The organism is Streptomyces sp. NPDC049585 (assembly GCF_040675615.1).
In the GTDB taxonomy this organism is placed as follows: domain Bacteria; phylum Actinomycetota; class Actinomycetes; order Streptomycetales; family Streptomycetaceae; genus Streptomyces; species Streptomyces luteosporeus.
This window is the reverse complement of sequence record NZ_JBFAPE010000017.1, coordinates 1-57671: the sequence shown is the minus strand read 5'-3', so window position 1 is coordinate 57671 and position 57671 is coordinate 1. Positions and strand designations below refer to the sequence as shown.

Below are 57671 nucleotides of genomic sequence, written 5' to 3'. Positions count from 1 at the left end.
GGGCAGGTGGTGGCTCATCGCGCCCACGCGGCGGGACGATCCGCCGGACACGACCTGGCAGCTCTACAGCAAGCCCGCGAACTCCAGGAGGAGTTCGCCCTGCCTGCGGGCGCCGGCCGCAAGCTCCCGCACCCCCGCCTCCGTCGCACGGAAGAGCGTCCAGCCCCGCAAGCGGTCCGCGTCCACTTCCAGGGACTCCGCCAGCTTCGCCACGCGGCGCCGTGCCGCCGCCCCCGCCCCCGGCGCGGCCAGCAGCGTGTCGAGCCGGTCGCGGACCAGCCAGGCGAGGTCGTAGGCGCGTTCACCGGCCAGGGGGCGGGGGGCGACGGCCAGCCAGGGCATGCGCTCGCCGGAGAGCACCGTGCCCTGGTGGTACTCGCCGTGCAGCAGCACCGCCTCGGCCGGGCGGTCGGCGACCAGCGCGTCGCGGGCTTCGAGCGCCTCGTCGACGAGGGCGCGCGCGTCGGCCGCCCAGGGCGCCTCGCGCCGCTCGCGCAGGACGGCGGCCGCGGCGCCGGTGTGGTCGGCCACCGTCGGGAAGGGGGCGCCGGCCGGGGCCGGCACCCACAGGCGTTGCAGGGTGGCGGCGGCCTCCAGCTGGGCCTTGGGCTCGGCCAGCGAGCGCAGACTGACGTCGGCGTGCAGCCGTTCCAGCAGCAGCGCCCCTTCCTCGGGGTCGGCGTCCAGGACGCGTACGGCGCCGAGGCCGTCCCAGTGGGCGAGCGCAGCGTGTTCGAGGGCGGTGGTGCCGCTGGACGGGGGGCTGAGCTTGAGCGCGGCGGGCGTGCCGTCGGCCTGCCGGACGAGGATCACCATGCTGGTGCGGCCGCCGGGCACCTGCACCCGTTCGGGTGTCAGCTGCCGGCGGGCGAGGGCGGTGCGGGCCCGTTCGGGGAGCTCGGCGAGCCAGCGGTGTTCGGCCTCGCCGGCCGCGGGGTCCGAGCCCAGGGTTCGCGCCAGCCTCTGCGGAGGTGCGAGGCGGTCGTTGCTGATGGCCATCCCTGAGCTGTCCCTTTCGTTGCTTCCCCGGCTCGCCGTCCGGCTTCCCGCAGGTCAGGACCTGTCGGGAGCGGCACGCTCGGTGAGCCCAGGGAAGGCTACGCTGCCCCCGTCCCAGCGTGCCGCGCGCACCGCCGCTTCGCGCAGCCCGGCCGCCGCCTCGCCGCGCAGGTCGCCGGTGGCGGCCCGGACGAGGTCGGCGTAGACCGCGGTGAGCCGGCGTTCGAGCTCGGTCGCGAGCCGCAGCGCCGCGGCGCCGTCGGGCACCGCGAAGGGCAGCGCGTAGGCGGCGGCCGCGGCGACGGGTTCGGCGCCCAGACCGCGCACGGCGCGGGTCAGCGCGTCGCGCCGGGCCCGGTGGGCCTCGTGGGCCTCGCGGGCGTCGCCGGCGCGCTCCTCCTCGATGCGGGCGCCCACGACCCCGTACCCGTACACCGCCGCGTGTTCGGCGGCCAGGGCCGCCTGGGCGGCGGTCACGGCGGCGGGGGCGGTCATGCGGCGGCTCCGGTCAGCAGATAGGCGTGGGCGGCGCCCGAGGCGGCGACGGAGGCCAGGAGGCGGGCGAGGCCGGGCGGGGCGGCGGCCAGGGCGGCGGTGCGGGCGTCGACGGTGCGCCGCTCGGCCTCGGCGAGGGCGGCGAGGGCCGCCTTCTCGTCCTGCGGTACGGCCGGGGGCGCGCCGGTGCCGGCCGACGGGGAGGGGCTGCCCGGGCCCGGGCCGAAGGCCTCGGCGTGGCGGGCCACTTCGGCGCGCAGCGGCCGCAGCCGTGCGGCGAGTGCGGGGTGGGCGGCGAGGGTGGCGTCGTAGTGCGCGAGGAGCGCGGCGGACTGCTGCCCGGCGCGTTCTTTCAGCCGTTGTGCGGCGGCGGAATCCTCACCACCGGAGCCCGCGCCGCTCCCGGAGCACCCGGTGAGCAGCGCCGTGGCGCCCCCGCCCAGCAGGGCCGCGGCGGCCCCGCCCAGTACGCTGCGTCTGCGCGGCCCGCCCGGGTCCCGCGTCGTGGTCGCAAGCGGCACGATCCTCAATCCCGCCTCGTCTCGCCGTCGGCCGGCCCTCCCGGCATGATCACCGCACGTGAGCGTACCGGCGCGCCGGGGGGCCGCCGCGGACCCGGGCACCGAATCGTCAGCCGGCTGCCGGAACAGATAGGCTTTGACCTGACACGCGACTTTCCCACAACAGCACACGCGGCCGAGGAGTCACCCGGATGAGCACCACCCAGAGCGAGCGGCTGCGCGAGCTGCTGGCCCCCCTCGTGAGCGCGCGGGAGCTGGACCTGGAAGAGATCGAGGTGACCCCGGCCGGGAAGCGGCGTGTGCTGCGCATCGTGGTGGATTCCGACGAGGGTGTCCAGCTGGACACCTGTGCGGACCTCAGCCGTGACATCTCCGCCAGGCTCGATGAGTCGGACGTCATGGGGGCCACCCCCTACGTCCTGGAGGTCACCTCTCCCGGTGCCGACCGCCCCCTGACCCACCCGCGTCACTACGTCCGTGCCACGGGCCGGTTGATCAAGGCGCAGCTGGCCGAGGGCGGTGAGCTCGTCGCGCGGATCGTCGCCGTGGACGACGAGGGGCTCGATCTGCAGGTGCCGGGCGTCAAGGGCCGCAAGCCCACCGCCCGCCGCCTGGCCTTCGACGAGATCGCGAAGGCGCGCGTGGAGATCGAGTTCAACCGCAAGGCCACGGAGCAGGCCGCAGACGACGAGACCGACGAGAGCCAAGAGGAGGCGTAGCCGTGGACATCGACATGAGTGCCCTGCGGGGTCTGGTGCGAGAGAAGGAGATCTCCTTCGACCTGCTGGTCGAGGCGATCGAGTCGGCCCTCCTCATCGCCTACCACCGCACGGAGGGGAGCCGCAGGCGCGCCCGCGTGGAGCTCGACCGGGCCACCGGCCACGTGACGGTGTGGGCCAAGGAGGACCCGCAGGACCTTCCCGAGGGCGAGGAGCCCCGGGAGTTCGACGACACCCCGTCCGGTTTCGGCCGGATCGCCGCGACCACCGCGAAGCAGGTCATCCTCCAGCGTCTGCGCGACGCCGAGGACGAGATCACTTTCGGTGAGTTCGCCGGCCGCGAGGGCGACGTCGTCGCGGGCATCGTGCAGCAGGGCAAGGACCCCAAGAACGTCCTGGTCGACATCGGCAAGCTGGAGGCCATCCTGCCGGTGCAGGAGCAGGTCCCCGGCGAGGAGTACAAGCACGGCACCCGCCTGCGCACGTACGTGGTGCGTGTGGCCAAGGGCGTGCGCGGTCCGTCCGTGACGCTCTCGCGCACCCACCCCAACCTGGTGAAGAAGCTCTTCGCCATGGAGGTGCCGGAGATCGCGGACGGCTCGGTGGAGATCGCCGCCATCGCCCGCGAGGCCGGTCACCGCACCAAGATCGCTGTGCGCTCGACCCGTTCCGGGCTGAACGCCAAGGGTGCCTGCATCGGCCCGATGGGCGGCCGGGTGCGCGCGGTGATGGCCGAGCTGAACGGCGAGAAGATCGACATCGTCGACTGGTCGGACGACCCCGCCGAGCTGGTGGCCCACGCACTGTCCCCCGCACGGGTGAGCAAGGTCGAGATCGTGGATCTGGCCGCGCGCTCCGCCCGGGTGACCGTGCCCGACTACCAGCTCTCCCTCGCCATCGGCAAGGAGGGGCAGAACGCCCGGCTCGCGGCCCGGCTGACCGGCTGGCGGATCGACATCCGTCCCGACACCGAGCAGGCGGCGCAGGCCGAGGGTGCCTGAGCACCCGGGGCGCCCGATCATCCGATAGGCGCTCGGGGGTGAGGGGGAGCGCGCGAGCGCTCCTCCCAAGCGGTCCGGAACGTCCGTAATACGACCCCGCCGGACCGCCACGACCCCCGACCGGCGCCTTCCGGACCCGGAAAAGCGGTCGATCATGGCCGAAACGCATACGCGCACGATCAGTGCCCCGAAGGGGTGAGGTCGGCGCGGGGAGGTAGACTTAATCAGTGTCTGGCCGGACGCATGCCCGCGCATGCCCTGAGCGCACCTGTGTGGGGTGCCGGGAGCGAGCGGCCAAGAGCGAACTGCTGCGGACCGTGGTGACCGAGGGCGCGTGCGTCCCCGATCCTCGCGGTACGCTGCCCGGCCGGGGTGCATCCGTGCACCCCACACTGGTCTGTTTCGAGCTGGCGGTCCGCCGCCGGGCGTTTCCCCGGGCCTTCCGGATCCAGGGGCCGCTCGACACCGCGGAGCTGCGCCGGCACATCGAACAGACCGACCGGTAACGGCTGCACTGCCAGGCAACACCGTAAGAAGAACGGCACGGGAGACCGTGCGGTCAGGTACCTCGCGAGTTGGAAGTAGGTCGAGATTGCGATGAGCACTCGATGAGTACGCGATGAGTACGCCCATGAAGTAGCGACGGTCCGGTGGACACCCGGACCTAGAAGGAGCGAAGTGGCTAAGGTCCGGGTATACGAACTCGCCAAGGAGTTCGGAGTGGAGAGCAAGGTCGTCATGGCCAAGCTCCAAGAACTTGGTGAATTCGTCCGTTCGGCGTCCTCGACTATCGAGGCGCCGGTCGTCCGCAAACTGACTGACGCGCTGCAGGGGCCCGGCGGCAACGCCGGCAAGGCCGCTGCCAAGCCCGCGGCGCCGCGCAAGGCCGCGCCGCCGAAGCCGGGTGCCCCCACTCCGGGTGCCCCGGCCCGGCCCGCCGCCCCGGCCCCCAAGCCGGCCGCGGCGCCCACCCCCAAGCCCGCCACCCCGAGCGCCGGCCCCGCGCCGACGCCCGCCCCGCGTCCGGGCCCCAAGCCCGGTCCGGCGGCCCCCAAGCCCGCCCCGGCCGCCCCCGCGCAGCCGGAGTTCCAGGCCCCCCAGGCGCCGGCCCCGGCCGCGCCGAAGCCCGCCGGCGCCCCCGCGCCGCGCCCCGGCGCCCGTCCGGGTCCGTCCGGTCAGCGTGAGGGCGGCCGTCCGGCCGGCCCGCGCCCCGGTGGCCAGGGTGCCCCGCGCCCCGGCGCCCGTCCGGCCGGTCCCCGCCCGGGCAACAACCCCTTCACCTCCGGTGGCTCCACCGGCATGGCCCGGCCGCAGGCCCCGCGTCCCGGTGGCGCGCCCCGCCCCGGCCAGCCCGGCCCCGCCGGTCCCCGCCCGCAGGGCGGCCCCGGTGGCCCGCGTCCGCAGGGCGCCGGTCCCCGTCCGACCCCCGGTGGCATGCCCCGTCCGCAGGCTCCGGGCGGCGCTCCGCGTCCCGGCCCCGCCGGCAACCGCCCGAACCCGGGCATGATGCCGCAGCGTCCGGCCGCCGGCCCGCGTCCGGGCCCCGGTGGCGCCGGCCGTCCCGGTGGCGGTGCAGGTCGTCCCGGCGGCGGTGCCGGTCGTCCCGGCTTCGCCGGTCGTCCGGCCGGTCCGGGCGGCGGCGGTCGTCCGGGTGGCGGCGGCGGCTTCGCCGGCCGTCCCGGTGGCGGTGGCCCCGGTGGTGGCGGCGGCTTCGGCGGCGGTCGTCCCGGTGGCTTCGGCGGTCGTCCCGGTGGTCCGGGTGCCCGTGGTGGCACGCAGGGCGCCTTCGGCCGTCCCGGTGGTCCGGCCCGTCGTGGCCGCAAGTCCAAGCGTCAGCGTCGCCAGGAGTACGAGGCCATGCAGGCCCCGTCCGTGGGCGGCGTGATGCTGCCGCGCGGCAACGGCGACACCATTCGCCTGTCGCGTGGTGCCTCCCTCACCGACTTCGCGGAGAAGATCGGCGCCAACCCGGCGTCGCTCGTCGCCGTGATGATGAACCTCGGCGAGATGGTCACGGCCACGCAGTCCGTCTCCGACGAGACGCTGCAGCTCCTCGGCGACGAGATGAACTACACGGTTCAGATCGTCAGCCCCGAGGAGGAGGACCGCGAGCTCCTCGAGTCGTTCGACATCGAGTTCGGTGAGAACGAGGGCGGCGAGGAGATGCTCGTCGCGCGTCCGCCGGTCGTGACCGTCATGGGTCACGTCGACCACGGTAAGACGCGACTCCTCGACGCGATCCGCAAGACCAACGTGGTCGCGGGCGAGGCCGGTGGCATCACCCAGCACATCGGTGCCTACCAGGTCGCGACCGAGGTCAACGACGAAGAGCGCAAGATCACCTTCATCGACACCCCGGGTCACGAGGCGTTCACCGCCATGCGTGCCCGTGGTGCGAAGTCGACCGACATCGCGATCCTCGTGGTGGCGGCCAACGACGGTGTCATGCCGCAGACGATCGAGGCCCTGAACCACGCCAAGGCGGCCGACGTGCCGATCGTGGTCGCGGTCAACAAGATCGACGTCGAGGGCGCCGACCCGACCAAGGTCCGCGGTCAGCTGACCGAGTTCGGTCTGGTGGCCGAGGAGTACGGCGGCGACACGATGTTCGTCGACATCTCCGCCAAGCAGGGTCTGAACATCGACAAGCTGCTCGAGGCCGTCGTCCTGACCGCCGACGCCGCGCTCGACCTGCGCGCCAACGCGGAGCAGGACGCGCAGGGCATCGCGATCGAGGCCCACCTCGACCGCGGTCGCGGCGCCGTGGCCACCGTCCTCGTCCAGCGCGGTACCCTCCGCGTCGGCGACACGATGGTCGCCGGTGACGCCTACGGCCGTGTCCGCGCGATGCTCGACGACAAGGGCCAGAACGTGGAGGAGGCGGGTCCCTCGACCCCGGTCCTCGTCCTCGGTCTGACCAACGTCCCGGGCGCCGGCGACAACTTCCTCGTCGTCGACGAGGACCGTACGGCCCGCCAGATCGCCGAGAAGCGCGCTGCGCGCGAGCGCAACGCCGCCTTCGCCAAGCGCACCCGCCGGGTGTCCCTCGAGGACCTCGACAAGGTGCTCAAGGCCGGCGAGATCCAGCAGCTCAACCTCATCATCAAGGGCGACGCGTCCGGTTCGGTCGAGGCTCTCGAGTCCTCGCTGCTCCAGCTCGATGTGGGCGAGGAGGTCGACATCCGCGTGCTGCACCGCGGCGTGGGTGCGGTCACCGAGTCCGACATCAACCTGGCGTCCGGCTCCGACGCGATCGTCATCGGCTTCAACGTCCGCGCCGAGGGCCGTGCCACGCAGATGGCCGAGCGCGAGGGCGTCGACGTCCGGTACTACTCGGTCATCTACCAGGCGATCGAGGAGATCGAGGCGGCCCTGAAGGGCATGCTGAAGCCGGAGTACGAAGAGGTCGAGCTCGGTACGGCGGAGATCCGCGAGGTCTTCCGCTCGTCCAAGCTGGGCAACATCGCGGGTGTCCTCATCCGCTCCGGCGAGGTCAAGCGCAACACCAAGGCGCGCCTCATCCGCGACGGCAAGGTCGTCGCCGAGGACCTCACCATCGTCGGTCTGCGTCGCTTCAAGGACGACGTCACCGAGATCCGCGAGGGCTTCGAGGGTGGTATCAACCTCGGAAACTTCAACGACATCAAGGTCGACGACGTCATCGCGACGTACGAGATGCGCGAGAAGCCGCGCGGCTGATCCGCGTTGTAACTGTCGCGCGTAGCGCGTCCACCAGGGGTGGTGGTCGGGCGACGGGCGGGACGGGGCCGGTCGGCGGGATCATATTTCCGTCGATCGGCCCCGGCCGTTGCGTGTACGGTTTCAAGCGAGACCTGTACCTCACGCCTCCCGGGTGGGCTTCACCCGTCACACATGTATGTAGGGACGCTGTCCTTCGACCTGCTCCTCGGCGACGTCCGGTCGCTGAAGGAGAAGCGCTCCGTCGTCCGCCCGATCGTCGCCGAGTTGCACCGCAAGTACGCGGTCAGCGTGGCGGAGACCGGAGAGCAGGACCTGTACCGCCGGGCCACCATTGCAGTGGCGGCGGTCTCCGGGGACGCGGGGCACCTCACGGACATCCTGGACCGCTGCGAGCGCCTGGTCGCCGCACGGCCCGAAGTGGAGCTGCTGTCGGTACGGCGGCGGTTCCACGGCGACCACGACGACTGAACCGGCCGTCGTGGCCGCCCCCAGAGCACATTGCTGGAAAGACGAGAAGGAGACGGACCAGTGGCCGACAACGCGCGGGCGAAAAGGCTGGCGGACCTCATCCGCGAGGTCATCGCCCAGAAGCTGCAGCGCGGAATCAAGGACCCGCGGCTCGGCTCGCACGTGACCATCACGGACACCCGAGTCACCGGCGACCTGCGGGAGGCTACGGTCTTCTACACGGTCTACGGCGACGACGAGGAGCGCGCCAGCGCCGCGGCCGGCCTGGAGAGCGCCAAGGGCATCCTGCGCTCCGAGGTCGGCAAGGCGGCGGGCACCAAGTTCACGCCGACGCTGACCTTCGTGGCGGACGCCCTGCCGGACACCGCCCGCACCATCGAGGACCTCCTGGACCGGGCGCGGGCCTCCGACGCCCAGGTCCGCGAGGCGTCCTCCGGCGCGGACTACGCCGGCGAGGCCGACCCGTACCGCAAGCCGGGTGACGACGGGGACGCGACCGCCGAATGAAGCAGAAGTACGACGGCCCGGACGGCCTGGTCATCGTCGACAAGCCGGCCGGCTTCACCTCGCACGACGTCGTCGCCAAGATGCGGGGGATCGCCCGTACCCGGCGCATCGGCCACGCGGGGACGCTCGACCCGATGGCGACCGGCGTGCTCGTCCTCGGCGTCGAGCGGGCCACCAAGCTCCTCGGTCACCTCGCGCTGACCGAGAAGGAGTACGTGGCCACCATCCGGCTCGGCCAGGACACGATCACCGACGACGCCGAGGGCGACATCACCTCGTCCCGGGACGCCTCCGCGGTCACCCGCGAGGCCATCGACGCCGGGGTCGCCAAGCTGACCGGGGACATCATGCAGGTGCCCTCCAAGGTCAGCGCCATCAAGATCGACGGCAAGCGCTCCTACAAGCGGGCGCGCGAGGGCGAGGACTTCGAGATCCCCGCCCGCCCGGTGACGGTCTCCTCCTTCACCGTGCACGCCGTGCACCCCGCCGAGGCGGCCGACGGCACGCCCGTGCAGGACGTGCTCGTCTCCGTCGTCTGCTCGTCCGGCACCTACGTACGGGCCCTCGCCCGCGACCTGGGCGCCGACACGGGCGTCGGCGGCCACCTGACGGCCCTGCGGCGCACCCGCGTCGGCCCGTACGGCATCGCCGAGGCGCGCACGCTCGACCAGCTCCAGGAGGAGCTGACCGTGATGCCCGTCGAGCAGGCCGTCGGCGCCGCCTTCCGGCGCTGGGACGTCACCGCCGAGCAGGCCCGCCTGCTGGGCAACGGCGTCCGCATCAAGGTGCCGCCGTTCGACACCACCGGCCCGATCGCGGCCTTCGGCCCCGACGGCCGCTTCCTGGTGCTCCTGGAGAACCAGGGCGGCCGCGCCAAGAGCCTGGCCGTCTTCGGCTGACGCACCCGCCCGCTTCCCGCGGGCACCACCGTGGGGCGGGCGGCGCGTGCACGCCCTCCCGCCCCACGATCCCCCTCCCACTGGTCTCTATCCATCCGGGACGGATGATTCACCCCAACGGGCAGGCGCTCGGAGTGAACCAGGGGGGTGGAAGGGGGCGCGTTCGGCGTGAGACCTGGTTTCGCCGATCATCCGCTGCCTACCGTCGTGTGTACGAGCACGGCGGGGAGGTTCGACGGATGAACGGTCGGCGGACCGATGCCGAGGAGTCGCTGGTACGCATCACGGATCTCGCGGGAAGGGCGCGAGGCACCGGATTTCTCGCGGACGACTGCGGCACCCTCATCACCAGCCACGAGGCGGTCGACGGCCTCGCGCGCCTGGTCCTGCACGCCCCCGGCGAGCTGACCTGCGTCGTCGACGCCGACAGCGTCGTCGCCCTGCCCGAGTACGACCTCGCCCTCGTGCGCACCGAGGGCCTGACCGTCCCCCCGCTGCCCGTCGCCGCCGCCGAGCGCATCGAGAGCGGCAAGGACGTACGGCTGCGCGCCGGCCGCTGGCACAGCGGCCGCATCATCGGCGACGTCCCCGTCACCTACACCGCCACCGACCGCTTCCACCTCCTCGGCACCGCGCTCGAACTGTCCCTCTCCGGACGCTCGGCCCTGCGCCTGGGCGAAGAGGCGACCGGCGGCCCCGTCTTCGACGCCGGCACCGGCGCCGTCCTCGCCGTCCTCGGCACCGCCCTGCAGGCCGACCGGCGCGCCGCCGGCTTCGCCATCCCCCTGCGCGCCGCCGCCCTCGCCGCCCCCGGCGGGCCCCTCGCCGAGCTGCTCCACCGCAACTCCGCCACCGTCCCCGCCTTCGGCCCCGACCTCAACCTCGCCGGCGCCCTGCAGCTCACCGCCACCGCCCTCGGCTCCGTCGTCACCCCCCGCGTCTGGCGCGACCCCGTCGAGCGGCCCGAGATCGAGGGCGAATTCGCCCGCTTCCTCGACGGCCCGCCCGGCGAGGCCGACGACGGCGCCCTCGTCCTCGGCCTGGTCGGCGACCCCGGCACCGGCCGCACCACCGAGCTCGGCGCCCTCGCCGCCCGCCGCGCCCGCGGCGCCGAGCCCGCCCCCACCATCTGGCTGCGCGGAGCCGACCTGCGCGCCGGCGACGACAGCCTGCGCGACGCCCTCGCCCGCGCCCTCGCCGCCGCCGGCCGCATCGTCACCGCCTCCGCCGGCCCCGGCGGCACCTTCGGCGACACCTCCACCGCCACCCCCGAGGCCACCGCCGAGCTCGCCCGCAGCATGGGCCGGCCCCTGCTCGTCCTCCTCGACGGGCCCGAGGAGATGCCGCCCGTCCTCGCCCACGCCCTGCCCGCCTGGACCTCCGCCACCGTGCACTGGCTGCGGCGGACCGCCACCCGCCTCATCGTCGCCTGCCGCCCCGAGCACTGGGAGACCGCCGGCGCCCTCTTCCCCGACGGCACCCTGCACCGGGCCGGCGGCCCCTGCGCCCCGCCGCCCGCCGGGCCCCGCGCCCTGCCGCCCTGCTCCCGCCTGCCCCGCCTCGCCCCCGGCCAGGCCGCCGAGGTGCGCGCCTCCTACGGCATCCCGCCCGACGCCATCGCCCCCGACGACGCCGCCCACCCGCTCGCCCTGCGGCTCCTCGCCGAGGTGCGTGCCGCGCTCCCCGACGGCACCGAGGGCGCCGGCGGCACCGGGGAGGCCGCCCCCGACCGCTGGGAGGTCTTCTCCGCCTACCTCGACCTCGTCTGCCTGCGCATCGCCGTCCGCCTGGCCGCCGCCCGCCGCCCCCAGCTGCGCGGCCCCGCCGTGCGGCGGCTGGCCGCCCGCGTCGCCGGCCAGGTCCACGAGGCCGCCCGCCGCTGCCTCGGCCCCGGCCAGGGCGAGCTCGAACGCGAAGCCTTCGAGGAGCTGTTCCCCTGGCGCACCGGCTGGGCCTCCGCCGTCCTGACCGAAGGCCTGCTCGTCCCCGCCGGCACCGGCTACCGCTTCGCCCACGAGGAGTTCGCCGACTGGCTGCAGGGCACCCACCTCGACCTCGACGCCGCCCTCCACGCCCTCGTCCACCGCTGGTACGAACCCGAGGGCCCGCCCGCCGAAGCCGCCGTCCGCCTGCCCTCACGCGCCGGCGGCGGCCCCATGCCCGCCCCCGGCGGCCACGTCCCGCCCCCACCCGGCTCCGGCAAGGCCGCAGCCCGCGCCGCCGCCGGCAAGAACCGTCGCAAACGCGGCGCCGCCCCCGCCGAACCCCGCCCGCTCCCCGTGCCCCGCCACCGCATCGGCCCCGTCCTGCAGTCGATGCTCCTGCTGGCACGCCGCTCCGGCCCCACCGAGCTCTCCCGGCGCCTGAGCGCCCTCGTCCACGCCGTCGAGACCCTCTCCCAGCGCACCGCCGACGCCGAGGCCAAGGAGGAGGGCGCCGGCCGCCGCCTCGGCGACCCCTCCTGGTGGGCCGCCCACCTGCTCGGCGAAACCCTTCTGCGGGTGCCCGACGCCACCCCCTACCTCGGCGTGCTGCGCCTCCTCGCCGAGCGCACCACCGCCCGCTCCGTCGCCGTCGGCGGCTTCGACAGCGAGGCCGCGGCCACGCTCGGCGGCCTGGCGGAATTCGGCCCCTGGTTCTGGCTGCGCCTGCCGCTCGCCCTGGCCGACCGCCTGGAACTCCTGCGCATCCTCCTCCCCGCCGACGCCCCACCCCCCGGCTCCCTGCCCCCACCGCGCCGCGCGGAACTGGACGCGGCGTCCGCCGAAACCCCGACCGGAGCCGGCCGCGCGACCGCCTCCGGCGAGGGGGATCGCCGCGGCGCCGGCGGGCGGGCCCGCACGGAGCGGGGCCCCGGCGTGCCGGGCCAGCGGGCCGGCACGGACGGGGGCCGCCCCGTACGGGCCGGCGCGGCGGCGCCGGAGGCGCGCGGCGATGCGGACGCCGAAGTCGGCGAACCGTGGACCAGAAGCCCCGAGGACGGCACCGGTGCGCCCGGTGGCGCCGAGAGCGGATCCGGGACGACCGGTGACCGGGGTGGCCCGGCCGAGGGTGACCTCGGCGGGTGGTTCGGTGAGCGGGGCGGCGGGGTCGCGGGTGATCCCGGGACGTCCCGTGACCGGGGCGCCGCCGGCGCACCCGGTGAGCGGGATGCGCAGGACCAGGGCGGGCCCGGCCCGGCCGGTGCCGATCTCGGGTGGTTCGGCCGGCGGGACGGCCGGAGTGAGAGTGCCGGCGGAGCGGCCGGAAACCGGGCTCAGGGCGCGACCGGCGTCCCCGGTGGGCGCGATGCCGAGGCCCAGGGCGAGCCTGCCGCGCCCGCCGGGCGGGGCGCCGGTGCCGAGGGCGACCTCGGGTGGTTCGGTGGCCGGGACGGCCGGGGCGAGGGCGCTGCCGGCGCGGCCGGTGGCCGGGGTCAGGGCACTGCTGGCGTGTCCGGTCGGCGGGACGCCGAGGGCGCACCCGTGGGCGCCGGAAACGCGGGGCGGCGGCCGCCCGTCGTGGGGCAGCGGCGGGGGCCGGCGGTTTCGTACAGTTCGGCCCGGCCCGAGGGCTACGAGCCGCACGCGCCCAGCGACCCGCACGCGCCCAGCGACCCGCACGGGTTCGCCGGGCCCGAGGAGGACGAGCTGCCGCCCGGGCCGCAGGAGCACGACGAACCCGAACCCGACGCCGGGGCGGAGGACGCCCCCGGCAGTGCCGCCGCCGTCCACGCGGCCGACCGCTTCCTGACCGCCGTGGCCGCGCTGCTGATCGACGACCCGTACGGTGCGCAGCCGCTGCTGTGCCGCTGGTTCGGGGACAACCGCTTCCTGCAGGTGCCGCCGGACGGCGACGGCATGCGCCCGACGGTCGCCACCGCCGCGCAGGCCCTGCTGCACACCCACCGCCGGCGGGCCATCGACGACCTTGCCGAGGCGCTCGTGGACGCCGGTCACCCGCGCGCCGACGAGCTGCTGGCCGCGCTCGCCGAGGACGAGCCGTCCGCGCTGTGCCGGGCCGTCGACCGCTGGGCCCACGACGACCGCGTGGAGCGCCACGTGGCGGCGGCCGCCTACGGGCTGAAGACGGCCCCTCACGTGGTCACGGCCGCCGACCGCGAGCTGCTGCGCTTCTCCGCGCTGGCCTTGCTCGCGCGCCCTGCCGAGGGCGCCCTGCACGGCACGGCGCTGGCCCTGCTCGTACGGGATCCCGAGACGCGCGGCAAGTACCTCCCGCAGGCCCTCGCCCGCTTCTCGCAGGGCGACCCGCACCTGCCGTCGGCCGTGCTGGCCCCGGCCCTGGCCAGCCATGCGGATGCCGTGCTCGACGCCTTCCGGGCCCGGCTGCACGAGCCGGGGGAGGGGCCGGGCGAGGTGCTGCGCACGCTCGCCGAGGTGCGGGAGCCGGTGCTCGCCCGCCGGGTCGCGGCCCTCGTGCGGGAGCACGTCGAGCACCGTCCGGAGGGCGCCGAGAACGCCGCGGCGTTCGTGGACCGGCGCCTGGAGCACGGGCCCGGGGCCCGTGCCGTCCTCTTCCCGCTGGTCGTGGCCCTGTTGCGGTCCGGCACCGCACCGGTGCGCCGGGCGCTGGCGCCCGTTCTGGCGGATCCCGGCACGCCCGTCTCCCGGCCGCTGCGCCAGGAGCTGCTGGAGGTGCTGATGGAGCGGGAGGAGTACGGCCCGTACGGCCCGTACGAGCGGGAGGTCACCGTCCTGGACGCGCTGCTGCGCGCCGTGGCGGCGGGCGCCCCCGAGCGTACCGAGGCCCGTACGCGTGATCTCGTCCACCGTACGGGCCTGCTGATGGCCCGCACTCCGGAGGGCGCCGCCTTCTTCGACCGGCGCCTGACCCAGCTGGCCCGGGAGATCCCCGCCTTCGGCGATCAGGTCCGGGGGTGGCTGAAGTCCGCCCCGGCCCAGTGGGCGGTGGTCGTCGGCCCGAGTGCCCGCATCCGGTTGACCGCCGGCCGTGAGAAGGGAGGCGACGGGGGCTCGGGGGACGCGCGGGACGGCGCGGACCCGGCGCACGCGAAGGCCGGTGCCCCGGCCGATGCGGGAGGCCGCGAACCGGCATGGCACTCTTAGACCTGCGTCATCAGACAGACAAAGGTTCGGGTTCGGGCGAGGAGCGGGCACAGTGCAGCGCTGGCGTGGCTTGGAGGACATCCCCCAGGACTGGGGGCGCAGCGTCGTCACCATCGGCTCGTACGACGGCGTGCACCGGGGGCATCAGCTGATCATCGGCCGGGCCGTGGAGCGGGCCCGGGAGCTCGGTGTCCCCTCGGTCGTGGTCACCTTCGACCCGCACCCCAGCGAGGTGGTGCGCCCGGGCAGCCACCCGCCGCTGCTGGCGCCGCACGCCCGGCGTGCGGAACTGATGGCCGAGCTGGGCGTGGACGCGGTGCTGGTGCTGCCGTTCACCACCGGCTTCTCCCAGCTCTCGCCGGCCGACTTCGTGGTGAAGGTGCTCGTCGACAAGCTGCACGCGCAGCACGTCGTGGAGGGCCCCAACTTCCGCTTCGGCCACCGTGCCGCCGGTGACGTCGCCTTCCTGCGCGAGCTGGGCGGCACGTACGACTTCGGCGTCGAGGTCGTCGACCTGTTCGTCTCGGGCGAGGCGGGCGGCGGGCTGCCGTTCTCCTCGACGCTGGTGCGGCGTCTGGTCGCCGACGGCGACGTGACCGGGGCCATGGAGATCCTCGGCCGGCCGCACCGCGTGGAGGGCGTCGTGGTGCGGGGCGCGCAGCGCGGCCGCGAGCTCGGCTTCCCGACGGCCAACGTCGAGACGCTGCCGCACACGGCGATCCCGGCGGACGGTGTGTACGCGGGCTGGCTGACCGTCGGGGGCGAGGCCATGCCGGCGGCGATCTCCGTCGGCACGAACGTGCAGTTCGACGCCACGGAGCGCACGGTCGAGGCGTACGCCATCGACCGCGTCGGCCTGGAGCTGTACGGGCTGCACGCCGCCGTGGACTTCCTCGCCTACCTGCGGGGGATGCAGAAGTTCGAGTCCATCGATGCGCTGCTGGCCTGCATGGCCGACGACGTGAAGCAGGCGCGCGACCTCGTCGCGGCCCACGAGGCGGCGGCCGTCACCGGCTGAAGCTCCCCTCTTCCACGGGGAAGGCCCCGGGCGCTCGACGAGCGCCCGGGGCCTTCCTTGTGTCACTGCTGGGGCGGGATCGCCCAGCCACCGCCGTCCTGCGGCGGGGGCGGGTACGCGCCGGGCTGCGGCTGACCGTACGGGTTGTACGCGCCCGGGGCACCCGGCATCCCGGGCTGCATGCCGGGCATCGGCTGGCCCGGCATCGGCTGGCCCGCCTCGGGCGCGTACGCACCCGGCACCGGCGGCGCCTGGTGGTGCGGTGCGGCGTACAGGCCCTGTTGCTGCTGGGCGCGCACGAAGTCCTCGGCGACCATGGCGGAGAGGTTGAAGTACGCCTCGCGCGTCTTGGGGCGCATCATCTCCAGGTCGACCTCGGCGCCCGCGGCGAGGTGCTCGTCGAAGGGCACGACGATGACGCCGCGGCAGCGGGTCTCGAAGTGCGACACGATGTCCTCGACCTTGATCATCTTGCCGGTCTCGCGGACACCGGAGATGACGGTGATGCTGCGCGAGACCAGATCGCCGTAGCCGTGCGCACCGAGCCAGTCCAGCGTGGTGCTGGCGCTGCTCGCACCGTCCACGGACGGCGTCGAGATGATGATCAGCTGGTCCGCGAGGTCGAGGACCCCGCGCATCGCGCTGTAGAGCAGACCGGTGCCGGAGTCGGTGAGGATGATCGGGTACTGCTTGCCCAGCACGTCTATGGCGCGCCGGTAGTCCTCGTCGTTGAAGGTCGTGGAGACCGCCGGGTCCACGTCGTTGGCGATGATCTCCAGTCCGGAGGGCGCCTGCGAGGTGTAACGGCGGATGTCCATGTAGCTGTTGAGGTGCGGGATGGCCTGCACGAGGTCACGGATCGTCGCCCCCGTCTCCCGGCGCACCCGGCGGCCGAGCGTACCGGCGTCCGGGTTGGCGTCGATCGCGAGGATCTTGTCCTGGCGCTCGGTCGCGAGCGTCGCCCCCAGGGCCGTGGTCGTCGTCGTCTTGCCGACGCCGCCCTTCAGGCTGATGACCGCGATGCGGTAGCAGGACAGGACCGGCGTGCGGATCAGCTCCAGCTTCCGCTGCCGCTCCGCCTCCTCCTTCTTGCCGCCGAACTTGAACCGGGCCGCCGGGCTCTGCTTCTTCGGCTTCGGCTTGCTCTTCAGCAGCCGCTCCGAGGACAGCTCCACGGCCGCGGTGAACCCGAGCGGGGCCCCGTGCACGGACCGCTGCCGCTGCTCAGGCGTCACCGTCGGCCACCCTCCGCCGGCCCGCGGGTCGGCCGGTGCGTCGGCCTGCGGCTGCGGCTGGCCCTCGGGCTGCTGGCCCGGGTACGGGCCCGGCTGGCCGGGGACGTTGGGGTACCCGTAGCCACCGGGCGCCTGCGGATAGCCGTAGCCGCCGGGAGCGGGGGCCGGGGCGGGCGCCCCGTAACCGGCGTACGGCGCGGGGGTGCCGGGGGCGCCGGGCGCACCCGGACCCGGGTAGCCGTACCCGCCCTGCGGGGCAGGGGCCTCGGGCACCGCCGGCGCGGCCGGGGCGGCCGCGGCGGGCAGATGCCAGTCACCACCGGTGCCGGGCGCACCGGCGGCCGGCGCGGCGCCGAAGTGCGGTGCGCCGGGAGCCGGGGCGGCGCCGGGTGCGCTGCCGAACGGGGGGCTGGTCGGTGCGGCTTCGCCGGGGGCCCCGGCGTTGGCGTTCGGCGCCGCCGCGCCCGCCGGGGCGGCGCTTGCGCCCGGCGTGCTGCCGAAGTGGGGGTAGGGCGCGGCTTCGCCCGGTGCGCCGGGAGTCGGGGCGTCACCGAACGGGGGGCTGGTCGGCGCGGCTTCGCCGGGGACACCGGCGTTGGCGTCCGGCGCCGTGCCTGCCGGGGCGGCGGGGGTCCCGGCGCTCGCGCCCTGCGGACCGGCCGCCGGTGTATCGCCCAAGTGGGGGTTGCCGGGCGCGGCTTCGCCCGGGGTGCCACCGAACGGAGGGCTGCTCGGGGCGGCTTCGGCAGGGGTGCCGGCGCCGGGGGTCCCGGCGCTTGCGCCCGGCGCGCCGGCCACCGGCGTACCGCCGAACCGAGGGGCACCCTGAGCGGCTTCGCCCGGCGCACCGCCGAGTTCAGGGGAGGCCGTTCCGGCCTCGCTCGGAGCGGCATCCGCCGCGGGGGCCGCGTCCGCCGGAGCACTGGTGGGCGTGCTGCCCTGCGGTCCTGCCGCACCGGCGTTCGCCGTCGGCGCGCCGCCGAACTGGTGGCCCGGCGCAGCGGCATCCGCCGCGGGTGCCGCGTTCGCCGGGGCGCCGGTGGGCGTGCTGCCCTGCGGTCCTGCCGCACCAGCGTTGGCCGCCGGCGTACCGCCGAACTGGTGGCCCGGCGCAGCGGCATCCGCCGCGGGTGCCGCGTTCGCCGGGGCGCCGGTGGGCGTACCCCCCTGCGGCCCTGCCGCACCGGCTTCGCCCGGTGCAGCGGCCGTCGGGGCGGCGGTGCTCGTTCCGTTGCCGACGTGGGGGTCACCCGTAGCGGCCTCGCTCGGGGTGCCGGTGCCGGCGGGGGCGCCCGGGCCAGGGGCGCCGGTGTCCGGCGCACTGCCGAACCCAGGGTTGCCGGGAGCGGCGTTGCTCGGGGCGGGAGCAGCCGGCGTGGCGGCGCCCGCTTCGCCGGCGAACGGTGGGCCGCTCGGCGCGGCTTCGCCCGGGCCCGGAGCCGGAGCACCGGCCGCCGGCGCGCCGCCGAACGGAGAACCGGCCGAGCAGGCAGTCGCGGCATCCGCCGGCGCGCCGCCGAACGGCGCAGCGCCCTCCGGGCTCGGCGGCGGCGGCCAGGCGGCCGCCGGGGCGGCGGCTGGCGGGAAGTTCGGGGGGAGGGGCGGCAGCGACGCCTGCGGCGCCGGGGGCGCCGTCCAGCCGTCGGACGCCGGAGCAGGCTCAGCCGGCACCGGCGCGGGCGCAGGCGTGCCCGCGGCCGGCGGGGTGCTCTGCGTGTACCACGCGGGCGGCGTGTAGTCGATGGTGAACTCGCCCGTGTGTTCGGGTTCGTGTTCGGCGTCGGGCCGGTCCTCGCCGGCTGTCCTTCCGGCCGCGCGGATCTCGTCCCGATCGCTGCTCACAATGCCTCCTGCTGGTGTGGTCCGGCGCCCGTGGGTGTGGAGTCGTCTGGCGGGCCGACCGTTACTGCCGACCTCGAACGCCCGGATGTTCCCCGTCTGTCGCATGACAGGACCGGCGTCGGGTCCTCCAGTGCGTGCGTACGGTCATACAGACTAATCGTCATCCGCATCTGTGCGGCAGGCCCGCCCCCGCCTCCCCGTCCGCCCCTGGCGGGGCGCCTTCACGGGTGCCCCGGCAGGGCAAGGCTTCCCCGGGAGGCCCGTCGGACACCTGGGTCTGCGGCCGCGGCCCGGCCGCCCATACCGTCAGTCCATGCGCCGGGCGGCGCCCAGCAGCCCCGTCTCCGGTTCCGTCGGCAGGGTCGTGACGTACGTGCGTGACGTGCGCGTGCACCAGAGCGTGACGCCGTCGGGGAGCGTGGAGAGCGTGTCGACGTCGTGGGGCGGCAGGTTCATGGCCCGGCCCAGTCGCCGGGCCTCGTCGGGGGAGACGCGCTGGATGCCGACGACGTCGGCCCGGGCGGTGAGCCGGGGCGCGGTGGGGCCGGGGTAGGGCAGGAGCGTGAGGACGGACTGCCAGGGTGCCGGGCCCGTACGGCCGCGCGGCGGGCGTACCCCGCAGTCGCGCACGACGAGGACGGGACTGTGCACGGCCGGGCCCTGCGGGGGCACGCGGCCGACGTCGTGGAGGGTGATGGCCTGCTGTCCGGTGTTGGCCGCCTGGGCCAGGGCCGTCCACATCTGCCGGCGTCCGGTCTCGACCGCGACGCGCGCGCCCGTGCCGACCGCGCGCAGCGCGAGGACCTGTGCCGTCCAGACGCCGCCGACGAGGACGATGTCGAAGGGGGTGGGGCGGCCGGTGCCGAGCACGGCGGGGGCGCCGTGCTCGTCGGTGCCGATGACGACTCCGTCGTCGCCGACGGGCAGGGCGAGGGCGTCGAACTCCTCGGCCGACAGCTCGTGCCGGCCGCGCCGGGGCCCGAGCAGCCCGAAGCCGGTCCGTGCCCGGCGGCCGGCAGGGGCCGCGGGTGCCGGGCCCGTACCGGCCGCCGGTCCGGCGACGGGGGTGCCCGTGTACGTCGTCGTGGCCATCAGCGTGTTCCTCCCAGCGGCAGTGTGGCGAGGACGCCCGGCACCTGCTCGTGGTCCAGCCGCACCAGGCCGACCTTCACCGCGCGGGCGGCCCGCTCCAACTCGCGCCGGACCGTCGCCAATTCGTCCGCACTGCGCCCGCATATCCGTACATGCCCGGTCATGGTGGGCGTGTGCCGCCCCTCCTGCATGCGCCCGCGGCCGAGGGTGAGGCCGAGCGTCGTCGACAGGGCGGGCAGCGACATCAGCAGCGCCGCCAACTGCGGCAGGCTCGCACCACCCGCGGCCCCCGCACCACCCGCACCACTCGCACCGCCCAGCCGGGGCCAGCGGCCCAGCCAGTACGTCGTGTGCCAGCGGTCGTCGCAGCGCCAGGCGCGTGCGCTCTCCACCGTCCGCCGCGCGGGTGTGCCCGTACGGCCCGCCTGGGCCGTGGCGGCGGGGTTGATGTCGGCGGCCGTCGCGAGGGCGGCCGTCAGCGCGTCCTCGGACAGCAGCGTGGCCCGGAATCCGGCTCCCGCCAGCCGGCTCGCCAGCTGGTCGGCCGCGCGCAGCACGCAGCGGCGCGCCCCGGTCGTACCGCCCCCGCGCGCCTCGACCGCCTCCCGGCACAGCTCGGGGTCGAGCTTGAGCGCCACCCACGTCTGGCGCACCGCGGGTGCGCCCGTCAGCTGCTGCAGTGGCGCGTAGTTGCGCGCGGCGAGGGAATCGGCGGGCAGGTGCGGTGCAGGTGCCGGCAGGGTGCTCTGCACCACCTGCACGGACTCCAGCGCGATGCCGTCGACGTCCATCGCGTCCCGCAACAGCGCGAGCGGCAGCGCCTTGTGCGTGCGATCGGCCCGCAACGGCCGGTCGACGCCGTCGACGCGCAGCACCGCCGTCAGGAACGTGCCGTCGCCGACCAGGCCGATCTCCCGCTCCGTCCGGTCGGTGAAGGAGGACGTGCGCAGGGCCGGTTCGCACTCGACCAGGGGCGCCAGCCGGGGATCCGTACCCGGCGGCACCGGCTGCGCCGCAGCCCGGCGCGCCCGCCGGCGCAGCGCGACCACGGACGTCAGCCACTCGACGACGGGCCGCCGCCCGCGTCGCAGAACGGCCGGCAGGAGCAGCAGCACGGCCAGGACCACCGCCGGCGCCAGCATCAGCCGGCCGCCGAGCCAGCCCAGCAGCACCACGGCCGCCGCCAGCTCCACCAGCACCAGCTGCTGCAGCCGTACCGGCCCCAGCGCACCGCGCCCCGGAGCCGGCCGGGGCTGCACGGCGCCGGCCACGGGCGCGCCCGCACCGGGCCCCGGGCCGCCCTCCGGCCGTACGCGCGTCGCGGCTGCCATGACCCGTCAAGCCCCCTCGAAATCCGCCGAATCCAGCTCCACGCACACCGGTCGGACACACCGGCGGAAAACCGGTCGCCGCCCTCTCCGGGACCGTCCCCCGGCGACACGTGGCGATCACCTACCGGCATAGTAGAGGCTCGGTCCGACACCGGCCCCGCCCGGGCGACGGCGCTCGGCCGGTGCCCGTCCGCCGCGGAACAACCCCGCGAAAACGGCGGATTCGCGATGACGGGACAGCAAAAAACACAACGACGGCAAGACGACGGAAACAGCAACGGAAAACCGGGGGAGAAGCAGCTCCACATGGCATCACGGCGGGACGAACTCAACGCCTACACCTTCGCGAGGAAACGGACGGTCGCCGCTTTCCTGCAGCCCTCCCTCACCGGCTCGGAGGAAGGCGCCCCCCGGCCGCTGCGCACGATCCTGCCCGGCATCGTCGTCGGCGCCCTGCTCGTCGCGGGCTTCGGTGCCTGGGGCGTCTTCAAGCCCGTCGCCCCCAAGGGCTGGGACGACGTCGCCGCGCACGTCATCGTCGGCAGCGACTCCACCACCCGCTACGTCGTCCTGACCACCGACGGCAAGAAGCAGCTCCACCCCGTCCTCAACCTCGCCTCCGCCCGGCTGCTGCTCGACCCCGGCAAGGGCGGAGTGATCAAGGTCCGGGAGTCCGAGCTCGACGACGGCCACATCCCGCGCGGTCCCACCCTCGGCATCCCCTACGCGCCCGACCGCATGCCCACCGCCGCCCAGGCCGGCAAGCCCAAGCAGTGGGCCGTCTGCCAGCAGCCCGGCGGGGGCGGCAGGACCACCCAGAAGGCGGTCTTCCTCTTCGCCGCCGGCGACCCCAAGGCCAAGCAGCTCACCGGCCCCCGGCGGCTGCGCGGCGCCCAGGCGCTGTACGTCCAGGGCCCCGACGAGGCCCGCTACCTCGTCGACCCCAAGGGCACCCGCTACCTCATCGGCGGCCCGGACTGGCAGAACCAGGACCCCGCCGACCGCAACCTGCTGCTGCGCGCCCTCTTCAACGACGGCGCCCAGCCCCAGCGCGTCACCAAGGAATGGCTCGGCACCCTCCGCGAAGGCACACCCATCACCTTCCCCACCCTCCACGGCAACGTCGGCGACCCCGCCGGCGTCCCCACGCTCAAGGGCCGGGCGGGCCGCGTCGGCATGATCCTCCAGGCGCCCACCGGCACCACCACCCAGCACTACGTCGTGCTCCCCGGCAAGGTCGCCCGCGTCTCGGAGTTCACCGCCAAGCTGCTGCTCAGCAGCCGCGCCCTCGCCCCCCTCGGCCAGGCCGGCGCCCCCGAGCGCGTCAGCGCCGCCGACTTCACCCCCGACGCCGAGGAGTTCTACGGCGGCATGCACTGGCCCGCCCAGGTGCCCCGCACCGCCAACTCCGCCGACCCCGTGGCCGGCGGCGACGGCAACGACACCGTCTGCAGCCTCTTCGGCGGCCTCGACTCCGGCGGCAACCCCGACCTCGGCGTCTGGGCCGGCAAGGACTACCCCGCCACCATCCCCGACGGCGCCACCAGCGCCTACGTCACCCCCGGTTCCGGCCTGCTCTACCGGCAGGTCACCGGCCGCCAGACCGACAGCGGCCCGGTCTTCCTCGTCACCGACACCGGGCTGCGCTACGCCGTCCAGTCCAACGGCGACAGCGCCACCGACCGCTCCCGCATCGGCGACGCGCCCCCACCGGACCCCGCGCGGCCCGGGGCCTCCGACGCCGATCAGGCCCGTACCCGCCTCGGCTACAAGGACGTCGCCCCCGTGCCCGTACCGGCCAACTGGTCGCAGTTCCTGCCGACCGGACCCCGGCTGGACACCAACAGCGCCAAGCAGCCGCAGGGTTCGTAGGGAGCCGCCATGCGAACCCCGGCCCTGCTCACCGCCGCACTGCTGGCGTCCCTGACCACAACCGCCCCTGCCGCCCCCGCAGCCTCCACCGTGCTGGACGGCAGCGGCGAGTGCACCTACCCCGCCAAGCCCATCAAGGGCACGCCCTGGGCCCTGCAGCGCATCCTGCTCGACCAGCTCTGGCAGGACACCCGGGGCCGCGACCCCCAGGGACACCCCGTGCGCGTCGCCGTCATCGACACCGGCGTCGACGTCACCAACCCCCAGCTCAAGGACGCCGTCGACGCCAAGAGCGGCGTCGACCTGCTCTCCGGCGCGAACGACGCCGGCAAGGGCCCCACCGTCGACCCCGTCGGCCACGGCACCAAGGTCGCCGGCATCATCGCCGCCCGGCCCGCGCCCACCGGCGGATTCGTCGGCATCGCACCCGAGTCCGTCGTCATCCCCATCCGGCAGAACGACGAACGCGGCAGCGGCACCTCCCGCACCCTGGCCGAGGGCATCAAACAGGCCGTCGCCGCCGGCGCCCGCGTCATCAACATCTCCCAGGACACCGCCGTCCCGCTGCGCCCCGACTCCGACCTGGAACGCGCCGTCGCCGACGCCCTCGCCCACGACGTCGTCGTGGTCGCCTCGGCCGGCAACGACGGCGCCGACGGCCGGTCCAAGCCCACCTACCCGGCCGCCTACCCCGGCGTCCTCGCCGTCGGCGCCTCCGACCGCAACAACGAACGCGCCCCCTTCTCCCAGTCCGGCGACTTCATCGGCGTCGCCGCGCCCGGCGTCGACATGGTCTCCACCGTCCCCGGCGGCGGCCACTGCGTCGACCACGGCACCAGCTTCTCCGCGCCGTACGTCACCGGGGTCGCCGCCCTCATCCGCGCCAAGCACCCCGACTGGAAGCAGAACCAGGTCGTCGCCCAGATCGAGCAGACCGCCGAACGCGTCTCCGCCACCCGCGACCGCTACATCGGCTGGGGCGTCGTCGACCCCGTCCGCGCCCTCACCGAGGACGACCGCCCGCTCGACCGGGTCACCGTCCCCGAAGGACCGGCCCACCGCGTCGCCGCCCCGGAGCCGGCGCCGCTCGCCCTCGGCGAGACGCCGCAGGAGCGCCAGGTGCGCCTGGCCACGTACGCCCTGGGCGGCACCGCCCTGCTCGTCGCCGTGATCGCGGGCTCGGCCGTCGTCGTACGCGACCACCGGGGCCACCGGGACCCCAACCGCCGCAACCGGCCCTCCGGCGCCGGCGGAACCGCATGAAGGCACGAAGGAACCCATGAACCAGCCACATCGCGCACAGGACGGCCACCCGGGCCCCGGCTTCGGCACCGCACCGCAACCCTTCGTGCCGCTCCCGCAGCCGGGGGCCGTCCCGCCGGCCGGAGCTGTTCCGCCCGCCGGAGCTGTCCCGCCGGTCCCGCCGCCGGTCCCGCCGGCCCCGCCGCCGGGGCCGGTGTCGGCACCCGCTCAGCTCCCGCCGTCCGCTCAGGTCCCGCCGTCCGGGCCGGCGCCCGTGTCGCCCACTGCGCCGACCGAGCCGGCGGCGCCGGCCGCCGTGGTGCCGGCGCCGGCGGACGGGAAAGGCCCGCGTACGGCTCTCGCGATCGGCCTCGGCCTGCTGCTCGTCGCCGGCCTGGGCACGGGCGGCTGGTTCCTCTGGGGCCGCGGCGGAAACGATCCTGCTCGGCACTCCAGGCCCCCGGCCAAGGCCGTCGACGCCAAGCTGGACTGGATGGCGCCCGTCCCCGACGCGGACAAGGGCAGCGCCGACGAGATAGCGCGTCCCTGGTTCACGGACAAGAACGTGATCGTGCGCAGCAGCAAAGCCGTCACCGCGTACAGCATCGCGACGGGCAAGCCCGGCTGGACCCTCCCCGTACCCGGGTTCGCCTGCACCAGCTCCCCGCAGCAGGAGAACGGCATCGCCGCCGTCGTCTACGGCAAGGAGGAGTTCGCCTGCGACCTGGTCATGGCCGTCGACCTGGAGCACGGCCGGATGCTGTGGACGAAGGAACTGACCGACTCCAAGGGCCGCAAGGACAGCCACCACACCGCCAACATCTCCCTCGTGCAGGGCACCCTCACCCTCGCGGACGGCGTCGAGCCCCGCGTGTACAACGCACGCACCGGTGAGCGTCTCACGCCCCACGACTACGGCTGCCGCACGGCCGGGTCGGTCGCCGGCCCCTCCGGTGCCGAACAGCTCACCGTCGCCCAGTGCGGCATCTACGGCCGCAGCTTCGTGATGTCGGTCGACCCGAAGACCGGGCAGGAGAAGTGGACCTGGAAGCTCCTCGACGGCCTCGAAGCGCACAACGTCCTGTCCGTCGATCCGGCCGTCGTCACCGTGGCGCGCAAGGACGACAGCGACCCGACGGACGTCGTCGTCCTCGATGACAACGGCCGCCTCAGGAGCCTGATCTCCGCCTCGGCCGGCCCGTACGAATTCGGCGACTGCACGCGACGCCTCGACTCCTGCCGCAGCACTGTCGTCGACGGCGACACCCTCTACCTCGCCACCATCAACGGCAAGAAGGAGACCGACGGCGTCTACGCCAACGCCATCGCCGCGATCGACCTCGCCACCGGCAAACCCCGCTGGACCACCGCCCTGGCCGGCAACCGCCGCTACCGGCCCGTCACCATGCACGAGGGACGGCTGCTGGTCTACCAGGAGGCGTCGAAGGACGAGGCCGGCAAGCTGCTCTCCCTCGACCCGGACAACGGCAGCTCCGCCGTCTTCATGAACCTGCCGCAGGAATCGGCGGACGAGGAGTACAAGATCGGCCGGCTCGGCACCGTGTACTTCCGCAACGGCCGCTTCTACGTGGTCTCGCAGATCGGCATGACCGACCGGACGATGATGATGTCCTTTCACTGACGCAGCCCCGGGCGATCGACCCGTCACAGACCAGCAGCACGAGACCAGAAGCAGAAGCAGGAGCAGGAGCCCGGTGCACACACCCCAGTACGGGCAGACGCCGCCCAGGCTGTCCCAGTTCACGGCCAGCGCCACCGGTGGTGCGGGCGCCGGCGGGCGCCGCCGCACATGGCTGAAGCCGGCACTCGTCGGCCTCGCCCTCGCCGTCGTCCTCGCGGCGGGCGGCTGGGCGGTGTGGTCCTTCACCGGCGGGCCCGCGAGCGGCGGATCCAAGGGCGGCGGCACGGGCGGGAAGCCCGCCGCGGGCTCCGTCGTCTGGACGGCCGAATCCCGCACCAAGCCGGACGAGAAGAGCATGCGCTCGGCCCTCGGCACCTGGTTCACCGACTCGCTCGTGGTCAAGGCCGAACCGGACATGGTCACCGCGTACGACATCCGTACCGGCGAGAAGAAGTGGTCGTTCCTGCTCGCCGGCTCCCTGTGCGCGGCGTCGCGCGAGTCCGACGGCGGCACCGCCGTCGTCTCCGTCGAGTACGAGGGCGTCTGCGCCCGCCTGATGGCCTTCGACCTGCGCGACGGCAAGCGCAAGTGGGAGGAGCTCCTCGTCGACGACAAGGACGAGGCGGAGGCCCTCAAGCCCGACAAGTGGCTCAAGGCCGCCCTCGAACTCGCCGTCCACGACGGCCACCTCTACGCCACCTGGGGCGCCGGCGAACAGACCCGCCGCCTCTCCGACGGCAAGCGCGTCGGATCCATCAAGCGCAAGGCCTGCGAGATGGTCGACAGCGCCGGCGGCGCACGCCTGATCGCCATCACCTACTGCGACTTCAAGTCCGACGGCGAGATCACGATCCGCTCCCTGGACCCGAAGAACCTCGACAAGCCCAAGTGGACGACCAAGCTCCCGCGCCGCGACGGCTTCCTGTCCATCATCTCCACCAACCCGCTCGTCCTCGCCCAGGCACCGGGCAAGGGCGGCCCCGACGCCCGGTACGACTTCGTCGTCCTGGACCCGGACAGCGGCAAGGAGAAGACGCGCGTCCCCTACAACAGCTTCTGGCAGCTGGGCTCCTGCTTCCTCGCCGACTCCGGCTGCACGGGCGTGCTGGCCGACAAGGACTCCCTCTACGTCTCCGGCAAGGGCGTCACCATGGCCTACGACCTGGCCACCGGCAAGGAGCGCTGGACGTACAAGGCCGACGCCAACCGCTACACCATCCCGGTGGCGGTGCACGGCGGCCGCGTGGCCGCGTACACCGTCGCCACCCCCGAACGCCGCGGCCGCATCGCCTACCTGGACACGGCCACCGGCAAGGCCGTCCGCACGGTCGAGCACTCCGACACGGCCAAGGACCGCAAGAACGAGGCCATGATGAGCCGCATCGACGGCTTCCCCCGCCTGGTCGACGACCGCCTGCTCCTCGTCAACGACGGACAGTTCGCCGACGAACAGGCAGGCATGGTCCTCGCGATCAGCGCCCCCTGGTGAGCGGACGCCCCGCCTCACACCTCGATGTCGAACTCCCCGTCCCGGACACCGAGCACGAACGCCTCCCACTCGCTGGCGGTGTACCGCAGCACGGTGCCCGGATCGGCCGCCGACCGCATCCCCACCGCACCACCCTCCAGGTACGCGATCTCCACCCGCTCGTCCGAGGTGTCCCCGGGCGCACTGATCCACTCCGCGCCCGAGATGTCCATGGCGTACAGCGCTTCCTTCTCTTCTTCAGTGGCCACCGCGCAGGGCTCCTCTTCCGGTCGTCCGACAGTACGGATACGGGCACTCGCGCCGACGCTAGCAATCCCCGGCCACTGCGCGCGGGAGTTCGGCCACGCTCCCGTTTCACACCCCACCATCCCCGGACGAAAAGGCGTCCCCCTATGACTCAACCTCCCATACCTCCAGCGCCCCACCAGGGCTTCGGCCCACCCCCGCCCCCCTTCGGCCCGGCAGCACCCCCACCCCCACCGCCCGGCACGGGCGCCCGCCGCAAGGCCCTGCTCATCGCCCTCGCCCTGACCCTCCTCCTCACCGCCCTCGGCGGAGGTGGCTGGTGGCTGTGGGGTCGCGGCGACGGCGGTGGCAGCGGTGGCGGCGGCACGCCGCAGGCGAAGCCGCCGGAGACAGGACGACGTAACGCCCAGCTGGACTGGGTTGCGAGCAACCCGGAGAAGGGTGACGGCAGCACCAAGGCCGAACAGTGGCCCACCTGGTTTGCCGGCGGCAACGTGATCCGTGCCCGGGCACACGACGTCACCGCGTACGACGTCGTGCACGGCAAGCAGCAGTGGAACGTTTCGCTTCCGGGTGAGCTGTGCACCGCTTCGCGTAGGGCCACGCACGATGTGGCCGCCCTCGTCTACACCAAGAACGGCACGGATTGTTCGAACGTCATGGCTGTCGACCTCAAGGCCGGCCGTCCGAAGTGGGACAGCAACCTGCCGACGCAGGACGACAGGACCAAGGGGTACTTCCGGCCACAGGCTGTCGTCCTGGGAGAGACCGTCAAGGTGCTGTCCGCCGAGGACTCGGTCACCTTCGCTGCTGCTGACGGAAAGGTTCTCGCTCATCCGAAGCGCACGGCGGACAGGGACTGTATGGAGTACCGGAATTCCACCAATGGCAAGGCTGTCCTGGCGGCCCTCAAATGCCCTGGTGGACGCATGTTCGTGCAGCGTCTCGATGCGGGTACCGGGAAGGAGGAGTGGACCTGGAAGGTCCCTGACGGCCTGGAGATCAGGGGCATTCCTTCCGTGGATCCCGCGGTGATCTCGGTCGGCAAAACGGTTGACGGTGACGGATCGACCGACCTGATCAGCGTCAGCGGGGAGGGGCGGACCAGGGCCAGGATCACTCTCACGGGCAACGGAAACGCATCGGACGCTGCCTTCGGCAACGACACGGCCTACCTCTTCACACAGGACAAGGCCACCGCAGGAGACGCTCGTGCGAACAAGATCCTCGCCGTCGACCTGGCAACCGGAGAGAAACGCTGGGAAAGCGAAGCGGGTGGGCAACGGGTCAGCAGACCGGTGAGGCTCCTCGACGGCAAACCACTCGTCTACCAGGCAGCTCAGAACGACGAGGGCGGCAAGCTTGTGACTCTTGATCCCCGCAACGGAGCGGCGACGGTTGTCAAGGTTCTGCCGGCGGAGAGTGCGCAGGAAGAAGCGCGGGCGGCCTACTTGGGCGATGTCTACTTCGAAAACGGCAGGTTCTATATTGCGCCGTCACTCGTGTCGTCGCCGTCGTATGTGCTCATGTCGTTCAGCTGACCTGACTGCCGTCCTTCTGGAACCGATGGGATGTACTTGATGTCGAAACCGCTAGGCCCTGCCCGGACCTGGGGAATTATCCTGGCGATAGCCTTGCTGGTCGCAGGTTGCGGAACGTATCTGCTCTGGAACGCGTCCGGAAACGACACGAAGCCGTCGAAGAACAGGGACGGAGGAGCGGCGGCAGGCTCTCTGGCCTGGAAGAAGACGGCCCGTACCGAACCGTCGAAGAACTCCGACTACGCGCCGGGCGTCTGGTTCACCGCAACGACGGTGGTCAAGCCGGAACCCGACATGGTGACGTCGTACGACTTGAGGTCCGGAACGAAGCAGTGGTCCCTGGTTCTGAGCGGTACGCTCTGTGCCGCGTCCCGGGACAGCGACGAGGGCCGTGTGTTCCTCGCAGTCGAGATAGATGGCATGTGCGACACCGTCGTCGCCGTCGACATCGAGCGCGGTGTGCAGCTCTGGTCGGACCGCGTTGCGGCATCCGCTCCGGATGGCCCGGCAGCGGACGATTTCCGGCGGGCCAAGAGGCGGGTTCCGGCAACGGTTTCCGTGAGCGGTGGAATCGGGCTGATCGCCTGGGCCTCGGGCGGCAAGGCGTTCCGGCTTTCCGACGGGAAAGTCGCAGCCGCACTGCCAGGCGAAGCCCCGTGCGGCGAAACCGGAACAATCGGTGGAACCCAGTTCCTGATCCAGCGCTCTTGCGAAGGCCAGCCTCCTGTGGTCCGTGCGTTCGACCCGAAGTCCCCTGAGCGTCCCCGCTGGTCATGGCAGGGCGTCAAGGGAGAGAGCGTCGAAGGCATGCTGTCCGCTCACCCCGTCGTCCTCCTGCTCCGTGACACCACGGCCCACAGTGCTCACCTGGTGACCCTCGAAGACGAGAATGGGAAGGAACGTTCCCGCATCGAACTGCGGCGAGACCACGCAGGCCTTGAATGCTCGTCGTCGATGAGCAGGTGCCCCGAGTACCTGATCAACGGAGACATCGCCTACATCGCCGGCAAGGGAGCGACGACGGCGTACGACCTCGGCACGGGGCGAGAGCGCTGGACCTACAAGGCCGATGCCAACAGGACCGCTCTGCCTGTCGCCGTGAACGGTGGGCATGTCGCCGTTTACATCCCCGCAACCCCCGAGCGTGTGGGTGAACTGACCTCCGTCGCGGCCGCCACGGGCAAGTTGGCCGCAACGGTCCGGCACTCTCCCGACCTGCGAACTGCCGAATGGCACCTGGCGCACGGCCAGAGCGCCACGGCGCATCTCCAGCGGGGCCGGCTGCTGCTGGTCAACGAGGGCGGACTGGAATCCCGCGACAGCGAGGTGGTGGTGGCTGTCACAGCCACCAGGTGAGGCGCCGGTTGTCTATGCCATCAAGAGAAGTTGACGCTATCCCGGTGGGGCCGCGCAACACGAGTGGCTAGAGTGCTGTAAGCGCCGCACCGCAGCAAGCGGCGCCACATGGGGGAGGATTCGGTGAATACGCGCGACTCGGCCGGCCAGGCCTCGACGCCCTCGGGCAACGGCCACCTGGCCAAAGAAGCCGAAACGCTGACGACGTTCAAGAACCGCATCGACGAGGCACTGGCCAAGCTGGAGAAGTCCTCGGCCTCGCCGAAGACGATCGGCGACCAGAAGGTCCCTCCGCAGACGTTCGGCCAGAACTTCGGCTCGGCACAGCAACTCGCCGCGCTCTACGACAAGGTGCACGCCCGGCTGGAACTGCTCTCCAAGCAGTTCGGCGACCAGGTCGAGGCCATGGGCCTCGCCGCCGTCATCGCCGAACGCGGCTACGACGGCGTCGACGCCGACGAAGCGGCGCGCATGCGCGCGATCCAGAAGCGGGCGGGAGAGTACGAGCGCCAGCTGACCGGCAAGGGCGGCACGCCGCCGCCGGCGAAGGACGAAGCCGGAACCGCCGGAACGGGCCTGTAGGGGAGGCGAACGGAATGTCGGAGAGCGAGTTCCAGGGCAAGAGCCACGCAGAGCTCTACGAAATGGTGGCGAACGGCAAGCCGGACCGCCTGGCCGCGGTCGGCAAGGCACTGCAGGATGCCTTCGGTGATCTGGACGCCATCAGCAACGACCTCAAGGACCACGTGGCCCGCGTCAAGCTGGAAGGCGAGGGCGGCGACGCGTTCCGCAAATGGGGCGAGCAGATGGTCATGCAGACCACGAAGCTCGCCCACTACACGTCGTCCGCCGGCGCGGTGATGACCAAGGCGGCGGAGGGCCTCGCCAAGGCCCAGTCCCACATGCCCAAGCCCAGCACTTCGCCGTGCCTCGTGGATGCGGAGAAGGAGAAGGCACGCATGGCCGCCGCGGAGAAGGACCGCCAGGCGGCGGTGGACGCGATGCGGCTGGTGGACTCGTACTACACGACGGCGGGTGCGGATCTGGGGAAGCTGGAGGAGCCGCGGTTTGTGTTGCCGAACCTCGGTGGTTCCATCGATGAGATGTCGGACAGGCCGTACGAGTCCGGCACACCCACCGGGAGCGCAGGGGGCAACCCGAGTGCGACTGGGGGGTACCGGTCTGCTGGTGGGGCCGGGATACCACCAGGTGCTGTGCCTGCGAGCCATCAGTCGCCCGAGGGGGCTGGTAATTCGCCGGCCCTGGGACATGCGAGTGTCAGTGGCGCGCCGGTGGGTGCGTCGATTTCCGGCACGACCATCGACTCGACCGGCGTTGTCCAGCCTGCAAATCCCGTCACCGCTCAGGGGATTCCTCCCCATGCAGGTGATGCGCCGCGAGGGCGTCAACCCGAAGTGAGTATGCCGCCCGGGCCGGTCGGCCCGGGTCGCAGTGTTCCAGCCTGGCCCGTCAGCGCCGGCGGCGCCCCCGGACCCGTCCGAGGAACCACGGGTGCAAGGGAGCCGCAGTACGGCCTCTCTGTACCCCGGGGCGAGGGGCTCCCGCGGCCGGGCACGAGTGATGGGATCGCGGGCGGTCTGCCCAACCGGACAGGTCCCGGGGCAGGTGCGCCACGGTTGCCGCGCGGAACGGTGGTCGGGGAGGAAGGCGGCCTGGTCAACCGCGGGCCCGTGGGAATGGGAAGCGTTCCGGGTGCGGCCGCGAGCGGTGTCCCTGGCGGGTACACCGGTTCCGGGCAGCGCAAGTTCTTGACGCCGGGTGGACCGGTCGGTGCTGTTCCCGCGGCCCAGACGGCAGGGCGCTCGGGTTTCACGCCAGGAGGATCAGGTCTTGTGCGCGACCACCAATCATCAGGTGTACTGCCTCATGCGGGAACAGCTCCGGCCGGTGGTGGACGGCGCCAGCAGACGTCGCGTCCTGACTATCTGACGGAGGACGAGGAGACCTGGACACGCGGAAGGCGGGATACCGTCCCGCCTGTCATCGACTGATGCATTGGCAGCCTGCACCACGAGGAGACGCTTCACGCATGCCCCACACTCTTGGCAGGATGCGGCGAGGTTCTGCACAGGCCATGTCGGTTCTCACAGCCGGTGTGACCTGCCTTGCCCTCGCCGCACCCAGTGCTGCCGCCGACGGAGTGCGGTCCCGGCAGTGGTATCTCGACGCCATGCAGGCCGAAGACATGTGGAAGGTCAGCCGCGGGGCGGGCGTGACTGTCGCTGTCGTCGATTCGGGCGTGGACAGCTCGTCGCCGGAGCTGCAGGGGCAGGTACTGCCAGGCACGGACGTGTCACCCGACCCCAACAGGGACACCCCAACAACGGACCGAGACGGTCACGGGACGCGGATGGCTGCGCTCATCTCCGGCACTGGCGCAGAGGGAGGCGTCCAGGGCCTCGCACCTGGAGCGAAGATCCTGCCCGTCCGTGCCTCAGGTTTGGGCTTGGCCGACTCGATGGATCCCCTCATCGCAAGAGGTATCCGCTACGCCGCGGACCACGGTGCACGTGTCATCAATGTGTCCCTTGCCGGTGCTGCATCTCCGGATCGAAGTAAGCAGACAGCGGCCGCAGTGGACTATGCGTTGGGGAAAGGCAGTCTGATCTTCGCGGGCTCAGGCAACGACGGCGACAAGGGAAATCCGACGAATTACCCTGCAGCCGTACCCGGAGTGGTGTCAGTCGGAGCCATTGACAGAACCAGTACGGTCACGAAGTGGTCGAACAGTGCAAGTCACGTGGCCCTCGCGGCGCCCGGGGACGAGATTCCCGGCCGGTGCAAGGAGAGTTCCGGCTTCTGCCCGACTCGGGGCACCAGCCCCGCCACCGCCCTCGCCTCCGCCTCCGCCGCACTCATCTGGGCGAAGCATCCGGACTGGACGAACAACCAAGTGCTGCGCGTCATGCTGGACACCGCAGGCAAACCGACCACCGGCAAGATCCCGAGCCCCTACATCGGCTACGGTATCGTCCGCCCGCGCAAGGTCATCCTGGACGGGGAGGGGGACCCCGGCCCAGCCGACGTCAACCCGTTGCTGGCCGGTGCCGCGCCGACGCCTTCGAGTGAATCCAAGCCGTCGGCCCAGGGCGCGCAGCGCCCCGCGGTGCAGAACAGTAGCGAGAAGAGCGAAGTCAGCACCGTCTGGTTGAGTGTCGGTGCAGGCGCAGCGATCGTCGTGGTCGCCGCCGTCACCGCGATCGTGCTGGTGCGACGCCGCAACAGAACCCCTCCGCACTGGTCAGCAGGCAATGGGCCGGTCGGCTAGATTGCGGAGCGTGAATTCAGGGCGATTCAACTCGCCGACAACTCATGGGGGATGGTGAATTATGTCCTCGGACATCCAGAAGATTGAAGATGCGGCATTTACCGCGTTCGAAAACAGCCTCAAAGAGGCCAGCGCCGCAATGTCGGCGAACCTGAAGAGCCTGGTCAACGCCGTTGAGCAGGTCAAGCCCGCTTGGGAGGGGCGAGCCGCCCAGGCATTCACCACCGCTCAGATGCAGCTGAACGACGACCACGACGCGCTCCGCCGGCTTCTCGACGGCATTCACGATGCCGTGGCCCTTACGCGCAAGTCCAGCCACGCCAATGAGGAAGCCGTCGTCTCCAGCTTCAAGAGCATCGATGTGAACGGTGGAGCTGCTGGGGGTCACCTCGCCGCGAACAGCACGCAGACGGGTCTCAGTGCCGGCCTCGACAGCAAGATCCACGAGTACTGAGTTGCTGGCTCCAAGCGGAAACCAATCACTGAAGATCTGAGACGAGTGGGGGACGGATGTCCAACGACGGAATTCTGAAGGTTCAGTACAGCGGGCTGAGTCACACGGCAGCCGAGATCAGGTCGGCGTCTGCGCTGCTGGACAGCCAGCTCCAGGCCATCTGGGCTTCGGTCGAGAAGGTCACGCACGGCTGGCAGGGTGAGGCCCAGCAGATGATGCAGGCGGCCAGCAAGCAGTGGCACGCCCGGGCAGAGCACATCCATAGTGTTCTTAAGGACGTCGCCGAGAAGATCGAGCACGGCAGCACCCAGTACCAGGCCACGGACCGCAAGGCAGCAGGCCTCTTCCACGGCGGCTGATGTAACCAGCGGCAATGGCGTCATGGGGTGGGCCACCGTCACCGGTTGCCCACCCCATGTGCATGCTCAGCCGGTATGAACTTCCCGTAGCGCCTCGACCAGGCGCTGAACGACATCCGGCCGCGCCCGCCCAAGCTGGATCAGCTCGGCTCCCGTGACGGCCCGCTCCACGCCGAGCGACGGCAATGTGATGCCGCGGCGCGCCAGTTCCTCGCGCAGTGAGCGTGCGACGTCCTCGGAGTCAGAGTGCGGCATACAGCTCACCCGCCTCCCGTGGCAGGACGACCCACACCTTGCTCCCGTACAGCGGCGGGCCCAACTCCGCCAGTCCGCAGATGCCGCCGCACGCGGCGGTGATCATGTCCAGCAGGGACAGCGCCTCCCGTCGCCGTTCCCGGCACAAGGGGGCGGCGGACGCCGGGTGTGTGGGGTGTTCGTCGAAGACGACGAGTCTCAGGACGCCGAAGCGCCACCGCATCGAGAGGTGGAGACCGCGGTCCGGCGTGAAGGAGTTGGCGTGGGCGAGCAGTTCGGAGACGGCGAACGTGCCGAGTTCGGCGAGTTCGGCCAAGCCGTGGTCGCGCAGCACCTGCCGCACGAGTGTGCGGGCGGGTCTGACGCAGTAGGCGCCGCCGGGCAGGCCGACGGAGTAGTTGAAGGTGGCCGGGGACGGCCGGGCGGCCGCCTCCGGACCCGGCGGGTCCGGCAGGAAGACAGTGCTGTTGCTCATGCGCGTTCACTCCAAGCGCGATGGCGAGTGCGGCGTTCGGTACGCGGACGATGTGCCGGTGGCTTGCCTCCCTGGGCGTGGCACACCCTCCCCAGGGAAGTGAGGGCACGCGCACGCGGTGCACTTCCGGCTTCAGCCGCGTGTGAGCGGTGCATCACCGACTGTAGGGGGCGAGAACCAGCCAGACAACCTTGTCTGGAAAGACAACCCTGTCGGTGGACGGGGTGGCACTCGGCGCGGCATGCTGCGCACAGATCGCGAGGAGGTCGGATGCCGTCGAGGAGTCATCCCACACAGAGGCAGCGGCGCCTGGGCCTTGAGTTGCGCAAGCTGCGCGAGGCGGCGGGGATGAGTGCGCAAGAGGCCGGTGCTCTCGTCAACATCAAGGCTTACCAGGTCAGCCACCTGGAGGCAGGGCGCGTGGGCATCACTCCCGGCCGCCTGCGGACGCTGGTGTGCAACTACGGCTGCTCGAACCAGGGCTTCGTCGATGCACTGGTGGCTCTGACCGACGAACGGGACAAGGGGTGGTGGGAGGAGTACCGAGGCGCCCTACCACCGGGCTACCTGGACATCGCCGAGCTCGAACACCACACGCGCCGGATGCGTACTTCTTCGAGCGTGCACATCCCCGGCCTGCTGCAGACAGAGGAGCACGCGCGCGCCATCTTCGACGAGGCGATCCAGCCGCTGCCGGCCGACGAGGTGGAACTTCGGGTCGCTCACCGCCTGAGGCGACAAGCAGTGCTGCGCCAACCCGATCCCCCTCGGTTCGAAGCGTTCATTCACGAGGCTGCGCTGCGGATGCAGTTCGGCGGACGGAGAGCAGCGGCCAACCAGCTGAACCATCTGCTGGGGGTGAGCGAGCAAGAGAACGTCTGGATCCGGGTCCTGCCGTTCGCGGCCGGCGGTTTCCCGGGAGCCGGGCAGACCATCTTCTACGCCCACGGGGCGGTCCCGCAGCTGGACACGGTTCAGCTGGACGCCGCTCACACAACGGTCTTCCTCACAGCTGACCAGCATCTCGAGAACTACCGAGGTCTGTTCAAGAGGGCGGAGCACAAGGCCCTTTCTCCGGAGAAGTCCCGCGAGATGATCCATGCGATCGCGAAGGAAGTCTGAGAGGCAGCGAATGTCCGAGATCACTTGGCAAGCCCCGTACTGCGCGGGCGGCGGCAACGCCTGTATCCAGATAGGCCACACCACCGACGGCACCCCCGTGCTGAGAGAAACCGCCCGCCCCGGCGAACTGGTCGTCACGACACCTGGCGCCCTGCGCGACTTCGTGGAGGCCGCCAAGCGCGGCGACCTCGACCATCTGCTCTAGTCGAGGAAGGGCACGGGACGGGGGACCACCCGCCAGCCGAAGAGGGCGGCAGTGGCGGTGGGAGACCCGTGCGCAACCAGTTCTCGGGCCGCGCGCACCGTGATCCAGGCGCACACCACCCACGACGGCGCGCACCCCCTTGGGGACGGTCGGTGCGCAACACCGGAACCCGGCAACATCGGGCAGGTCCATTGCCGGTGCACAGGGGAGACCCCCACCCACGGGTTCGTCGTGGTCCAGGTCGACAGGGAGGAGCCGGGGCCGATCCTGCGCCGCACTCGCACCGGCCGATCAGGGCATTCGCACGTCGGTGCAGCCGTGATTCCTGGCGGATTCCTCGGCGAAGGCCTTGAGCGCGGCGTGGGCGAATTCGGAGTCGGGGGAGCGGTTCGTCCACACGGGGGCCGTGATCACGTAGAGGGATCGTTCCTTGTCCCGGGGGCAGGCCGCGGTGGCGTAGCCGTAACGGGCTCCTTCCCCGAATCCGGAATCCCCGGCCAGGTCGCGTTCGCTGCCGTGGCGGGGGCCGTTCGCGAAGTTCCCGTACAGGGCGGTGAGCCGGTAGAGCCCCATTCCCTCGGCATTGCGCAGGTAGCAGTCCTCCGCCGGGGTGTCCGGATCGGTCGGTGCCTCCGCCACCGAGACGGCACCGGCCTTCTTCGCCGGTTCCGCATCGCGCACGACGACCGCGCACGTCCCCTTGGTCTGGGTGAGCGGCACCGGGTGCCGGACCGGGTCCGGTGAGATCCGCTCAACAGGTTTCCCGGGCTGGGACGCGCAGTCGTAGTGCTGTGCCGCGGAACGTGCGGCGCTGGTGGCCAGCCGGGCGACGTTCCGTCGCTGATCGGGATCCTTCGTGTTCTCCCGGGTGTGCAGGTTGACGATGAGGCTCTCGCCGCGTTTGTTGCTGCAGGCGAGCTCCACGGCCCCGTAGAGTTCCCCGTCGTCCGAGACCACGGCGCCGTGCCAGCCGTTGCCGACGGGAACCGCCGCGATCCTGGGGTCCTTGACGAACCGGTGCCGCAGTGCGGTAGCAGCGGCTGTCATCCGGGATCCCCAGTGGACGTCCACATCGACCGCCTGACCGCTGATCCGGTCCTTGACCCGGCAGATCGTGATGCGGCCGGTCTCGCCATCCGTGAGGAGGTCCGGTTGGCCGGCACCTCCTCGTAGGGCGTCGCTGCCCAGCGCCGCGCGTACCTCGCCGGCGTCGAGCGCACCGTCACAGGCCTCGGCCAAAGACCTGCCGTCGCTCCAGCGGTCGTACGCCCCGGAGAAGTAGAACCAGCCCGCGGAGATCAGTACCACAGCGCATATCAGGGCCACCGATGCGGTGACCGCACGTCGTCGGTTCACTTTACTTTTCCCGGTCCAAGGAGATGAAGGCTTCGTCCCGAGCGCTGTTGTGCCGCTCCTGGCCGGATCCGACCAGGTGGCGTATGACCCCTTCGTTGGGGTCGTGTCCGTTCACCCTGCCCCATTCGACGACGAGGCTGTCGACTTGGCGCTGGCCGTGGTTGAACTTGGCGCGGTTCTCCGCGCCGGCGGCGGCACTGGCCTCACTGATCTGTTCCTTCGTCCACTCGTACATGGTGAAGTCGGTGATCCGGTTGAGGGCGTCGGCTCCCACCTTCACGCCCTTGGGCATGGGGACGCCCTCGGCGACGTCAGCCGGGATGAAGTTCAGCAGAGCACCCGAGGTACCCGTCACGGCGTGGCTCACGTCTCTCGCCCATTGGATTGCCTTGTCCCGTTTGTCGAAGACGACGTCGGAGCTGATTCCGTCGTAGAAGCCGTAGGCGGACGACGCTGCTTCGATGACTGCGGCACGGGTGTCGGGATCACCGTTGAAGGGGACCCTCGACAAGGTGTCCGCGGCGTATTGGCGTTCGGCGTTGTACATGCGGGCGAATGCGGCAGGGTCGTCCGCCACGCCGCGCATGACCCGTACGAGGTCGTCCTTGCCGACAGCCATGTGGACGACGCCGCCGTCCTCCCAGACCTTGCCTTCCTCGCCGGAGACCTTGTAGTCCTCGCGGGTGCGGGAAAGGATCTGGTGCGTGTCACCGGTGTAGTCGGCGAGCATGTTGCCCAGCGGGCTGCGCAGGTTCGCCGGCAGCTTGTCGCCGTGGCCGTCCGAATTGAGTACTCGGATCGTGTCGTGCATGACCCGGGCCTGGGCCTCGGTGTGTCCGCCGAGTGTGTGCTTGGTGCCCGGTTCGTGGCCCGTTGCGGCGGCTTCCAGCGCCGCACCCAGGCCCGCCTTGCTCGTCGGGTCGTCCATGAACATGAGCGCCCCGGGGCCGTTGAGGGCGATCCGCGGCCACTCCCGTTCCTTCAGCAAGTACTTGAGGTGCCCGTTCTTCCCGTCCGTGCCGGGGTCGAGGAAGGACGTGGCGGCGTCCGGGGTTCTGCTCATGACGCCGAGCAGATGGTCGAGGGGGTCGCTCGCGACGCCGGCGCGGGGGGCCGTCCACTGGGTCCAGATTCCCTCGTGCTTCTTCTCGGTGGCGATGATGTCGTCGCCCAGGTCGTTGAGGAACGTTCCGCTGTAGCGGCCCTTCCCCTGTTCCATCAGGCCCACGAACGTCTGGTAGCCGTACAGGGGGTCCGTCTTCTTGCCGAAGTTCTTCTCGCCTGCGCTCCGCAGGCCCTCGCGCCATTTGCCGTAGAACGACGAGCGCGGGTCCGCTGTGGCGGTGGCGATGGTTCCGGCGATGCCGGATTCGATGTTCAGATAGGTGCGCTGGTGGCCCTTGTCGCTGTCGTAGGCCAGGCCGTTCAGCTTGTTGGCCAGCTCGATCGTGCCGTCCGGGCCGATGTTGTCCAGGAACGTCCGGCTCGACTGCTCGTCGTGGCCCACGTCCCGTAGGAGCCACTGCATTTCGTTGAGTTCCTGGGTGCTGAGGTGCTTCCCCGACCGGAGCTTGTCGGCCAGGTTCGTCGCCTCCCGGACCTCGACCTTCTCGATGTCGCCCTCGGCGTTGGCGTTGAAGCCGCCCAGGCCGTCCAGGGGAGTGGTGTCCTGTACGGCAGCCGTCAGGGCCAGTTTCACGCCCTGGTCCGCGTCGTCGAAGGCCTGGACGAACTCGGCTATGTGCCGGGTCCAGGACGCTTCCGCCTCGGCGATCTTCGCGCTCTGGGCGCGGTAGTCCGGGTCGTGGGTGGCCGCCGGATCGTTGCGCACCGTCGCCGTGGCACGGCCCTGGTCGTCGATCTTCATGTCGGCCTTCTCGGCCTCGGCCACCGCCGCCTTCAGCTTCCCTCGTAGCTCCGTGAAGTGCGTGTGCGCGTCCCGCAGCAGCGAGGCGATCGCACGGGCCTCCTTGGCCGCCGACGCGAGCTCCGTGTGCGTCTGCTGCATGCTCGGCTGGGCGACGATGTGGGCCTGGCCGCTCCAGGAGCCGTCCGTGGTGATGCTTTTGACGTCGCTGTCGTAGGTCTTGAGGACCGAGTCGAACTTCTTCGCCGCCGCGTCCCACTGTTCCGCCGCGGTCGTCAACAGGCCCAGGTCCGCTGTCAGGACCTGGTGGTACGTGAGCATGGTTACGGTTCGTCCCCTCAGTGCCCGGAGCCGGGGCTCTGCGGCGCGGCAGGCAGCGGCCTCAGCAGCCCGAACTGGCCGCCCAGCTGCAGGTCCGCCCCCGTCAGCAGGTGGTGCGTCTGGCTCAGTGCCGACTTCTCCGCGGCCAGACGGGACTGGAGGGACTTCACGGACGCGCGCCAGCCCTTCAGGGCCTCGGTGATGCCGGCGCCGGTCGCCCAGTCGTGGAAGCCCTTGGCCGCCGCCTCCGACGTCTCGTCCATCAGCTTGCCGGCCGCCTGCGTGTCCGGCTCCACGTGCTGCTCCAGCGCGGAGACCGCCGCCTTCTTCTTCGCGGCCGACGTCTTCAGGTCGGGAGCTCCGACCGGTCCCGGTACGCCGTTCAATCGCATCCGCGACTGCGCTTCCGCGCGCAAACCGGCCCACTCTTCCTCGAACGTCACGATGTCCAACCCCCGTGTACGACAACAAACATTCGCGCGTTCGAACCTAACAAGGGTGGCGCCCGTGGGGCACCACCCTTGTGGATCTCTTGGCTGATTCCTGTCCGCCTCGCGGTCGGCCGGCGGCCCCTCAGCTGCCCGGCAGCGGCGGAATCACCCCGAGCTGCTGCAGGAACGACAGCATGTCTTTGTCCGACCACTTCTCCACCAGCCTGCCGCCCTCGATGCGGTGGATCACCGTCGCCGTCATCCTCAGGGCGTTGCCCGTCGCCGGGATGTCCGGCAGGTCGCCCTCGTGGGTGCCGCGGCAGAGCAGGCGGGTGACGACCTTGTCGTCCTCGGCCACCTGGTCCTGGATCTCGTGTGTGCCCGGCGTCGCTTCCCAGAACAGGCGGAACGCCCGTTTCAGGCCCGCACGGCCCGGGCCGAGGCCCGGGAGTGGCGGGGGAGAGTGGTCGACGTAGTCCTCCGCGACCAGCTCGTCCAGGGCGTCGATGTTGCCCCGGTCGATCTCCGCGTAGAAGCGGCGGACCAGTCTCTTGTTGTCCTCGGGCGACGTACCGTTCACACGCGCAGTATCGGTTTCCGGCGCCCCGCGCCCCGGTGACGCGCCCGGAGCCGGCCCCGCCGTCACCCCTCCGCCGTCAGTCCGCCGTCACTCCTCCGCCGTCAGTCCCTCGTCAGTCCGCCGTCACCTCCGGCAGCCATCCCACCTGCACCAGCGGCGTCCCGCGCTTGCGGGAGACGAAGACGCCGCGGCCCGGGGGCATCGGGCGGGGGCGGACGCCGCCGAGGAGGTCGCCCTCGGCGGGGTCGCCGGACAGGACGATGCCCTGGGCGCCGAGTTCCTTGATCCGCTGCATGAAGGATTCGAACATCGAGCGCGAGGCGCCCGCCGAGTTGCGGGCGATGACGAACCGTATGCCGATGTCCCGGGCGAAGGGCAGGTTCTCCGTCAGGACGGACAGCGGGTTGCCGCTGCCGGCGGCCACGAGCTCGTAGTCGTCGACGAAGAAGAAGAACCGCGGGCCGGTCCACCAGCTGCGATCGCGCAGCTGCTGCGGCGTGACGTCGGACTTGGGCGCGCGTCGCTGCATCAGGCCGTTGAGGGCCTCCGCGTGGACGGTCAGGGCCGAGGCGAGGGGCGCGTACTCCAGCAGGTGGGTCTCGGGGACGGCGCCCAGCAGCGAGCGCCGGTAGTCGCCGACGACGATCTTCGCCTCGTCCGGTCCGTACCGTTCGGCGATCTGCTTGGCCAGCAGCCGCAGCACGGCCGTCTTGCCGGACTCGCTCTCGCCGAGGACGAGGAAGAAGGGGTCGGTCTCGAAGTCGACGAAGACCGGCTCCAGCGCCGTCTCGTCGATGCCGATGGCCACACCCCGCTCCGGGAACTCGAAGCCCTTGGGCAGCTCGTCGGCGCGCAGCGTGCGCGGCAGGAGGCGTACGCGCGGTGCGTGCGGGCCGGTCCAGGCGGCGTCGACGGCCGCGACCAGGGCGGCGGTGGCGTCCGTCATGGTGGCGGGGTCGTCGCCGCCGTCGATGCGCGGCTGGCCGGCCATGAAGTGCAGCTTCTCCGGCAGCTGGCCGCGGCCGGGCACGCCGGCGGGCACGTTCGCGGCGACCTTGCGGTCGAACTCGGAGTCCATGGTGTCGCCCAGGCGCAGTTCGAGGCGGCCCAGCAGCTGGTCCTTCAGGGCGGGGCGGACCTCCATGTTGCGGGAGGCGGTCACCACGACGTGGATGCCGTAGCCCAGGCCCCGGGAGGCGATGTCCGCGACGACGCCCTCGAAGAGCTCGTACTCCTGCTTGAACGCGGCCCAGCCGTCGATGAGCAGGAAGACGTCGCCCCAGCCCTGGTCGGCGAAGTCGCCGGCCGCGCGGCGGCGCCGGTAGGTGGCGACGGAGTCGATGCCGTGCGCCCGGAAGTACTCCTCGCGGCGGGCGAGGATGCCCGCGACCTCGGCGACGGTACGGCGTACGCGTTCGGGGTCGAGGCGGGAGGCGACGCCGCCGACGTGGGGGAGCCCGGCGATCGCGCTCATGCCGCCGCCACCGAAGTCCAGGCCGTAGAACTGCACCTCGGCGGGCGTGTGCGTGAGCGCGAAGGACGCGACCAGCGTGCGCAGCAGCGTGGACTTGCCCGAGCGCGGGCCGCCGACGACCAGCATGTGGCCGGCCGCCCCGGAGAAGTCGCGGTAGAGCACGTCGCGTCGCTGCTCGAAGGGCTTGTCGACCACGCCGAGCGGCACCACGAGCTGGCCCTGGCGCGGGTACTCCGGCGCGGTCAGCCCGCGGCCCGGGGTCTCGGCGAGGGCGGGCAGCAGCTGGTCGAGGGAGGGCGCCTTGTCCAGCGGCGGCAGCCACACCTGGTGGGCGGGCGGGCCCTGGCCCTCCAGCCGGCGCACGACGACGTCGAGGACGGTGTCGGGCATCGAGTCGGGGGAGCCCTCGTCCGCCCGGGTCGGCTCGGCTGGCGGCGCGGCGTACGTCACGGGCACGGGCGCCGCGGTGAACAGCACCGGCCGCCGCTCGACGGGCAGGTCCCCGCCCTCGGCCGCGCCGGCGGCGGCGGTGCGGTACGGGCCGGAGACGTAGGCGGCCTTGAACCGCGTCATCTCGTCCGTGCCGAACTTCAGGTAGCCCGAGCCGGGCACGGTCGGCAGGTGGTACGCGTCCGGCACGCCCAGTGCCGTACGGGACTCGGCGGCGGAGAAGGTGCGCAGGCCGATGCGGTACGACAGGTACGTCTCCAGGCCGCGCAGCCGGCCCTCCTCCAGGCGCTGCGAGGCCAGCAGCAGGTGCACGCCCAGCGACCGGCCGATGCGGCCGATCTGGATGAACATGTCGATGAAGTCGGGCTTGGCCGTCAGCAGCTCGCTGAACTCGTCGATCACCAGGACGAGCGAGGCCAGCGGCTCCAGGGGCGCGCCCGCGGCCCGGGCCTTCTCGTAGTCGTGCATGTTGGCGTAGTTGCCGGCGGACTTCAGCAGCTCCTGGCGGCGCTGCAGCTCGCCGGTGATGGAGTCGCGCATGCGGTCGACGAGCGTGAGGTCGTCCGCGAGGTTGGTGATGACGGCGGCGACGTGCGGCAGGCCGGACATGCCGGCGAAGGTCGCGCCGCCCTTGAAGTCGGCGAGGACGAAGTTCAGCGACTCCGAGGAGTGGGTCACCGCGAGCCCCAGCACCAGCGTGCGCAGCAGCTCGGACTTGCCCGAACCGGTCGCGCCGACGCACAGGCCGTGCGGGCCCATGCCGTCCTGCGCGGCCTCCTTCAGGTCGAGCATGACCGGCGAGCCGTCCTCGCCGACCCCGATCGGCACCCGCAGCCGCTCGGCCGGGGTGCGCGGGCGCCAGGTGCGCGCGACCTCCACCGAACCGGCGTCGCCCAGGGCCAGCAGGTCGGTGAAGTCGCAGTTGGCCAGCAGCGGCTCGTCCTCGTCGCCGCCGCCCGGGCGCAGCGGGGCCAGCTGCCGGGCCAGGGCCTCGGCGACCTCGGGCGCGAGCACGTCGGGCACCCCCTCGTACACCGCGACCTGCGAGTGCAGCCGCAGCGCACCGGGGCGTACGGTCACGGCGAGGCCGCCGCGCAGCTCGTCGAGCTCGCCGGGGACGACCTCGATGACGGTGACGCCCTGCAGGCCCTCGGGCGCGGCCAGGACCGAGCCGGCCGGCACCGCGACGCCCTCCAGCACCACCACCACGTGCGGCTGCTCCAGCAGCGGGCGGCCCTCCCGGCTGAAGCGGGGGCGGCCCTCCAGGCGCGGGGCCAGCAGCTCCTCCAGCTCGACGAGGTCGTCGCCGAGCAGCCGCCGGGTGCCGGCGCCGTCGACGGTGCCGGGCAGCTGGACGTGAGGCAGCCACTTCGCCCAGTCCCAGTGGTCCGCGCCGCGGCGGGCGGCGACCGCGATCACCAGATCCTCCGGGGAGTGCAGCGCGGCCAGCTGGGCCACGAGCGCCCGTGCGGTGCCGTGCACCGTCTCCGGCTCCCCGGAGAGGGTGACGTGGTAGAAGGCGCGCAGCGACACCGCCATCGGCAGCCCGTCGAGGGACCCGTGGACGGCCAGGAAGCGCTGCATCGCACCGGCCGTGAGCGGCTCCAGTTCGTCTATGGGCGCCGTCTCGGGGGCGATCAGCGGGGTGGCCAGCTGCTGCGGGCCCAGGCCCACGCGCACCTGCGCGAAGTCGTCGTCGCCGGGGCGGCGCTCCCACACACGACTGCCCTCGGCGACCACGGACCACAGCTGGTCGGGCGCGGGGTGCAGGTACAGCTGCGCATCGCGCTGCGCGCGCGCCGTGCGCTGCACCGCGCGCCGGGTCTGCGCGAGATAGCGCAGGTAGTCGCGGCGCGCGTCGGCCAGCTGGCCCTGGGAGCCCTGGCGATGCCGCACGATCATCGCGACCGTCATGCCGAGCGTCGAACACATCATCAGGACGCCCATGATCTTCATCATGGGATGGGCGCCGGGCATGAAGAAGTAGACCATCGACGAAGCCATGCCCAAGGTGGGCAGCAGCTGCATCAGGATGCCTTCCTGACGGCCGCGCGGCAGCTCGGGCGGCGTCTCCAGCCGCACTTCGGCGCTCGGCGGCTCCGGCGGCAGCGCCCGCGGCGGGCGTTTGACGACGACCTGGCTCACGAAGCGGCTCAACCCCTTAGGCCCGAGAGGCCGGTTGCACACCCGGCACCCCTGTGGAGCCGGTCCTCCCCTCGCGCGACCGGAAGATCCTATCGGCGTACGCACCCGGCGACGCACGGACGTTCGCCCCCGGTAGGGTGACCAGCCCCGAGACGAAGCGTCCGCACCGCCAGACAGATCAGGGGGCACATCAGGGTGAGCACGCCCGCCACGACCGGCTTCTGCAGGGTCACCGTCGTCGCACCGGACAGCCGCATCGACGTCGCACTGCCCGAGGACCTCCCCGTCGCCGACGTCCACCCGGAGATCCTGCGGCTCACCGGCCAGACGCAGCCTCCCGGCACCCCCACCGGCTACCACCTCGTACGCCGCGACGGCACCGTGCTGGACGCTTCGCGCACGCTGGCCGCGCAGCGCGTGGTGGACGGCGAGATCCTCGCCCTGCGGCCGTTCGCCGAGTCGCTGCCGCCGGCCGTCCACGACGACGTCTCCGACGCCGTCGCCGCGGCCGTCACCCGCGACCGGGCCCTGTGGGACACCCGGCTGCTGCGCGGCGCCGGGCTCCTGGCCGGGGCGCTGCTGCTGGTGCTCACCGGCTTCGCGCTGTGGTGCGCCGACCCCGTCCGCCACGACATGCACGGCCTGCCGGGCATCGTCGCCGCCGCCGTCGCCCTGACCCTCGTCGCCCTCGCGGGCGTACGGGCCCGGGTCTACCGCGACGGGGGCTCGGCCGTCGCCCTGGGCCTGGCCGCCGTACCCCACCTACTGATCGCCGGCTCCGGCATCCTCGGCCCCGCCGCGGGCGAGGGCACCGGCCGCCTGCAGTTCCTGCTGGGCTGCGCCACCGTGCTGGTCGCCTCCGTCGTCCTGACCGCCCTGACCCCCGCGGGAGACGCCCCCTTCGTCGCCACCGTCGTGGCCTCCGCCACCGGCGTCCTGGCCACCTTCGGGGCGATCCTCACCGGTGCCGCGCCCGCCGGGGTCGCCGCCGTGTGCGCCGTGACGGCGATCGGCGCCCTCGCCTTCCTGCCCGCCCTCTCCGCCCGCGTCGCCCGGCTGCCCGTCGGCTACGCCGCCCCGCGCGCGGCGGCCGCCGACGACCTCGACGCCCCCCGCGGCGCCGCCGGCGGCGAGCCGGTGGACGCCGAGCGCATCGCGGCACAGGCCCGCCGGGGCCACGAGCTGCTGCTGGGCCTGGTCGGCGGCTGCGCGGTCGTGGTGACCGGTGCCGGCGCGGTGCTCGCCTTCTCCTCGGGCCCCTGGGCCCGGGCCCTGGCCCTGGCCGCGGGGCTCGCCATGCTGCTGCGGGCCCGCCTCTTCCGCTACACCGCGCAGGTCGCCGCCGTCCTCGGTGCGGGCCTGGCCGCGCTGGCCCTGCTCGTCCTGGGCCTGGCCCTGAATCCGCCCGCGGGCTCCTCCGACGTCCGCACGATCTGGCTGACGGCCGCCGTCGCCGCCGTCGCGGCCCTGTTCACCGGCGTCGGGCTGATCGTCCCCCGCAAGGGTCTGTCACCCTTTTGGGGGAGGGTCTCGGACGTGGCCGAGAGCGTTTTCCTGCTCTCCCTCGTGCCGCTGTGCCTCGCGGTGCTGGACGTCTACGCCACCGCACGCGGCCTGACCGGCGGCTGAGCCGCCCCGGGGCCGGGGCCGGCCGGTGGGCTGGTAGTGTGTCCGGTGGCCGTTTGTGTACGCGCCTCCGGATCGCCCTCGGGGCCCTGGGGGCAGCGCCCAGCGGACCTCGCCTCCCGAGTAACGGAAGCTCCCCTGAGATTAAGACCAGGGGCACTCGGTGGCCGAAAACAGACTCGAGAAGGAGTACCGCGTGTCGCTCGACGCCGCTACGAAGAAGCAGATCATGGCCGAGTTCGCCACCAAGGAGGGCGACACCGGTTCCCCCGAGGTCCAGGTCGCGCTGCTCACCCGCCGCATCACCGACCTGACCGAGCACCTCAAGATGCACAAGCACGACCACCACTCCCGTCGTGGTCTGCTGATCCTGGTCGGCCAGCGTCGCCGCCTGCTGCAGTACCTGGCCAAGAAGGACATCCAGCGCTTCCGTGCCCTGGTCGACCGCCTCGGCATCCGCCGCGGCGCCGCCGGCGCCAAGTAAGACGCCATGGAGGGAGCGGTTCCCACACACTGGGGGCCGCTCCCTTCGCGTATGTCGGACCCGGGCGCGTACGCCGGCCCCGCCTCTCGCGGGCACGCCGGAAGGAGCGCACTCGGCGCTGTGAGGAGCAGCGCGGGGCCGAACCTTTGTAGTCTGGTCCCACAACGGCATACCGAACAACACACCTGACGAGGAGGGTCGCCGGCTCTCCGCCGGTCCTCGGTAGTGGCCCCCGGAACAGGGAATTCCGGGTGCTTCGATCGAAGACCGGCCCCCGCAAGAGCACGCGGCACCCTCCGCCACCGTCCCCGCCACACGGGCAGGGACGCGACTGAGGAGACACCCCTGGTGGAGAACGAGACCCACTACGCCGAGGCCGTCATCGACAACGGCGCCTTCGGCACCCGCACGATCCGCTTCGAGACGGGCCGCCTGGCCCGCCAGGCCGCCGGCTCCGCCGTGGCCTACCTGGACGACGACACCATGGTGCTGTCGGCGACCACCGCCTCCAAGAAGCCCAAGGACCAGCTCGACTTCTTCCCCCTGACGGTGGACGTCGAGGAGCGGATGTACGCAGCCGGCAAGATCCCCGGCTCCTTCTTCCGCCGTGAGGGCCGCCCGTCCGAGGACGCGATCCTCACCTGCCGCCTGATCGACCGCCCGCTGCGCCCGTCCTTCAAGAAGGGCCTGCGCAACGAGATCCAGGTCGTCGCGACGATCATGGCGCTCAACCCCGACCACCTGTACGACGTGGTCGCCATCAACGCCGCCTCCGCCTCCACCCAGCTCGCGGGCCTGCCCTTCTCCGGCCCCATCGGCGGTGTGCGCGTGGCCCTGATCAAGGGCCAGTGGGTCGCCTTCCCGACGCACACCGAGCTCGAGGACGCCGTCTTCGACATGGTCGTCGCCGGTCGCGTCCTGGAGGACGGCGACGTCGCGATCATGATGGTCGAGGCCGAGGCCACCGAGAAGACCGTCAAGATGGTCGAGGACGGTGCCGAGGCGCCGACCGAGGAGGTCGTCGCCGCCGGTCTGGAGGCCGCCAAGCCCTTCATCAAGGTGCTGTGCAAGGCCCAGGCCGACCTCGCCGCCAAGGCCGCCAAGCCGGTCGGCGAGTTCCCGATCTTCCTGGACTACCAGGACGACGTCCTCGCCGCCCTCACCGAGGCCGTGCGCGGCGAGCTCGCCCAGGCGCTGACCATCGCGGGCAAGCAGGAGCGCGAGGCCGAGCTCGACCGCGTCAAGGAGCTCGCCGCCGAGAAGCTGCTGCCGCAGTTCGAGGGCCGCGAGAAGGAGATCTCCGCCGCTTACCGCTCCCTGACCAAGACCCTGGTCCGTGAGCGCGTGATCAAGGAGAAGAAGCGCATCGACGGCCGCGGTGTCACCGACATCCGCACCCTGGCCGCCGAGGTCGAGGCCATCCCGCGCGTGCACGGCTCGGCGCTGTTCGAGCGTGGCGAGACCCAGATCCTGGGCGTCACCACGCTGAACATGCTCCGTATGGAGCAGCAGCTCGACACCCTCTCGCCGGTGACGCGCAAGCGCTACATGCACAACTACAACTTCCCGCCGTACTCCACCGGTGAGACCGGCCGCGTCGGCTCCCCCAAGCGCCGCGAGATCGGCCACGGCGCCCTCGCCGAGCGCGCCCTGATCCCCGTGCTGCCCACGCGCGAGGAGTTCCCCTACGCCATCCGCCAGGTCTCCGAGGCGCTGGGCTCCAACGGCTCGACCTCCATGGGCTCGGTCTGCGCCTCCACCATGTCGCTGCTGAACGCCGGTGTGCCCCTGAAGGCCCCGGTCGCCGGCATCGCCATGGGCCTGATCTCCCAGGAGATCGAGGGCGAGACCCACTACGTCACCCTCACCGACATCCTCGGTGCGGAGGACGCCTTCGGCGACATGGACTTCAAGGTCGCCGGTACGAAGGACTTCGTCACCGCCCTGCAGCTCGACACCAAGCTGGACGGCATCCCGGCCTCCGTGCTCGCCGCGGCCCTCAAGCAGGCCCGTGACGCGCGCCTGCACATCCTCGACGTGATGATGGAGGCCATCGACCGTCCGGACGAGATGTCCCCGCACGCCCCGCGGATCATCACCGTCAAGATCCCGGTGGACAAGATCGGTGAGGTCATCGGCCCCAAGGGCAAGATGATCAACCAGATCCAGGAGGACACCGGCGCCGAGATCACGATCGAGGACGACGGCACCATCTACATCGGTGCCGCCGACGGCCCCTCCGCCGAGGCCGCCCGCGCCACGATCAACGGCATCGCCAACCCGACCATGCCGGAGGTCGGCGAGCGCTACCTGGGCACGGTCGTCAAGACCACCACCTTCGGTGCCTTCGTCTCCCTGCTCCCGGGCAAGGACGGCCTGCTGCACATCTCGCAGATCCGCAAGCTCGCCGGTGGCAAGCGCGTGGAGAACGTCGAGGACGTGCTCGGCGTGGGCAGCAAGGTCCAGGTCGAGATCGCCGAGATCGACCAGCGCGGCAAGCTCTCCCTCGTCCCCGTCATCGAGGACGAGAACACCGACGACGCCAAGGACGAGTCCGACAAGTGACGTCCCGCAGCACGCGGAAGACGGCCCGCCCCTCCTCGGAGGGGCGGGCCGTCGCCCGTACCCAAACACTCCTCAAGGGCGTGAACGGCATCGGCACCGTGCGCCGCACCACCCTTCCGGGTGGTCTGCGCGTGGTCACCGAGACCCTGCCGTCCGTGCGCTCGGCCACTTTCGGTATCTGGGCGGGCGTCGGCTCCCGCGACGAGACCCCGGTGCTCAACGGCGCCACGCACTACCTGGAGCACCTGCTCTTCAAGGGCACGGCCAAGCGCAGCGCGCTGGACATCTCCGCGGCCATCGACGCCGTCGGCGGCGAGATGAACGCCTTCACGGCCAAGGAGTACACCTGCTACTACGCGCGGGTGCTCGACACCGACCTGCCGCTGGCCATCGACGTGGTCTGCGACATGCTCACCGGCTCGCTGATCGACGCGGCCGACGTCGACGCCGAGCGCGGGGTGATCCTCGAAGAGATCGCCATGACCGAGGACGACCCCGGCGACTGCGTGCACGACCTGTTCGCGCACACCATGCTGGGCGACACCCCCCTCGGCCGCCCGGTCCTGGGCACGGTCGACACGATCAACGCGCTCACCCGCGACCAGATCGCCCGCTTCTACAAGCGGCACTACGACCCCACCCACCTCGTCGTGGCCGCCGCCGGCAACGTCGACCACGCCAAGGTCGTCCGCCAGGTCCGCGCCGCCTTCGAGAAGGCCGGCGCCCTGAGCCGTACGGACGCGGTGCCCATCGCCCCCCGCACCGGCAGCCGGACCATCCGCACCGCCGGCCGCGTGGAGGTGCTCGGCCGCAAGACCGAGCAGGCGCACGTCGTCCTCGGCATGCCGGGCCTGTCCCGCACCGACGAGCGCCGCTGGGCGCTCGGCGTGCTCAACACCGCCCTCGGCGGCGGCATGAGCTCGCGGCTGTTCCAGGAGGTGCGCGAGAAGCGCGGCCTGGCCTACTCCGTGTACTCCTACACCTCCGGCTTCGCCGACTGCGGCCTCTTCGGCGTCTACGCCGGCTGCCGCCCCGGCCAGGTCCACGACGTGCTGCGGATCTGCCGCGAGGAGCTGGACAAGGTCGCCGCCGACGGCCTGAGCGACGAGGAGATCTCCCGCGCCATCGGCCAGCTCTCCGGCTCCACCGTGCTCGGCCTGGAGGACACCGGCGCGCTGATGAACCGCATCGGCAAGAGCGAGCTGTGCTGGGGCGACCAGATGTCCGTCGACGACATGCTGGCCCGCATAGCCGCGGTCACCCCGGACGAGATCCGCCAGGTGGCACGCGATGTACTGGGGCAGCGTCCTTCGCTGTCGGTCATCGGCCCGCTGAAGGACAAGCAGGCCGCGCGCCTGCACGAAGCCGTTTCGTGATCTGGTCGATCCAGGGGAAGCAGGGACGATGAGCAAGCTGCGCGTCGCCGTCATCGGCGCGAAGGGCCGCATCGGCTCCGAGGCCGTACGGGCCGTGGAAGCCGCCGAGGACATGGAGCTGGTGGCCGCGCTCGGGCGGGGCGACGACCTGGGGGCGCTCACCGACGCCGGCGCACAGGTCGCCGTCGAGCTGACGCACCCGGACTCGGTGATGACCAACCTCGAGTTCTGCGTGCGCAACGGCATCCACGGCGTCGTCGGCACCACCGGCTGGACCGAGGACCGGCTCGCGCAGCTGCGCTCGTGGCTGGCGGACTCGCCCGCCACCGGCGTGCTCATCGCCCCCAACTTCTCCATCGGCGCGGTGCTGACCATGGCCTTCGCCCAGCAGGCCGCCCGCTTCTTCGAGTCCGTCGAGGTCGTCGAGCTGCACCACCCGAACAAGGCCGACGCCCCCTCGGGCACGGCCACCCGCACCGCCCAGCTCATCGCCGCCGCCCGGCGCGAGGCGGGCTGCGCCCCGCAGCCGGACGCCACCACCACCGCCCTCGACGGCGCCCGCGGCGCGGACGTCGACGGGATCCCGGTGCACTCGGTGCGCCTGCGCGGGCTACTGGCCCACCAGGAGGTGCTGCTCGGCGACACCGGCGAGACGCTCACCATCCGCCACGACTCCCTGCACCACAGCTGCTTCATGCCCGGCATCCTGCTCGGCGCGCGGCGCGTGGTGTCCACCCCCGGCCTGACCTTCGGGCTGGAAAACTTCCTGGATCTGGGCTGAGCACCGTGCGCGCAAAGGTCGTCTACAGTGCCCTGGCCGCCGTCCTGGTCGTCTACCTCGTCCTGGTCGGCAGCCGGGGAGTACTGCTGATCGAACAGGGCACGCCCGTCACCGTCGCCTTCGGGCTGGCGGTGCTCGTGCTGCCGTTCATCGGCGCGTGGTTCCTCTACCGCACCACCAAGTTCGCCCGGGACGCGGGCCGGCTGGCGCGCGAGCTGGAGACCGAGGGCGGTCTCCCGGTCGACGAGCTGGTGCGCACCCCCGGCGGCCGCATCGACCGGGACTCGGCCGACGAGGTCTTCGCCCGCCGCCGGGCCGAGACCGAGCAGGCCCCCGAGGACTGGCGCTCGTGGTTCCGCCTGGCCGTGGCCTACCACGACGCCCGGGACACCCCCCGGGCCCGCAAGGCCATGCAGCGCGCGATCGCCCTGCACGATGGCAGGCCGGTGCGGGCGTAGGGCTTGTTCCGGCGCCCCGTAAGGGGCGCGGGGCCGTGTCGATGTGCGGCTGCCGCCGCGTGGGCGCGATCAGCCGGCGACGGCCCGCAGCTGACATACCACTCCGGGATCCGGGCAATCTGCCGGCACGTCGTGGCCTATCGCGCAGTTCCCCGCGCCCCTTACGGGGGCGCACCGCATGGCGAGGACCGGCGCTCAGCCGCGGAGCTCGGTCACCCAGGCGCGGGTCGCGGCGACGGCCGTGGTGAAGGCCTGCGGGCGGCCGAGGAAGTCGGTGCCCTGGTCGGCGACCAGGACCGGCAGCGGCTCGCCCTGGGCACGGTGGACCACCAGGGCCTGCCCCTCGACCGTACCGAGCACGCCCAGCCGCCGTACGGGCTGTGGGACGACGCGGATGTCGCCGACCTCGGCCCACGGCAGCGTCGTGCCGGACAGCAGCCGCTGCTGGCGCAGCCCCTCGGCGCCGACCCAGATGCCCGCCCGCACCAGCCGCACCGCCAGCATCACCAGCACGGTGGCGAGCACGAGGCACACGGCGGCGACGATCAGGGCCCCTGCGAGGGCGGTGATCAGGGTCGCGAGCATCAGCCCGGCGGCCGGCAGGAGCAGCAACGCCGCACCACCGACCCGCAGGGGCCCCGGCTGGTACGGACGACGCCAGCGCCGGCGGTCCTCGTAGAGGTCCTCCGGCGCCGACGGTCTCGCTTCTTGGGCTGCCGACTCGGCGGCAGCCAGGTTGGACAGGGGCACAGAGGATCCTCACTCGAGCACATTCGAACTTGCGTGCCGCGTGAGGTTACCCGCCGTGCCCCCGGTGGGGATCAGCGGCCCGCGTTGGCCTCGGACTTCTGCGAGTGGTGGGTGTTCTGCGGACCCGTCTCAAGTGACGGCATCCCGAACAGCAGCGCCCCGACCAGCCCCGCGGCCACCGTCAGCCCCACCAGCGTGCGGCCGGCTATCTCCACACGGCTGGCGCGATCTCGGGGCGGCGGCGTGACGTTGCTGCGGTAACGCTCGGCCTCGGCGACGAAGGCGAACGGCACGGGCTCTCGCCGGCGGAACATGTTGGGCTCTCCTAGGAACCTCGATGTGGGCTGTCACAGGGATAGACGCGCGAAGAGCCGCACAGGTGCCCGTTTTCCGTAACTTCTGTGAAAAATATCAACTGGAATCCCGGCGCCCGCTGTGGCAAGGGGCCGGCGGGACCGATGGCCACCGGCTGTCAGTGGCGGCCCGTAGTCTTGGCGGCGGTTCGAGAAACGCACATGGAAGGACCCCGCCGGTGACCGACACCCCCGACGTCGTCAAGGACGCCAAGCCGACGTTCCGCAGCGACGTGACCGTCGAGCTGGTCAAGCACAGCGCCGCCGACACGGACGTGCTGTGGGCGGCTCGTGTCTCCACCGCCGGTGAGCAGTCCCTGGAGGAGATCACCAAGGACCCCGAGCGCTCCAAGGGCCTGATCAACTACCTGATGCGCGACCGGCACGGCAGCCCGTTCGAGCACAACTCGATGACCTTCTTCATCAGCGCGCCGATCTTCGTCTTCCGCGAGTTCATGCGCCACCGTGTGGGCTGGTCCTACAACGAGGAGTCGGGCCGCTACCGGGAGCTGCAGCCGGTCTTCTACGTGCCGGGCGAGTCCCGCAAGCTGGTGCAGGAGGGCCGCCCGGGCAAGTACGTCTTCGTCCAGGGCACCGACGAGCAGCACGAGCTGACCGGCCGGGTCATGGAGGACAGCTACCGCCAGGCGTACGAGGCCTACCAGGAGATGCTGGACGCCGGCGTCGCCCGCGAGGTCGCCCGTGCGGTCCTGCCCGTCGGCCTGTACTCCTCGATGTACGCCACCTGCAACGCCCGCTCGCTGATGCACTTCCTCGGCCTGCGCACCCAGCACGAGCTGGCCAAGGTCCCCTCGTTCCCGCAGCGGGAGATCGAGATGGTGGGCGAGAAGATGGAGGCGGCGTGGGCGCAGCTCATGCCGCTCACCTACGAGGCCTTCAACAAGAACGGCCGCGTCGCCCCCTGAGGCACGCCCGGCGAGCCCGGCCACGCACGGTGACATCCCGCTGCGTGGCCCAGCGAGCCAGGTGTCCGTATTGCGGCGTTTAACCACCTTCATCTAGGCTGAAAAAACGGACCCGGCACTGCTTGAACCCCCGAGCAGGCAGTGCCGGGATCCCTTAGGCGCTCCCCGAGGGGGCACCTCACGGTGAGCAACGAGTAGCGTGACCCCCATGGCTCCGACCTCCACACCGCAGACGCCCTTCGGGCGGGTACTGACCGCCATGGTCACGCCCTTCACGGCCGAGGGCACCCTCGACCTCGACGGCGCCCAGCGCCTCGCCACCCACCTCGTCGACGCAGGCAACGACGGCCTGGTCGTCAACGGCACCACCGGTGAGTCCCCGACCACCAGCGATGCGGAGAAAGCACAGCTCGTCCGGGCCGTGGTCGAGGCCGTCGGCGACCGGGCCCACGTCGTTGCCGGAGCCGGCACCAACGACACCCGCCACAGCACCGAGCTCGCCCGCGCGGCCGAGCAGGCGGGCGCCCACGGCATCCTGGCCGTGACCCCGTACTACAACAAGCCCCCGCAGGAGGGGCTCGTCCGCCACTTCACGGCGATCGCGGACGCCACCGAGCTGCCCGTGATGCTCTACGACATCCCCGGCCGCTCGGGCGTGCCCATCGAGACCGACACCCTGGTCCGCCTGGCCGAGCACCCGCGCATCGTCGCCAACAAGGACGCCAAGGGCGACCTCGCGGGCGCGAGCTGGACCATGGCCCGCACGGACCTGGCGTGGTACTCCGGCGACGACATGCTGAACCTGCCGCTGCTGTCCGTCGGCGCGGTCGGCTTCGTCTCCGTCGTCGGCCACCTCGTCACCCCCGAGCTGCGCGCCCTGCTGGAGGCCTACACCGCGGGCGATGTCGCCAAGGCGACCGAAATCCACCGCAGGCTGCTGCCGGTCTACACCGGCATCTTCCGCACCCAGGGCGTCATCACCACCAAGGCCGCCCTCGCCCTGCAGGGCCTGCCCGCCGGCCCGCTGCGGCTGCCGCTGGTCGAGCTCACCGACGAGCAGACCCGCCGGCTGACGAGCGATCTCGCCGCGGGCGGGGTACAGCTCTAACACCAAGACTTCACAACTGAACATCGACGATCACTCATGATCGAAAACGACAACTGCAAGTGCACCAAGGTCACGCGCGCCATGTGTCCCATGGACATGTGGCGTGCGTGGTGAGGAGAGTCTTTTGAGCCACCCGCACCCTGAACTCGGCCCCCCGCCGAAGCTTCCCGAGGGCGGCCTGCGCGTCACCCCGCTCGGCGGCCTGGGAGAGATCGGCCGCAACATGACCGTCTTCGAGTACGGCGGTCGCCTGCTGATCGTCGACTGCGGAGTGCTTTTCCCCGAGGAGGAGCAGCCCGGAGTCGATCTGATCCTGCCGGACTTCTCGTCCATCCGGGACCGCCTCGACGACATCGACGGCATCGTGCTCACGCACGGTCACGAGGACCACATCGGCGGCGTCCCCTACCTGCTCCGCGAGAAGCCGGACATCCCGCTGATCGGCTCCAAGCTGACCCTCGCACTCATCGAGGCCAAGCTCCAGGAGCACCGCATCCGCCCCTACACCCTCGAGGTCGCCGAGGGCGACCGCGAGCGCCTGGGCCCCTTCGACTGCGAGTTCATCGCCGTCAACCACTCCATCCCCGACGCCCTGGCCGTCGCCATCCGCACCCCCGCCGGCATGGCGGTGCACACCGGCGACTTCAAGATGGACCAGCTCCCGCTGGACCGCCGGCTCACCGACCTGCCGACCTTCGCCCGGCTCGGCGAGGAGGGCATCGACCTGCTGCTCGTGGACTCCACGAACGCCGAGGTCCCCGGCTTCGTCCCGCCCGAGCGCGACATCTCCGGCGTCCTGCGCCAGGTGTTCGCGGGCGCCCAGAAGCGCATCATCGTGGCCAGCTTCGCCAGCCACGTCCACCGCATCCAGCAGATCCTGGACGCCGCGCACGAGTACGGCCGGCGGGTCGCCTTCGTCGGCCGCTCGATGGTCCGCAACATGGGCATCGCCCGCGACCTGGGCTACCTGCGGATCCCGGCGGGTCTCGTCGTCGACGTCAAGACGCTCGACGACCTGCCCGACGACGAGGTCGTGCTGGTCTGCACGGGCTCCCAGGGCGAGCCGATGGCCGCGCTGTCCCGTATGGCCAACCGCGACCACCAGATCCGCATCGTCCAGGGCGACACCGTCATCCTGGCGTCGTCCCTCATCCCCGGCAACGAGAACGCGGTCTACCGCGTGATCAACGGCCTGACCCGCTGGGGCGCCAACGTCGTGCACAAGGGCAACGCCCGCGTCCACGTCTCCGGGCACGCCTCGGCCGGCGAACTGCTGTACTTCTACAACATCTGCAAGCCCAGGAACCTGATGCCGGTGCACGGCGAATGGCGCCACCTGCGGGCCAATGCGGAGCTCGGTGCCCTGACCGGCATCCCCAAGGACCACATCGTCATCGCCGAGGACGGCGTGGTCGTCGACCTCGTCGGCGGCAAGGCGAAGATCGTCGGCAAGGTCCAGGCGGGCTACGTGTACGTGGACGGCCTCTCGGTCGGCGACGTCACCGAGGCCTCCCTCAAGGACCGCCGCATCCTCGGCGACGAGGGCATCATCTCCGTCTTCGTCGTGGTCGACAGCACCACCGGCAAGGTCGTCAGCGGCCCGCAGATCCAGGCCCGCGGCTCCGGCATCGACGACGCGGAATTCGCGGCCGTGGTCCCGAAGATCGAGGAGGCCATCGCCAGGGCCGCCGCCGACGGCGTCGCCGAGCCCCACCAGCTGCAGCAGCTGGTGCGCCGCTCGGTCGGCAAGTGGGTCTCCGACAGCTACCGCCGACGCCCGATGATCCTCCCCGTCGTCGTGGAGGTCTGACCCCCCGTCAGCGTACGGACGGCCGCCCCGGTCCCGATTTGCATCCGGGTGCGGCCGTCCAGTACGTTTACGACTCCGCCGCGACGGGAAGAGCGAGCGCCTCCGGGTGCACGATCGACTCCCGGTCAGCGGAGGGAAAATCCGATGATAAAGTCGGAACCCCGCTCCAACAGGGGGCCGGAAACGAATTCCGAACCGGAAACGGAACGGAAAACGGATCTGGTAAGGTTGGAAACACCGAAGGGAAGCGCCCGGAGGAAAGCCCCAGTAAATAACACTGCGGGTGAGTACGAAGGAAGCGTCCGTTCCTTGAGAACTCAACAGCGTGCCAAAAGTCAACGCCAGATATGTTGACACCCCGTCCATCT

Annotated in this window: 47 protein-coding genes; 31 read left to right on the top strand and 16 right to left on the bottom strand. The window is 72.1% G+C overall.

Features of this window, described 5'->3' with window-relative positions:
• Positions 1-63: 63 nt before the first annotated feature.
• The 3 genes from AB0K17_RS18870 to AB0K17_RS18860 are packed head-to-tail and all read right to left on the bottom strand — an operon-like array spanning position 64 to position 2015.
• Entirely contained in the window at positions 64-999 is a 936-nt protein-coding gene (locus AB0K17_RS18870) for an aminoglycoside phosphotransferase family protein (protein WP_365967491.1), read from the bottom strand.
• A gap of 54 nt (positions 1000-1053) precedes the next feature.
• Positions 1054-1494 carry a ferritin-like domain-containing protein gene (locus tag AB0K17_RS18865; protein WP_365983589.1) on the bottom strand — a complete coding sequence of 147 codons (441 nt, stop codon included), beginning with the start codon at positions 1492-1494 and terminating at the stop codon, positions 1054-1056.
• Entirely contained in the window at positions 1491-2015 is a 525-nt protein-coding gene (locus AB0K17_RS18860; protein WP_365983588.1) for a hypothetical protein, read from the bottom strand. Before AB0K17_RS18860 ends, AB0K17_RS18865 begins: the two co-directional genes overlap by 4 nt.
• A gap of 191 nt (positions 2016-2206) precedes the next feature.
• Here AB0K17_RS18860 and rimP point away from each other — a divergent pair, with 191 nt between their 5' ends.
• The 9 genes from rimP to AB0K17_RS18815 all read left to right on the top strand — a co-directional run bounded on the left by rimP (position 2207) and on the right by AB0K17_RS18815 (position 15395).
• Positions 2207-2734 (top strand): ribosome maturation factor RimP, encoded by a 528-nt coding sequence (gene rimP, locus AB0K17_RS18855; protein WP_365967494.1) that lies wholly within the window; start codon positions 2207-2209, stop codon positions 2732-2734.
• A gap of 2 nt (positions 2735-2736) precedes the next feature.
• On the top strand, positions 2737-3735 hold the full coding sequence (nusA, locus tag AB0K17_RS18850; protein WP_365967495.1) for a transcription termination factor NusA: 999 nt from the start codon (positions 2737-2739) through the stop codon (positions 3733-3735).
• A 227-nt stretch (positions 3736-3962) separates the two neighbouring features.
• Entirely contained in the window at positions 3963-4241 is a 279-nt protein-coding gene (locus AB0K17_RS18845; protein WP_365967496.1) for a YlxR family protein, read from the top strand.
• A 172-nt stretch (positions 4242-4413) separates the two neighbouring features.
• A complete protein-coding gene (gene infB / locus AB0K17_RS18840) occupies positions 4414-7434 on the top strand; it encodes a translation initiation factor IF-2 (protein WP_365967497.1) in 3021 nt (1006 codons plus the stop codon).
• A 174-nt stretch (positions 7435-7608) separates the two neighbouring features.
• The gene (locus AB0K17_RS18835) at positions 7609-7905 is read left to right on the top strand and encodes a DUF503 domain-containing protein (protein ID WP_344435987.1); all 297 of its coding nucleotides are present in this window, start codon (positions 7609-7611) and stop codon (positions 7903-7905) included.
• 60 nt (positions 7906-7965) lie between these two features.
• A complete protein-coding gene (rbfA, locus tag AB0K17_RS18830) occupies positions 7966-8412 on the top strand; it encodes a 30S ribosome-binding factor RbfA (RefSeq protein WP_365967498.1) in 447 nt (148 codons plus the stop codon).
• Entirely contained in the window at positions 8409-9311 is a 903-nt protein-coding gene (truB, locus tag AB0K17_RS18825) for a tRNA pseudouridine(55) synthase TruB (protein ID WP_365983587.1), read from the top strand. The genes rbfA and truB overlap by 4 nt, the downstream gene beginning before the upstream one ends.
• A 239-nt stretch (positions 9312-9550) precedes the next feature.
• Positions 9551-14377, top strand: coding sequence for a hypothetical protein (locus AB0K17_RS18820; protein WP_365983586.1), 4827 nt, complete (start codon positions 9551-9553; stop codon positions 14375-14377).
• Positions 14378-14429: 52 nt separating this feature from the next.
• On the top strand, positions 14430-15395 hold the full coding sequence (locus tag AB0K17_RS18815) for a bifunctional riboflavin kinase/FAD synthetase (protein WP_365983585.1): 966 nt from the start codon (positions 14430-14432) through the stop codon (positions 15393-15395).
• A 62-nt stretch (positions 15396-15457) separates the two neighbouring features.
• Here AB0K17_RS18815 and AB0K17_RS18810 read toward each other — a convergent pair whose 3' ends face one another.
• From AB0K17_RS18810 to eccE, 3 genes are all read right to left on the bottom strand, one after another.
• Entirely contained in the window at positions 15458-18472 is a 3015-nt protein-coding gene (locus AB0K17_RS18810; RefSeq protein ID WP_365983584.1) for an SCO5717 family growth-regulating ATPase, read from the bottom strand.
• A gap of 306 nt (positions 18473-18778) precedes the next feature.
• Positions 18779-19564, bottom strand: coding sequence for a hypothetical protein (locus AB0K17_RS18805; protein ID WP_365983583.1), 786 nt, complete (start codon positions 19562-19564; stop codon positions 18779-18781).
• Positions 19564-20895, bottom strand: coding sequence for a type VII secretion protein EccE (eccE, locus tag AB0K17_RS18800; protein WP_365983582.1), 1332 nt, complete (start codon positions 20893-20895; stop codon positions 19564-19566). Before eccE ends, AB0K17_RS18805 begins: the two co-directional genes overlap by 1 nt.
• 306 nt (positions 20896-21201) lie before the next feature.
• Between eccE and eccB the strand changes: the two genes are divergently transcribed.
• The 4 genes from eccB to AB0K17_RS18780 all read left to right on the top strand — a co-directional run bounded on the left by eccB (position 21202) and on the right by AB0K17_RS18780 (position 27140).
• On the top strand, positions 21202-22767 hold the full coding sequence (eccB, locus tag AB0K17_RS18795) for a type VII secretion protein EccB (RefSeq protein ID WP_365967505.1): 1566 nt from the start codon (positions 21202-21204) through the stop codon (positions 22765-22767).
• Between the two features lie 9 nt (positions 22768-22776).
• On the top strand, positions 22777-24030 hold the full coding sequence (gene mycP / locus AB0K17_RS18790) for a type VII secretion-associated serine protease mycosin (RefSeq protein WP_365983581.1): 1254 nt from the start codon (positions 22777-22779) through the stop codon (positions 24028-24030).
• A gap of 253 nt (positions 24031-24283) precedes the next feature.
• Positions 24284-25651, top strand: coding sequence for a PQQ-binding-like beta-propeller repeat protein (locus AB0K17_RS18785; RefSeq protein ID WP_365983580.1), 1368 nt, complete (start codon positions 24284-24286; stop codon positions 25649-25651).
• Positions 25652-25724: 73 nt separating this feature from the next.
• The gene (locus AB0K17_RS18780) at positions 25725-27140 is read left to right on the top strand and encodes a PQQ-binding-like beta-propeller repeat protein (protein ID WP_365983579.1); all 1416 of its coding nucleotides are present in this window, start codon (positions 25725-25727) and stop codon (positions 27138-27140) included.
• Positions 27141-27154: 14 nt separating this feature from the next.
• Here AB0K17_RS18780 and AB0K17_RS18775 read toward each other — a convergent pair whose 3' ends face one another.
• Positions 27155-27388 (bottom strand): DUF397 domain-containing protein, encoded by a 234-nt coding sequence (locus AB0K17_RS18775; protein WP_365967509.1) that lies wholly within the window; start codon positions 27386-27388, stop codon positions 27155-27157.
• Between the two features lie 144 nt (positions 27389-27532).
• Here AB0K17_RS18775 and AB0K17_RS18770 point away from each other — a divergent pair, with 144 nt between their 5' ends.
• The 7 genes from AB0K17_RS18770 to AB0K17_RS18740 all read left to right on the top strand — a co-directional run bounded on the left by AB0K17_RS18770 (position 27533) and on the right by AB0K17_RS18740 (position 34385).
• Positions 27533-28927: a PQQ-binding-like beta-propeller repeat protein gene (locus tag AB0K17_RS18770; protein ID WP_365983577.1), complete on the top strand. Its 1395-nt coding sequence runs from the start codon at positions 27533-27535 to the stop codon at positions 28925-28927.
• Positions 28928-29020: 93 nt separating this feature from the next.
• A complete protein-coding gene (locus AB0K17_RS18765; RefSeq protein WP_365983576.1) occupies positions 29021-30283 on the top strand; it encodes a PQQ-binding-like beta-propeller repeat protein in 1263 nt (420 codons plus the stop codon).
• A 123-nt stretch (positions 30284-30406) separates the two neighbouring features.
• On the top strand, positions 30407-30865 hold the full coding sequence (locus AB0K17_RS18760; RefSeq protein ID WP_365967512.1) for a hypothetical protein: 459 nt from the start codon (positions 30407-30409) through the stop codon (positions 30863-30865).
• 14 nt (positions 30866-30879) lie between these two features.
• Positions 30880-32295 (top strand): hypothetical protein, encoded by a 1416-nt coding sequence (locus tag AB0K17_RS18755; RefSeq protein WP_365967513.1) that lies wholly within the window; start codon positions 30880-30882, stop codon positions 32293-32295.
• Between the two features lie 83 nt (positions 32296-32378).
• Positions 32379-33572, top strand: a complete 1194-nt coding sequence (locus AB0K17_RS18750) for a S8 family serine peptidase (protein WP_365983575.1) — start codon at positions 32379-32381, stop codon at positions 33570-33572.
• 61 nt (positions 33573-33633) lie between these two features.
• Positions 33634-34026, top strand: a complete 393-nt coding sequence (locus tag AB0K17_RS18745) for a WXG100 family type VII secretion target (protein WP_365967515.1) — start codon at positions 33634-33636, stop codon at positions 34024-34026.
• Positions 34027-34082: 56 nt separating this feature from the next.
• Positions 34083-34385, top strand: a complete 303-nt coding sequence (locus AB0K17_RS18740) for a WXG100 family type VII secretion target (RefSeq protein WP_365967516.1) — start codon at positions 34083-34085, stop codon at positions 34383-34385.
• A 66-nt stretch (positions 34386-34451) separates the two neighbouring features.
• Here the strand turns inward: AB0K17_RS18740 and AB0K17_RS18735 are convergent, their stop codons facing one another.
• On the bottom strand, positions 34452-34640 hold the full coding sequence (locus AB0K17_RS18735; RefSeq protein WP_365983574.1) for a hypothetical protein: 189 nt from the start codon (positions 34638-34640) through the stop codon (positions 34452-34454).
• Positions 34627-35115: an ATP-binding protein gene (locus tag AB0K17_RS18730; protein WP_365967518.1), complete on the bottom strand. Its 489-nt coding sequence runs from the start codon at positions 35113-35115 to the stop codon at positions 34627-34629. Before AB0K17_RS18730 ends, AB0K17_RS18735 begins: the two co-directional genes overlap by 14 nt.
• Positions 35116-35385: 270 nt before the next feature.
• On the opposite strand from AB0K17_RS18730, the gene AB0K17_RS18725 reads away from it, so the two are divergent.
• Both AB0K17_RS18725 and AB0K17_RS18720 read left to right on the top strand, forming a co-directional pair.
• Entirely contained in the window at positions 35386-36237 is an 852-nt protein-coding gene (locus AB0K17_RS18725; RefSeq protein ID WP_365983573.1) for a helix-turn-helix transcriptional regulator, read from the top strand.
• A 10-nt stretch (positions 36238-36247) separates the two neighbouring features.
• Positions 36248-36442, top strand: coding sequence for a DUF397 domain-containing protein (locus tag AB0K17_RS18720; RefSeq protein ID WP_365967520.1), 195 nt, complete (start codon positions 36248-36250; stop codon positions 36440-36442).
• A 291-nt stretch (positions 36443-36733) separates the two neighbouring features.
• On the opposite strand, the gene AB0K17_RS18715 is transcribed toward AB0K17_RS18720, so the two are convergent.
• The 5 genes from AB0K17_RS18715 to eccCa form a co-directional block, all read right to left on the bottom strand.
• Positions 36734-37798: a hypothetical protein gene (locus AB0K17_RS18715; RefSeq protein WP_365967521.1), complete on the bottom strand. Its 1065-nt coding sequence runs from the start codon at positions 37796-37798 to the stop codon at positions 36734-36736.
• 1 nt (position 37799) lies between these two features.
• Positions 37800-39986, bottom strand: a complete 2187-nt coding sequence (locus AB0K17_RS18710; RefSeq protein ID WP_365983572.1) for a hypothetical protein — start codon at positions 39984-39986, stop codon at positions 37800-37802.
• A 17-nt stretch (positions 39987-40003) separates the two neighbouring features.
• Positions 40004-40378: a hypothetical protein gene (locus AB0K17_RS18705; protein WP_365983571.1), complete on the bottom strand. Its 375-nt coding sequence runs from the start codon at positions 40376-40378 to the stop codon at positions 40004-40006.
• Positions 40379-40559: 181 nt separating this feature from the next.
• Complete coding sequence (locus AB0K17_RS18700; RefSeq protein WP_365983570.1) at positions 40560-40997, bottom strand: ester cyclase; 438 nt, start codon at positions 40995-40997, stop codon at positions 40560-40562.
• 112 nt (positions 40998-41109) lie between these two features.
• Positions 41110-45066, bottom strand: coding sequence for a type VII secretion protein EccCa (gene eccCa / locus AB0K17_RS18695; protein WP_365983569.1), 3957 nt, complete (start codon positions 45064-45066; stop codon positions 41110-41112).
• 195 nt (positions 45067-45261) lie between these two features.
• On the opposite strand from eccCa, the gene eccD reads away from it, so the two are divergent.
• The 6 genes from eccD (at position 45262) to AB0K17_RS18665 (ending at position 52356) form a co-directional block, all read left to right on the top strand.
• Positions 45262-46695 (top strand): type VII secretion integral membrane protein EccD, encoded by a 1434-nt coding sequence (eccD, locus tag AB0K17_RS18690; protein WP_365983568.1) that lies wholly within the window; start codon positions 45262-45264, stop codon positions 46693-46695.
• A gap of 193 nt (positions 46696-46888) precedes the next feature.
• Positions 46889-47176, top strand: a complete 288-nt coding sequence (gene rpsO / locus AB0K17_RS18685; protein ID WP_365967536.1) for a 30S ribosomal protein S15 — start codon at positions 46889-46891, stop codon at positions 47174-47176.
• A gap of 348 nt (positions 47177-47524) precedes the next feature.
• On the top strand, positions 47525-49741 hold the full coding sequence (locus AB0K17_RS18680) for a polyribonucleotide nucleotidyltransferase (RefSeq protein WP_344439794.1): 2217 nt from the start codon (positions 47525-47527) through the stop codon (positions 49739-49741).
• Complete coding sequence (locus tag AB0K17_RS18675; RefSeq protein ID WP_365967527.1) at positions 49738-51117, top strand: pitrilysin family protein; 1380 nt, start codon at positions 49738-49740, stop codon at positions 51115-51117. Before AB0K17_RS18680 ends, AB0K17_RS18675 begins: the two co-directional genes overlap by 4 nt.
• Positions 51118-51145: 28 nt before the next feature.
• Positions 51146-51898 carry a 4-hydroxy-tetrahydrodipicolinate reductase gene (gene dapB, locus AB0K17_RS18670; protein ID WP_365967529.1) on the top strand — a complete coding sequence of 251 codons (753 nt, stop codon included), beginning with the start codon at positions 51146-51148 and terminating at the stop codon, positions 51896-51898.
• 5 nt (positions 51899-51903) lie between these two features.
• Positions 51904-52356, top strand: coding sequence for a hypothetical protein (locus tag AB0K17_RS18665; RefSeq protein WP_365967531.1), 453 nt, complete (start codon positions 51904-51906; stop codon positions 52354-52356).
• Positions 52357-52551: 195 nt separating this feature from the next.
• Here the strand turns inward: AB0K17_RS18665 and AB0K17_RS18660 are convergent, their stop codons facing one another.
• On the bottom strand, positions 52552-53106 hold the full coding sequence (locus tag AB0K17_RS18660) for a hypothetical protein (RefSeq protein WP_365967532.1): 555 nt from the start codon (positions 53104-53106) through the stop codon (positions 52552-52554).
• Between the two features lie 71 nt (positions 53107-53177).
• On the bottom strand, positions 53178-53420 hold the full coding sequence (locus AB0K17_RS18655; protein WP_344439802.1) for a hypothetical protein: 243 nt from the start codon (positions 53418-53420) through the stop codon (positions 53178-53180).
• A gap of 218 nt (positions 53421-53638) precedes the next feature.
• Here AB0K17_RS18655 and thyX point away from each other — a divergent pair, with 218 nt between their 5' ends.
• From thyX to AB0K17_RS18640, 3 genes are all read left to right on the top strand, one after another.
• Entirely contained in the window at positions 53639-54385 is a 747-nt protein-coding gene (gene thyX, locus AB0K17_RS18650; protein WP_344439804.1) for an FAD-dependent thymidylate synthase, read from the top strand.
• 208 nt (positions 54386-54593) lie between these two features.
• Positions 54594-55493 carry a 4-hydroxy-tetrahydrodipicolinate synthase gene (gene dapA / locus AB0K17_RS18645; protein ID WP_365967533.1) on the top strand — a complete coding sequence of 300 codons (900 nt, stop codon included), beginning with the start codon at positions 54594-54596 and terminating at the stop codon, positions 55491-55493.
• 124 nt (positions 55494-55617) lie between these two features.
• Complete coding sequence (locus AB0K17_RS18640) at positions 55618-57303, top strand: ribonuclease J (protein ID WP_365967534.1); 1686 nt, start codon at positions 55618-55620, stop codon at positions 57301-57303.
• Positions 57304-57671: the final 368 nt, after the last annotated feature.

Excerpts from the sequence above, each read along its gene's own strand:
- AB0K17_RS18720 (WP_365967520.1), top strand. The coding sequence starts at position 36,248 with ATGTCCGAGATCACTTGGCAAGCCCCGTACTGCGCGGGCGGCGGCAAC.
- rimP (WP_365967494.1), top strand. The coding sequence starts at position 2,207 with ATGAGCACCACCCAGAGCGAGCGGCTGCGCGAGCTGCTGGCCCCCCTC.
- AB0K17_RS18755 (WP_365967513.1), top strand. The coding sequence starts at position 30,880 with ATGTCGGAGAGCGAGTTCCAGGGCAAGAGCCACGCAGAGCTCTACGAA.
- AB0K17_RS18730 (WP_365967518.1), bottom strand. The coding sequence starts at position 35,115 with ATGAGCAACAGCACTGTCTTCCTGCCGGACCCGCCGGGTCCGGAGGCG.
- dapA (WP_365967533.1), top strand. The coding sequence starts at position 54,594 with ATGGCTCCGACCTCCACACCGCAGACGCCCTTCGGGCGGGTACTGACC.
- eccE (WP_365983582.1), bottom strand. The coding sequence starts at position 20,895 with ATGGCAGCCGCGACGCGCGTACGGCCGGAGGGCGGCCCGGGGCCCGGT.
- AB0K17_RS18740 (WP_365967516.1), top strand. The coding sequence starts at position 34,083 with ATGTCCAACGACGGAATTCTGAAGGTTCAGTACAGCGGGCTGAGTCAC.
- AB0K17_RS18820 (WP_365983586.1), top strand. The coding sequence starts at position 9,551 with ATGAACGGTCGGCGGACCGATGCCGAGGAGTCGCTGGTACGCATCACG.
- AB0K17_RS18835 (WP_344435987.1), top strand. The coding sequence starts at position 7,609 with ATGTATGTAGGGACGCTGTCCTTCGACCTGCTCCTCGGCGACGTCCGG.
- AB0K17_RS18725 (WP_365983573.1), top strand. The coding sequence starts at position 35,386 with ATGCCGTCGAGGAGTCATCCCACACAGAGGCAGCGGCGCCTGGGCCTT.
- truB (WP_365983587.1), top strand. The coding sequence starts at position 8,409 with ATGAAGCAGAAGTACGACGGCCCGGACGGCCTGGTCATCGTCGACAAG.
- mycP (WP_365983581.1), top strand. The coding sequence starts at position 22,777 with ATGCGAACCCCGGCCCTGCTCACCGCCGCACTGCTGGCGTCCCTGACC.
- eccB (WP_365967505.1), top strand. The coding sequence starts at position 21,202 with ATGGCATCACGGCGGGACGAACTCAACGCCTACACCTTCGCGAGGAAA.
- AB0K17_RS18710 (WP_365983572.1), bottom strand. The coding sequence starts at position 39,986 with ATGCTCACGTACCACCAGGTCCTGACAGCGGACCTGGGCCTGTTGACG.
- AB0K17_RS18770 (WP_365983577.1), top strand. The coding sequence starts at position 27,533 with ATGACTCAACCTCCCATACCTCCAGCGCCCCACCAGGGCTTCGGCCCA.
- AB0K17_RS18705 (WP_365983571.1), bottom strand. The coding sequence starts at position 40,378 with ATGCGATTGAACGGCGTACCGGGACCGGTCGGAGCTCCCGACCTGAAG.
- AB0K17_RS18750 (WP_365983575.1), top strand. The coding sequence starts at position 32,379 with ATGTCGGTTCTCACAGCCGGTGTGACCTGCCTTGCCCTCGCCGCACCC.
- AB0K17_RS18655 (WP_344439802.1), bottom strand. The coding sequence starts at position 53,420 with ATGTTCCGCCGGCGAGAGCCCGTGCCGTTCGCCTTCGTCGCCGAGGCC.
- AB0K17_RS18735 (WP_365983574.1), bottom strand. The coding sequence starts at position 34,640 with ATGCCGCACTCTGACTCCGAGGACGTCGCACGCTCACTGCGCGAGGAA.
- AB0K17_RS18805 (WP_365983583.1), bottom strand. The coding sequence starts at position 19,564 with ATGGCCACGACGACGTACACGGGCACCCCCGTCGCCGGACCGGCGGCC.
- AB0K17_RS18865 (WP_365983589.1), bottom strand. The coding sequence starts at position 1,494 with ATGACCGCCCCCGCCGCCGTGACCGCCGCCCAGGCGGCCCTGGCCGCC.
- AB0K17_RS18745 (WP_365967515.1), top strand. The coding sequence starts at position 33,634 with ATGTCCTCGGACATCCAGAAGATTGAAGATGCGGCATTTACCGCGTTC.
- dapB (WP_365967529.1), top strand. The coding sequence starts at position 51,146 with ATGAGCAAGCTGCGCGTCGCCGTCATCGGCGCGAAGGGCCGCATCGGC.
- AB0K17_RS18870 (WP_365967491.1), bottom strand. The coding sequence starts at position 999 with ATGGCCATCAGCAACGACCGCCTCGCACCTCCGCAGAGGCTGGCGCGA.